Here is a 54347-nt window from a genome sequence, read left to right on the forward strand (position 1 = left end):
CGCAGAACCCGTAGGCCCGGCAAGCGCAGCGCCGCCGGGCGGTGAACAGCAGAGCGGGCACCTGTCTTCATGCCGGATGGCGGCTAACGCCTTATCCGGCCTACGGTCCAGCCGATGACCGCAGAACCCGTTGGCCCGGCAAGCGCAGCGCCGCCGGGCAAAAGCAATAAGGCTAATACTGAGGAGGGAACCTCACATGTCTGATTATCGTCGCAGTTATATCCCCGGCGGCTGCTGGTTCTTCACCGTTAACCTGCAAAATCGGCGCAGCGATCTCCTGACGCGGCATATTGCTCATCTGCGTGCCGCTACAGCGTTTGTTAAAAGCAAAAAACCGTTTCTGATTAACGCCTGGGTCGTTTTACCAGAGCATATGCACTGCATATGGACCCTGCCTGAGGGGGATACCGATTATTCCGGTCGCTGGCGGGACATTAAAAAAATGTTTACCCGAGCGCTGGCGCAGCACCATATCTGGCAGCCGCGATTCTGGGAACATACCATCCGTAATGAAGAAGATTACCGGCGGCATATGGATTACGTTTATATCAATCCTGTTAAGCACGGTCATGTCCGTAGGGTGCAGGATTGGCCGTATTCGACCTTTCATCGCGATGTGCGTCAGGGAGGGTATCCGCCGGATTGGGCGGGTGAGGTAAGCGAATTTGATGCAGGCGAGAGGCGATAATGCTCGGGTAAGACATTGTCGCCATCGAAACCACAAAGTGCCGGATGGCGGCTTCGCCTTATCCGGCCTACGGTCCAGCCGGTGACTCCAGAATCCGTAGGCCCAGCAAGGGCAGCGCCGCCGGGCGGTGAACAGCAGAGCGGGCACCTGTCTTCATGCCGGATGGCGGCTTCGCCTTATCCGGCCTACGGTCCAGCCGGTGACTACAGAACCCGTAGGCCCGGCAAGCGCAGCGCCGCCGGGCAGGATGGAGACTCAGTCGCCAAAGAACCAGTAGCCGCTGTTGACCAGCGCCGCCAGCATGGCGAGGAAGGAAGGATCTTCCAGCGCATCGCCAAAATGGTCGGCGCGCAGCGTCAGGTGGGTAGCTAAGGCGTCCAGCGCCGGACGGTGCGGGGAGTTGATCTTCTCCCCATTGACGAACACCTCGCCGTCAATGCGCAGCACCCGCAGGCCGCCCAGGCGTTCCAGGGTATCGCCCTGCTGCAGGGCATCATAAATCTCGTCAGGCTGATACGGCGGCTCCGGCGGCGCGACGTCAAGTTCATGACGCGACTGGGTGATAAACTCGCCGAACCACTGCTTAAAGTGCTCCGGTTGGTTAATCAGCCCCAGCATCATCTCGCGCAGGCGGTCGAGTTCGGCCGGTAAAATATCCGCCGGATGGTCGCGCGACGGCACGTCCGGATCGGCGTAGCGCTGGCTGCCCAGTTCGCGCTGGAGAACGTAGTCGGCAAATCCGCTGAACAACTCGCGGGCATTCGGCGCGCGATAGCCGACAGAATAGTTGAGCGAGTTTTCCAGCGAATACCCCTCATGCGGGAATCCTGGCGGAATATAGAGAATATCCCCCGGCTCCATCTCTTCATCGATGATCGCCTCGAAGGGGTCAACCTGCAGCAGGTCCGGATGCGGGCAGTGCTGTTTCATCGGCACTTTTTCCCCGACGCGCCAGCGTCGACGGCCGGTGCCCTGAATGATAAACACATCATACTGATCCAGATGCGGGCCGACGCCGCCGCCCGGTACTGAGAAGGAGATCATCAGGTCGTCGATACGCCAGTCCGGCAGGGCGCGGAACGGGTGCATCAGCGCCGCAGACGGCTCATGCCAGTGGTTAACCGCCTGTACCAGCAGGGACCAGTTGTTTTCGCTCAGGTGATCGTAGCTTTCGAAGGGACCGTGACTGACCTGCCATTTTCCATCCTGATGGCTGACAAGGCGGCTATCGACCTCGCTCTCCATGGCCAGTCCAGCCAGTTCGTCCGGGCTCAGCGGGTCGATAAAATTGGCGAAGCCGCGCTTCAATACCACCGGCCGTTTTTGCCAGTAGCGTTCGATAAAGTCGGGCCAGTTAAGCGTTAATTGATAATCCATATTGATATTCCACTGCAGGTGTCTGACAGGGATTATAACGGATGCGGCGCCCCGGCGATGCAGGCGCCGTGAAAAAACTCAACGATTAACTCTCTTTATCTTCCATCAGCTGGCGGCCAAACACCACCTCCATGCAGGCGCCGCCGAGCAGGCTCTCGCCGGCGATGATCTCCCCGTCATATTGTTCGACGATTTCCCGGGCGACGGAGAGCCCCACCCCCTGGCCGGGACGCAGAGTATCCGCCCGCTGGCCGCGGTCGAAGACGGCGCGGCGCTGGCTCGGTGGGATCCCCGGCCCATCGTCTTCCACCAGGATGTGCAGATGACTGTCGGTGGTCTGGCGCACGGAAACCTCCACGAACTCCAGACAGTACTTACAGGCGTTATCGAGAACGTTGCCCATCACTTCCATAAAATCGTTCTGCTCGCCGACAAAACTGATCTCCGGCGAGATGTCGAGCGAGATATTGACCCCCTTGCGCTGATAGACCTTATTGAGGGCGGAGGTCAGGCTGTCGAGCAGGGGGGCGATCGGGTGCAGTTCCCGGCTCAGCAGGGTACCGCCGCTGCGCATGCTGGCGCGATGCAAATAGTAACCAATCTGCTGCGAAATGCGGCTTATCTGCTCCAGCATCACCGGCTCCGCCTCGTCGACGCTGATCTTCTCGCCGCGCAGCGAGCGCAACGTGCTCTGCATCACCGCCAGCGGCGTTTTCAGGCTGTGGGTGAGATCGGTGAGGGTGGTGCGGTATTTGTCATAGCGTTCACGCTCGCTGCGAACCAGCCGGTTAAGGTTGCTCACCAGTCGGGTCAGCTCGCGGGTGGTGTTGGGATTGAGCTTCTCGCGGTGATGTTCCTCCAGCTCGCGCACCTCTTTGGCCAGCGACTCGATGGGGCGCAGGCTCCACCAGGCGGCGACCCACAGCAGGGGGATCACCAGCAACAGGTTGGCGGCCAGCACGTAGATAAACCAGCTCCACACCATATAGCTGCGCTTGAGCTCCACCGGGATGGTGTCGACCACCACGATACTGAGCTGGGGCATTTTGCTGGTGGCTGGGTAGAAGTTGATCGCCACCGAGTGGGTCATCTCCGAATCGTCGCCCTGTTCGCGGATGGCGTCCAGCTGTTCCTGAACCTCATGGTTATTGCGCAACAGCATACTGCTGCTGTCGACATCGGCTTCAATTTCATGGAAGCCATTGCGTTTCAACCAATCCGGTTGAATGCGCTTCGTCAGCCAGGGGACATCGCGCTGCGCCCACAGTAGTTTGCCCTTCTCATCGTAAATAAGGGTCACCGTCGGGCTTTCCATATTCAGATTTTCCGGGATATCGACATCAATGGCGCCGTTCTCCCACTTGGCCAGCATATAAAAGAGATTGCTCTCGCCGCGTAGCAGACGGAAGGTGGTTTTATCGAAGCTGACGCTGTAGCCCACCAGCGCCACCATGCCATAGGCCAGGGAGAGCACCAGCACCACCCCGGCGGTCGCCAGCAGGAAGCGAACCCGTAATGACAGCGGGAAAATATGCCGCAACAGTCCCTTCATCAGCGCAGTTCGAACAGATAGCCCTGGCCGCGCACCGTGGTGATGACGTCCTGCGGGTATTCAGCCTGAATTTTCTTACGCAGCCGGCCCATCAGCACGTCGATGGTATGGCTTTCACGCAGTTCGGCATCCGGGTAAAGCTGGAGCATCAGGGAATCTTTACTGACCACTTTGCCGCGGTTGCGGATCAGGGTTTCCATAATCGTGTACTCAAAGGCCGTCAGCTTGATCGGCTGATCGTTCACCGACAGCTCGCGCCGGGAGAGGTCGACCTGAAACGGCGGCAGAGAGATCACCTGCGAGGCCAGGCCGCTGTTGCGGCGCAGCAGCGCCTGCATGCGGGCGGCAACCTCTTCAATATGAAAAGGCTTAGTGACGTAATCATCCGCCCCGGCGCTGAGCACTTCGACTTTATCCTGCCATCCTTCGCGGGCGGTCAGCACCAGCACCGGCAGCGACACGTCGTGGCTGCGCCAGCGGCGGATCAACGATAATCCATCTTCGTCCGGCAGGCCGAGATCGACGATGGCGATATCCGGGAGATGTTCGCCCAGATAGTAATCCGCTTCCTTGGCATCCTCTGCGGCATCGACCTGATGGCCCAGCTCCTGGAGCTGAACTTTGAGGTGGTGACGCAGCAGGGCATTATCCTCAACCACTAGTACGCGCATGGCTGTTCTCCCTTGCAATTTCGAAAGTAGTCTGACGTTTATTATATACGCAAAATATAAACAGCTGTTAAATAAAGCTTTTTATACAAACGGCGTTGAGCATCGCCGGGCAGGCCGGCGTTGAGCGGCGCCTTTTGCGCAGCGGGTATGGAACTCCTTCATTCTATGCGTAATTTCAGCAAACGCCCAGCGGCTGGGCGCGGCAGTGAGCGGGTTGGTGATGTTAATTTTTTGTGTAATAGTGCTCGAATCCTCCCTCAAGAACGCCGCAGGTTATTCATTATGTCTCAGCAGCAGAGCGCGGATTGGGTCAGGCTGGCGCAATCGCCCAGCCGCACGGAGCGCATCGAAGCCTTCTTCGGCGGCCACGGCTACGAGCCGCACCGGCATGATACCTACGCCATCGGCCAGACGATCGCCGGCGTGCAGAGCTTTCACTATCGCGGCGGGCTACAGCACAGTCTGCCCGGCGGGACGATGGTCCTTCACCCGGACGAAATACACGATGGCGAGGCGGGCACCGAGGCGGGGTTTCACTACCGCATGGTCTACATTGAGCCAGCGCTGATCCAGAAGATACTCGGCGGCAGGCCATTGCCGTTTATCCCCGGCGGCCTGTCGGCGGATCCACGGCTAGGTCGCGCCGTGCAACCGCTGTTGAAAGCGGTCACGGATACCTTCGAGCCGCTGGAGGAAGAAGACGCCCTGTACGACCTGGCGCAGACCCTGGCCGTGGTCGGCGGGCAGCGTTCCCGTCGCCAGGCGTTTGATTATCAGGCGGCGGAGAGGGCTCGGGAGTATATCCATGCCTGTTTTATGCAGGATATGACCCTCGACACCTTGTCGCAGGTCAGCGGCCGGGACCGCTGGAGCCTGAGCCGTGATTTCAGAACGCTGTACGGCACCAGCCCGTGGCGCTACGTCATGATGCGCCGGCTCGATTTTTGTCGCCAGCGGATGCGCGCCGGGGAGCGTCTGGTGGATATTGCCGCTGACGCGGGGTTTGCCGACCAGAGCCACATGACGCGCCAGTTTATCAGCCGCTTTGGCCTCTCTCCGGGGCGCTGGCTGCGGGCGATCCGCGGCTAAGGCGGCGCAGGTTGCACAATCGTTCAAGCGTCAACGCGGCGAGGCGAACTATGCTGACTGCCTTTATCACAAGGAGACAGCCTATGTATCAACTCGTTAATCTTGCTCAGAAATTTTCCCTGTTCAGCGAACAATGGCAGCCCAAAGTGGTGGCCGAAATGAATGACTATCAGTTCAAGATCGTGCGCATCGCCGGCGACTTTATCTGGCACAGCCACCCGGAAACCGATGAGACGCTGATGGTGGTGGAGGGGGTATTGCGCGTGGACTTTCGCGACGGACATGTGCTGGTGAAGGCCGGGGAGATGATCGTCGTGCCGCGCGGGGTGGAACATAAGACCTCGACGGAGACGGAAGCGAAGCTGATGCTGATTGAACCGCGCGGGGTGTTAAATACCGGCCACGAGGGCGGCGAGCGGACGGCGGTGAACGACGTTTGGATCTGATCGCTTTCCGGCGATAAAACGCCCCTCTTTCCGGCGGAAAGAGGGGCAGGGCGATTACTTCAGCTCGTCAACCATGGTGGTTGCCCGACCGATATAGTTGGCCGGGGTCATCGCTTTGAGACGCACTTTTTCCTCTTCCGGCAGGGCGAGGCTGTCAATAAACTGCTTCATCCCTTCCGCGTCCACGCGTTTGCCGCGGGTCAGCTCTTTCAGCTTCTCGTACGGTTTTTCGATACCGTAACGACGCATCACGGTCTGGATCGGCTCAGCCAGTACTTCCCAGTTGTGATCCAGTTCGTCCAGCAGGCGATCCTGGTTCAGCTCCAGCTTGCTGATCCCTTTGAGGGTGGACTGATAGGCGATCAGCGCATAGCCGATGCCCACGCCGAGGTTACGCAGAACGGTGGAGTCGGTCAGGTCGCGCTGCCAGCGGGAAACCGGCAGTTTGCTGGCCAGGTGCTGCATGACCGCATTGGCCAGGCCGAGGTTGCCTTCGGAGTTTTCGAAGTCAATCGGGTTCACCTTGTGCGGCATGGTGGAGGAGCCGATTTCCCCGGCGATGGTCTTCTGTTTGAAGTGGTTGAGCGCGATGTAGCCCCACACGTCGCGATCGAAGTCGATCAGAATGGTGTTAAAGCGCGCGATGCAGTCAAACAGCTCAGCGATATAGTCATGCGGCTCGATCTGCGTGGTGTACGGGTTCCACTGAATGCCCAGCGAAGTAACAAACTCTTCGCTGAACTGATGCCAGTCGACTTCCGGGTAAGCGGCGATGTGGGCGTTGTAGTTACCCACCGCGCCGTTGATTTTACCAAGGATTTCCACCTGGTTCAGCTGACGGTACTGGCGCTCCATACGGTAGGCGACGTTGGCCATCTCTTTACCCATGGTGGACGGTGTCGCTGGCTGGCCGTGGGTACGGGAGAGCAGCGGCACATCGCGGTACTGGGTCGCCAGATCTTTTACCGCGTCAATCAGTTTGCGCCAGTAAGGCAGAACCACTTCGTCGCGGGCGGTTTTCAGCATCAGCGCGTGGGAGAGGTTATTGATGTCTTCGGACGTACAGGCGAAGTGAATAAACTCCGACACGGCGTGCAGTTCGGCGATGTCAGCGACTTTCTCTTTCAGAAAGTACTCTACCGCTTTCACATCGTGATTAGTGGTGCGCTCGATGGTTTTGATGCGCTCGGCGTCTTCGACGCTGAAATCGGCAACGATTTTGTCAAGGAAACCGTTTGCGTCGGCAGCAAAAGCAGGAACTTCCTTGATCGCTGCGTGGGCGGCCAGTTTTTGCAGCCAACGTACTTCCACCTGAACGCGGAATTTCAGCAAACCGAATTCGCTGAAGATACCGCGCAGCGCGCTGACTTTATCGCCGTAGCGGCCGTCTACAGGGGAAACGGCGGTCAGTGAGGATAATTCCATAGATCACAACTCCGGGGTTAAATGAGCAAGAATTTGCTTTGCCTGGTTAACCAGACGATTACGGGAAAACATAAGCTGGAGACGTCCGCCGCCCACCTGATGCCAGAGCACCGCGGCGCGAATACCCGCCAGCAGCGCTGAGCGAACTTTCGCCTGCACCTGCGGGCTTTGCAGCACGGCAGGGGAGCCGGTCACCTGAATACGCGGGCCCAGCGGGCTTATCACGTCGACATAGATGCCCGCCATGGCGCTGAGCAGCGTTTCGGACTGCAGGTCAAAGTGCTCCAGCTGACGATGCAGGCCGGCGATGCGGTTGCCGAGCGTGTCCATCGCCCCTTTACTGGCGGCGAGCTTGCGCTCCAGCACCATCAGGCTCAGGGTATAGCGGGTGAGTTCCGCATTGAGGCCCTGGCGACTGCTGGTATTGAGCACCCCGAGCAGCGTTTCAAGGCCGAGGCGAAGATTGGCTTCACTGCCACCGAACACCGCCAGCGTCGACTCGGGATCGAGGTCGATGATGCTGTTCAGCGACACATGCAGGGCATCGCTGTCGCAATGTCCCTGATGCGCCAGTTGCTGAACCAGTCGCGCCGCCTGGCAAACGCCAGCCAGCGCCAGGGTGATGTCATAGTAATTCTTCGCCACACATACTCCTTGTCAGCCGCCGGGGCGGTTCGTTCCGGCGGAAATAACGCGCGTTCAGGACTGCAGAGGCAGTCGTTGTTCAATAATTCCGCCGCCGAGACACACTTCACCCAAATAGAATACCGCGGACTGGCCCGGTGTCACTGCCGCGACCGGCTCATCGAAGCGGACTTCGATACGGTCTTCATCCAGCGCGGTAACGGTGCAGGGGATATCGGTCTGGCGATAGCGGGTTTTCACCGTGCAGCGCAGGGTGCCCTGCAGCGGTTCACGGTCAACCCAGTGCAGCTGTTGGGCAATCAGACCGACGGACATCAGGCGCGGGTGGTCATGGCCCTGGGCGACGATAAGAATATTATTCTCAACGTCTTTATCGACCACGTACCATGGATCTTCACTACCCTCTTTGGTGCCGCCGATACCCAGCCCTTTACGCTGGCCCAGGGTGTGGTACATCAACCCCTGATGGGTACCGATCTCCTCGCCGTCGACGGTGAGGATTTTGCCCGGCTGCGCCGGCAGGTAACGGCCAAGGAAATCGCGGAATTTACGCTCGCCGATAAAGCAGATGCCGGTGGAATCTTTTTTCTTCGCGGTGATCAGATCCAGCTCTTCGGCGATCTTACGCACCTGCGGTTTTTCCAGTTCACCCACCGGGAACAGGCTCTGGGCAATCTGCTCGTGGCTGAGGGTATAAAGGAAGTAGCTCTGATCTTTATTGCCGTCGAGTCCGCGCAGCAGCTGGCTTTTACCGTCGACATCGGCGCGGCGCACATAGTGCCCGGTGGCGATGTAGTCGGCGCCGAGGTCTTCGGCAGCAAACTCGAGGAAGGCTTTAAATTTGATCTCTTTATTGCACAGAATATCCGGGTTCGGCGTGCGGCCGGCTTTGTACTCTTCCAGGAAGAGCTCAAAGACGTTATCCCAATATTCGGCGGCAAAGTTAACGGTGTGCAGTTCAATGCCCAGCTTATCGCAGACCGCTTGCGCATCGGCAAGGTCGGCGGCGGCGGTGCAGTATTCCTCGCCGTCGTCTTCCTCCCAGTTCTTCATGAACAGGCCTTCCACCTTATACCCTTGCTGCAGCAACAGGTACGCGGAGACCGAGGAGTCGACGCCGCCGGACATGCCGACGATCACTTTTTTCTGGCTTTCTGACATGGAAATACTCGCTACATTGAACTTCGAGGCGGCGTATTCTAGCACGCGCTCACCGTTCATTCACCCCCTGTGAACGGCCAGTTAAAGGCGCCAATCAGCGACAGCGGCTGCCGCGGGTCCTGCAGGTAGCAGCGAATGCTTTCGGCAACCAGCGGCGAGCGCAGGTTTGGCGCGTTAAGAATTTCCTCAGCACTGAGCCACAGGCAGCGATCGATATCGCTGTCGTGCGGTTCAGTGGCGCACGGATCGCTAAGTTCGATAGCGAACAGGAAGCGCAGAAACGGGGTGTTATCGGGAGCCAGCCACTGATGCATGCGGATGAAGTGCTGCGGCGTGGCGCGAATGCCGGTCTCCTCCCACAGTTCACGTTCGGCGGCCTGCAGCAGCGTTTCATTGGCCTCGAGATGGCCCGCCGGCTGGTTCCACAGCGCTTTGCCGTTAATGGTTTCTTCGACGATGAGAAATTTATCCTGGGCGTGAACCACGCAGGCAACGGTGACATGAGGTTTAAACATCGCTTTTCCTTTTCAGTTATTCGGCTTTGCGCCAGTCGCCGTTGGCCAGTCCGTCGAGTGTATAGCCGCCCATGGCGTAGCGGATCAGACGCAGGGTGGGGAAGCCGACGTGGGCGGTCATCCGGCGCACCTGGCGGTTGCGTCCCTCGTAGAGCGTAATTTTCAGCCAGCGGGTGGGAATCGATTTGCGCTCACGAATCGGCGGGTTGCGCGGCCACAGCCAGACGGGTTCCTCCACAAGTTCTACGTCGGCAGGCAGGGTGGGGCCGTCGTTGAGGGTGACGCCGTCGCGCAAGGCGGTCAGCGCCTCGGGCGTGGGTTCGCCTTCCACCTGAACATAGTAGATCTTGCCGGTGCGCTTACCCGGCTGGGTCAGCTTCGCCTGCAGCGCGCCGTCGTTGGTCAGCACCAGCAGGCCTTCGCTGTCGCGATCGAGCCGACCGGCAGCATAGACGCCCGCCACCGGAATAAAATCTTTCAGCGTGCTGCGCCCGGCCTCGTCGGTAAATTGCGGCAACACATCATAGGGTTTATTGAACAAGATCACAGTTTTTGGCTGGCGTTCTTTACGTTGTCTGGTGACTTGTTGTGTGCTGAATCGCTCAACGCGATGTTTTCTAAATGAAGTTTTCTGCATGGTATTTTCAGGCTCTATCAATTGCCGCATTATAGCCTAATTACGAATGCCTTTCATGGACGCAAACATTCAGGTAGTATTGACATGCTCATTACAAATTATTAACAAAAAATTGCTCAAACCGATTCGCACTACAGGCAGGAAGGCGACACGGACGCGATAGCTCCGGTTAGCGGGAAGACCCGGTACTCCGAAGCTGGCCGACTCAGCCAACACCAGGCTCGCGTGAAGAGGGAAGAGCAGAACCAGAAGCGCTCGAAGGAGAGGTTAATGGAAAGCAAAGTAGTAGTTCCGGCGGAAGGTCAAAAAATCACCCTGCAAAACGGCAAACTGAACGTCCCTCACAATCCGATTATCCCGTTCATTGAAGGTGACGGTATCGGCGTTGACGTTACCCCAGCGATGCTGAAAGTGGTTGATGCCGCCGTTGAGAAAGCCTATAAGGGCGAGCGTAAAATTTCCTGGATGGAAGTTTACACCGGTGAGAAATCGACACACGTCTATGGCCAGGATGTCTGGCTGCCAGCTGAAACCCTCGATCTGATTCGTGACTACCGCGTTGCTATCAAAGGTCCTCTGACTACCCCAGTCGGCGGCGGCATTCGTTCCCTGAACGTGGCGCTGCGCCAGGAGCTGGATCTCTACGTCTGCCTGCGTCCGGTACGTTACTACCAGGGCACCCCGAGCCCGGTTAAGCACCCGGAACTGACCGACATGGTTATCTTCCGTGAAAACTCCGAAGATATCTATGCAGGCATCGAGTGGAAAGCCGACTCTGCTGAAGCAGACAAAGTGATCAAATTCCTGCGCGATGAGATGGGCGTGAAGAAAATTCGCTTCCCGGAACATTGCGGCATCGGCATCAAGCCGTGCTCTGAAGAAGGCACCAAACGTCTGGTTCGTGCAGCCATTGAGTATGCGATCACCAACGATCGTGATTCCGTCACTCTGGTGCACAAAGGCAACATTATGAAGTTCACCGAAGGCGCGTTCAAAGACTGGGGCTACCAGCTGGCTCGCGAAGAGTTCGGCGGCGAGCTGATCGACGGCGGCCCGTGGGTGAAAATCAAGAACCCGAACACCGGCAAAGAGATCGTGGTAAAAGACGTGATCGCCGACGCCTTCCTGCAGCAGATCCTGCTGCGTCCGGCGGAATACGACGTTATCGCCTGTATGAACCTCAACGGCGACTACATCTCTGACGCGCTGGCGGCACAGGTTGGCGGTATCGGTATCGCCCCGGGCGCCAACATCGGCGACGAGTGCGCGCTGTTCGAAGCGACTCACGGTACTGCGCCGAAGTATGCTGGCCAGGACAAAGTGAACCCGGGCTCCATCATCCTGTCCGCAGAAATGATGCTGCGCCACATGCAGTGGTTCGAAGCCGCAGACCTGATCGTTAAAGGCATGGAAGGCGCTATCGCCGCCAAGACCGTGACCTATGACTTCGAACGTCTGATGGAAGGCGCTAAACTGCTGAAATGTTCAGAGTTTGGCGACGCGATTATCGCGAACATGTAATCCCGTTAGTGGATTAAGTTAAAGCGGGAGCCGATGGGCTCCCGTTTTTTTATCGCATTCAGGCCGTTATTTTGCCGGACGCTCGCTGCGCGGTACCATGGTCGATTTCCCGCAACACAATGTCCATCAAAGCCATGCGCTTACAACAGGGCTAGCTCAGTTTACCGCGAGATCGCAAGTGGGTATGGATTGAACGCCAGGGGTCTTACTGATGGCCCGACCGGCTTAAACCGGTGCCGTTCGGCGAAAATGTGATGTAGCCTAAACTCAGGCTATCCACCCACCTTCAGTTTAAACAGCCGGGACAGCGCCGCTCTGCCGCTATCCGTCACTTGCACTTCCCGATATCCCGGCGCGCGGGTTATCCATCCTTTCTGCTCAAACAGCGCCATCAGCGCCGAACCGGCGTCGCCTCCCAGATGAAAACGTCTTTCGCTCCAGTCAAGACAGGGGCAACAAGGCTTACGTCGCGGGCGAGCGTTAAGTACCGCGCCCAGGCTTTCAAGCTGGGTTTTACCGGCTGACGTCAGGGCCAGGCCATCGGCCGTCAGCCATTTTTCCCGCAGCATAAACTCATAAATCTTCACCGCCAGCTCGCCCGCCAGATGGTCGTAGCAGGTGCGAGCGTAGCGAAGTGTCACCGGCGTGCTGGTGGCCAGCGCCTTATGCGACTGCATTGAGACGCCCATCAGGTTTTCCAGCAGCCCGGCGATATGCGCGCCTGCCAGGCGGTAATAGCGGTGGCGCCCCTGCGCGAGACACACCACCAGCCCGTTGCTGAGCAGCCGGGCAAGATGTCCGCTGGTGGTGGAGGCGGAGACCTCGGCGACCGTGCTGAGCTCGGTCGCCGTCCATGCGCGCCCGTCCATCAGCGCGCAGAGAATACTGACCCTTGACGGGTCAGAGAGGGCAGAGGCCACCATCGCCATCGCGGTTTCCAGTGCCGCCTCTGGCTCACTGTCTTGCTGCGTTTTCAGGAGATTCATTCAGAAAGTATGGCCCATTTTTTGGTCACTTCCGCTGCCCGGGTGTCATCATCGGTAAGAAGAATGAGCCGGTTACGGTGGTCGCTGTACTGTACCAGAATATTAATACCGTTGCGGGCAAGGGTGTCGGCAATGTCTCCCAGTTCCCCGGGGCGTTCCTGGGGTAACTTACGTATCAGAGGACGGCATACATCGCTGACCGTAAAGCCGGCCTCGGTCAGCACCCTGCGGGCTGTCTCACCGTCCTCCACCAGAAAATGCGCATGTCCGGCATCAGGCATGGTGAATACCCCACCACCTTCGAGGCCCACACCGTTGTTGCCCAGCGCTATACCCATTGCGCCAAGCGAGCCCGGCGTGTTGCTGAGAATGATGTGAATATCATACATCTGGCTGTGCTCCCCGATCCGATGAGTAATCCCGGAACACGCGGGCAACGCGTATTCTGTAGTATGAAAAAATCGATGCTTTGCCTTCGCGCTGGGCAGCCAGATGCCGCTCATTTTGCTGCCAGTTGGCCACCGATGCTTCATCTTCCCACCAGGATAGCGAAAGGATTTTGCCGGGCGAATTCAGGCTCTGAAAACGCTCGATGGCAATAAACCCCGGCGTGTCTGAAAGCAAAGGCGTCAGCCCGGCCGCCAGCTGAAGATATCTTTCCTGTGCTTCCGGTAAGGCGTCGGCCTCAAAAAGTACTGCAATCATAAGTCTGCTCCGTGGTGAATGTCCGTGCAGTCTAATGACGACCAGAGCAGGATGCTTCGGCGTGCAGCGAAGTGTGGCTGAGGTTGGATACCCCAGCCACATTTCCTGCGCACCGGATGATCGCGCCAGAAACGAGTTACTCTGCGTTAAAGATAATAAATTCAGGCTGGTAGCTGACCGGGAAATTGACCGATCGGGCGATAAAACAGACGTGATGGATCTGCTGATGAAGGGCCGCGGCGGCGTCGAGATCGGTACTTGGTAATACGGTGATTTTCGGCCGGAGGGTAGCAGAAATAAAGCGACCCGCGCCCCCTTTTAATACTTCACCCGTTGCCACCGGCGAGTCCTGATATTCCATGACCGTAATGCCGGCATCTGAGGCCAGATGCAAGTACCACAGCATGTGACAGGCAGAGAGAGAAGAGAGCAGGAGATCTTCCGGGTTCATTTTGCCGGGATCGCCGCCCAGTAATGGATCATTTGAACAATGAATGGGTTCTTTTCCCTTTACCGCGATATCCCAGGTCCGGGCATAAGCCTTGTAACCCGAGGTACCCGTGCCCTGATTGCCGGTCCATGTGATATGACTGGTATAAGCATGTTCCATTGGTTTGCCTTTCTCTATAGAGGGATGAATTTCTTCACTGCGGTATCGTCCAGTTGCATTGCCTGAACGAAGCCGCAGGTAGAATCGCAAGGTTGTCATGACGTTGGCTCGAATGGTATAATCGTATACCATTTATGAATGATGTAAAGAGAGCCAAATGAACGCTGCTACCCGTTCGACCGCCGATATCCTTGCCAGTGAGTTAAAAATCTTAATCAACAAGGGGGCATTGCGAGATGGCGACCGGCTTGTGGAGCGCGACCTGGCCTGCCAGTTTTCTGTCAGCCGTATCCCAATGAGAGAAGCGATACAGCAGCTTGAGCGCGAAGGTCTGGTTGAGATTTTCAGAAATCGTGGCGCGGTGGTGAAAACGCTGACGGCCGCAGATGTCGATGAAATTTATCAGCTGCGGGCACTCCTGGAAGGTGAAGCCATTTTTCATAGCCTGGAGAATATGGACCCGGAAACGCTTGCCCGGGCAGAGCTGGTGCATCAGCTGCTGAGTAGCGCTTCTGAACCCGAGCTGCAGGGGAGGTATAACCGGGAGTTTCATGAACTGCTGTATCGGAAGTGTAACAATCAGCGCCTGTTGAAGATGATCGGTGAATTGCGCGAGCAGATTGAAAGATATGAGCTTTTTCAGAACAGACTGCTGTCGGATACGCTGAAATTCCAGGATGAGCATCAGCAGATCCTGATGGCCTGCCAGCAAAATAATCCACAGGAGGCTCGGGCATATACTGTGAAACATATTCTTTCAGCAGGTGAAATCCTTCGCGCCTATATTGTAAGCCGTTAATGGTTGCGTAAAGCGGCTGCGTTGTTCACGCATAAATTGCCATCCGTCTCAGCTCAATGCTATAAGAAAAGAGCCGTTTTAATGGCGCTTATGTTTTATCTGTAAGGAATAAGTGAAGGTCAGATAATGATTACGTCAGTGCAGCCAACCACCACCGTCACCACCACGACCGTAACCTGCGGTGGTGTGGGCGTATCGGTGACCGGCTCCTGACAAACAGATCCTCACTCCCCGCCAATGTGGACGGGGAGAGACCTCTCCGTTCGTGACAGACTGAATGGAGACCCATCATGATTTCATCTGAGGATGCCCTGTTAATTATCGATATGCAGCAGGGGCTTTTCCGTGGCCCGGTTTCCCCGTATCAGGCCGATGCGCTTCTGGCGAACGTTTGCCTGCTGATTGAAAAAGCGAGACAGGCTGAGGTGCCCGTCTTCTTTGCCCGCCATACCGGAGCTGACGACTCTCCGTTCTCCGCGCAAAGTCCATTAACTCAACTGCTGCCTGAGATGGGTGTTAACGGCGAGCGGGATATCGTCTTTATTAAAAAGTACCCTTCCTGTTTTCAGCAAACTGACCTTGCGCATCAGCTCGCTCAGGCCGGCGTAAAACAGCTGGTTATTGCCGGGATGAAAACCGAATTCTGCGTGGACACGACCTGCCGAGCGGCATCGGCGCTGGGATTACGGACGGTGCTGATCTCAGATGCGCACTCAACCATGGATAACGAACGTTTATCAGCGCCTGACATCATTGGCCATCACATTGTCACCCTTGCCGGGCCATTTGTGACGCTGTCGACCGCCGCAGAGTGGCGCTTTTCGGCAGCGAAATAAGGATGAAGAAAGGGAGCCCGAGGGCTCCTTTTCGCTACGCCTGCTCATCCGGTTTTACTGCCCATGGCGGCGCAGGGTGGAGGCGGGGTGGCGCCGGAGCGCCTCTTCGGGACGCACCGGACGCCGCACTAGTTCGCCGCCGCAGTTCGGGCAATGGCCGTTAAGCCGCGCCGTCATGCAGTCCTGGCAAAAGGTGCACTCGAACGAACAGATAAACGCTTCGCGTGAGTCTGGCGGCAGATCTTTATCACAGCATTCGCAATTCGGGCGTAACTCGAGCATGACCTTCTCCTGTGGTTAACGGCTGTATCAGCGACGGCCGGCCAGCGCATGCTGTTTTTATAGCACGGCGCAGACTGGCCTCCGAGGGATTTCGCTGCGTTAATCTCCGCCTCAAAGCGTTGCCTTTCCGGGCTGCATCCCCGGCACGAGGATCACTTTGCGGCATGCCTCTTCACGTTTCTCAAAGATCTGATAGCCGCGCGCGGCCTCCTCCAGAGGCATATGGTGAGTGACAATCTCCTCCGGGGTGAGCAACCCTTGCTCAATAAGCGCCAGTAGATCCGGCAACCAGGCATGGACGTGGGTTTGCCCCATTCTGAAGGTCAGCCCCTTATCAAAGGCATCGCCAAACATAAATCCGTGAATGAAACCGGCGTAAACCCCGGGCACGCTGACGATGCCGCCGCGGCGCACGGCAGCGATGCACTGGCGCAGCGCTTTCCCGCTGCTGCCCTCGATTTTCAGGGTGCTGAGGACGGTTTCCGTAAGGCTGCCTTTCGCCTCGAAGCCGACGGCGTCAATCACCGCATCGACGCCGCGATGGCCGGCGGTGTTGTCGATAATCCACTGCGCCGGATCGTCATGGTGGTCGAAGTTTATCGGGATCGCGCCATAGCGCCGCTGCGCGAAGTCGAGTCGGTAATCGTTATGATCGATGATAAATATCTGCTCTGCGCCATTGAGCCTGGCGCAGGAGGCACACAGCAGGCCAACCGGGCCGGCGCCAAAAATAGCCACGCTGCTGCCGGGTTTGACCTCGGCGTTTTTTACCGCCTGCCAGGCGGTAGGCAGAATATCTGACAGAAACAGCACCTTTTCATCGGGTAAGGTGTCCGGCACTTTAAACGGTCCGGTATTGGCTTTGGGAACGCGCACATATTCCGCCTGGCCGCCGGGGATCCCGCCGTACAAATCGCTGTAGCCGAACAGGGCCGCCGGTGGCGAAATGCCTTTTCGGTTGAGCGTCGCCCCCTGGCCGCTATTGGTACTTTCGCAGGCGGCATATTGCTGCAGGCGACAAAAGAAGCAGTCTCCGCAGGCGATGACAAACGGGATAACCACCCGATCGCCTTTACGAACCGCGGTGACCTCGGAACCGGCTTCCACCACTTCCCCCATAAATTCATGGCCGAAAATATCACCATGGTGCGTGCCGGGGATCTTACCGCGGTAAAGGTGCAGATCGGAACCGCAGATCGCCGTCGCCGTGACGCGCAGAATAATATCGTCCGGCGCCTCAAGGGCCGGGTCGGGCATGGTGTCGACGCTGACATGATGGGGGCCATGATAAGTGAGTGCTTTCATAAAGTCTTCTCCTGGAGAGAATGGCTGATAGCAGCAGGCGAAAAGGCATTGTGACCTAACGTTATTGCCGCCGATAAACCACAGTAAAAATAAAGCGTAGAGTACTTATAATGGAACTGCGTGATATTCCACTCAGTGAATGTATTCCACGCTTCGCTTATTTAGCGGCTGGTTTGTTGAGGTTATTTGCCTATTCCCCTTATGTATGCCAGGCTTAATCGGGCATGATATTCGCTCCGTTTTATTTTCCAGCCGCTTCCCCAGCGGCTTTTTTTTTTGCCCTTAAAAAAAGAAAAATTCTTAATTTCAACCAGACTAAGGGCAGTACTGCCGCTTCGTTATATAACCCAACGGGAGTACTCCGCCGGTATAAATAATTCTTTGCCACAGTGGTGCTCTGTGTGCATTATTTCCCTGAACACAGTAAGTTAGCGGCAATGTACCGTCTGGTTATTTTTGATGTGTTTTGTGGAATTATTCCGAATTACTCCTAAAAGGCATCAAAAACACGGGATAATAATTTGACTAACCAGCATTACCCGCTAAATTTAAATATCGAACGACGAGTGATACGGAATATTTTCGTATCGTACTGACATAACCGATATACATGAGGTGAAATATGGCAGAGCATCGTGGTGGTTCCGGAAATTTTGCTGAAGACCGTGAAAAAGCTTCTGAAGCAGGTCGTAAAGGTGGTCAGCACAGCGGCGGGAACTTTAAAAATGATCCGCAGCGTGCGTCTGAAGCGGGTAAAAAAGGCGGACAAAACAGCCACGGCGGTGGCCGCAAGTCCGATAATTCCTGATTATCCTTTTCCTTGCACCCTGAAGTGAAAGTATCTCCTGCGAGTCTGTCACAGACTCGCAGTTATTTTCTGACTCCAGAAGGTATTTCTATGAATATGAAAAGCATTGAAGATGTATTTATTCACCTGCTCTCAGATACCTACAGCGCAGAGAAACAATTAACCCGCGGGCTGGCAAAACTGGCCAGAGCGGCGTCCAGTGAAAAACTCAGCGCGGCGTTCAATGCTCATCTTGAAGAAACCCAGGGCCAGATTGAACGTATAGACCAGATTATTGAGCAGGAATCTGGTCTGAAAATCAAACGCATGAAATGCGTGGCCATGGAAGGATTGATCGAAGAGGCCAATGAAGTCGTTGAGAGCACGGAAAAAAACGAGGTACGCGATGCCGCGTTAATTGCCGCTGCGCAAAAGGTCGAGCATTACGAAATTGCCAGTTACGGTACCCTGGTTACCCTGGCGGAACAGTTGGGTTATAAAAAAGCGGTCAAACTGCTGGCCGAAACCCTGGAAGAAGAAAAGCAAACCGATGTTAAATTAACCGACCTGGCGGTAGGTAATATTAATAAAAAAGCGGAAAAATAAACGCTCCCTGACACGAGGAAATCACGATGAATCACATTGAACATTATCATGACTGGCTACGAGATGCGCATGCCATGGAAAAACAGGCAGAATCCATGCTGGAATCAATGGCTGGCCGTATCGATAATTATCCGGATCTCCGTGCCAGAATCGAACAGCATATTAATGAGACCAAACGGCAAATTACCGTGCTGGAAGAGATCCTCGACCGCAACGACATTTCGCGCTCGGTGATTAAAGATTCGATGAGTAAAATGGCGGCTCTTGGCCAGTCCATTGGCGGAATGTTTCCTTCCGATGAAATCGTCAAAGGCTCGATCAGCGGGTACGTTTTCGAGCAGTTTGAGATCGCCTGCTATACCTCTCTGCTGGCGGCCGCTGAAAAAGCGGGCGATACCGCCTCCATCCCAGCCATTGAGGCCATCCTGGCGGAAGAGCGGGAAATGGCCGACTGGCTGATCAAACATATTCCTCAGACCACGGAGCAGTTTCTCCTGCGTTCAGATGCTGACGGCGTAGAAGCGAAAAAATAACCCAGGAGGCAGGCCTATGTTTCGTCATGTGAAACAACTGCAGTATACCGTGCGCGTTGCTGAACCCAACCCGGGGCTCGCGAATTTACTGCTCGAACAGTTTGGCGGCCCTCAGGGCGAGCTGGCCGCCGCGTGTCGTTATTTCACTCAGGGATTAAGCGATGACGATCCCGGCCGTAAAGACATGCTGATGGATATCGCGACAGAGGAGCTAAGCCATCTGGAGATCATTGGCACCCTGGTCGGCATGCTAAATAAAGGCGCCAAAGGGGCGCTGGCGGAGGGCACCGAGAGCGAGGCGGAACTCTATCGTTCGCTCACCGCCAACGGCAACGACAGCCATATTACGTCGCTGCTCTACGGCGGCGGTACTCCGCTGACCAACTCGGCGGGCGTGCCGTGGACAGCGGCCTACATTGATACTATCGGCGAACCCACCGCAGACCTGCGATCGAACGTCGCGGCGGAGGCGAGGGCGAAGATCGTCTATGAACGGCTGATCAATGTGACCGACGATCCCGGCGTGAAGGACGCGCTGGCGTTCCTGATGACTCGCGAAGCGGCGCATCAGCTCTCTTTTGAGAAAGCGCTGCAGTCGATTCGTAATAACTATCCGCCGGGCAAACTGCCGCCCATTAGCGAGTACGCGAACACCTACTACAATATGTCTGAGGGTGGAGAAGTACGCGGCAGCTGGAACAGTGACAAACACTTTGATTATGTCAAGGATCCGCAGCCGGCCGTGGATGGCGGAGATGGCAGCGCCTCTGTCGGCCTGACGCCGGAGCAGGAAGCGCTGTGCAAAGCGATGCTGAAGCGAACACAGTCTGACCCGCAGGGTGATCCTTTGACCGGCGCCGAACTCGGTGCCGGTAAGCAAAACACGTCATCATCGGCTAAGTGATGTTCGCATAAGCCCCGGCTGCGGCCGGGGCGTTTCACAATGATGGTGCGGATTATGTTTGAATTTGACGCGTTTCATCTGGCCCGACTGCAATTTGCCTTTACCGTTTCCTTCCATATTCTGTTTCCGGCCATCACCATCGGCCTTGCCAGCTACCTTGTGGTGCTGGAGGGGATGTGGCTGAGAACCCGGGATAACGTCTGGCGCTCGCTCTACAACTTCTGGCTGAAAATTTTCGCCGTCAATTTTGGTATGGGCGTGGTTTCCGGATTAGTCATGTCCTATCAGTTCGGCACCAACTGGAGCGGATTCTCTCAATTTGCCGGCAGTATTACCGGCCCGCTGCTGCTGTATGAAGTGCTGACAGCCTTCTTCCTCGAAGCGGGATTCCTCGGCGTGATGCTGTTCGGCTGGAGCAAGGTGCCGCCAGCGCTGCATTTTTTTACCACCTGCATGGTAGCCCTTGGCACCCTGGTCTCCACCTTCTGGATCCTCGCCTCCAATAGCTGGATGCAGACGCCGCAGGGTTTTACCCTCGAAAATGGCCACCTCATCCCGCAGGACTGGCTGGCGATTATCTTTAATCCCTCGTTCCCGTATCGCTTATTCCATATGGCGATCGCCGCGTTTCTCAGTAGCGCCATGTTCGTCGGGGCCTCCGCCGCCTGGCATCTGCTGCGCGGCAACGACTCGCCGGCCATCCGCAAAATGCTGTCGATGGCGATGTGGATGGCGCTGCTGGTGGCACCGATCCAGGCGGTGGTGGGTGATATGCACGGTCTTAATACCCTCGAACATCAGCCGGCGAAGATTGCGGCGATTGAGGGACACTGGGAAAACCGGCCCGGCGAGGCCACCCCGCTGCTGCTGTTTGGTCTGCCGGATATGGAGCAGGAGCGCACCCGCTATGGCCTGGAGATCCCGGCGCTCGGCAGCCTGATCCTCACCCATAGCCTGCATAAGCAGGTGCCGGCCCTGAAAGATTTCCCGAAAGAGGACCGGCCCTATTCGCCCGCCGTGTTCTGGTCGTTTCGCATTATGGTTGGGATGGGGGTGTTGATGATCGCCTTAGGGATCTGCAGCGCCTGGCTTCGCTATCGGCGGCGGCTGTACCATTCGCGTCCCTTCCAGTGGTTTGCGCTCTGTATGGGTCCCGCCGGTCTGATTGCGCTGGTCGCCGGGTGGGTGACCACCGAGATGGGCCGTCAGCCGTGGGTGATCTACGGTTTGCTGCGCACCCGGGACGCGGTGTCGTTGCACAGTACGCTGCAGATGGCTATTAGCCTGCTGGTGTTTATCGTGGTCTACTGCGCGGTGTTTGGCGTGGGGTATTACTATATCTTCCGGCTTATCAAAAAAGGGCCGCAGCCGGTGACGGAGCTGACCTCGCAAACCGCAGGCACCCCGGCGCGTCCGCTCTCGGCGGCAGAGCCGGTGCGGGATGAGGAGAACGCATCATGAGCATCGATATCTCGGTGATTTGGTTTGTCATCATTGTCTTCGCCACGTTGATGTATATCGTGATGGATGGTTTCGATTTAGGCATCGGGATGCTTTTCAGCGTGGTGCATGACGCCGAAGAGCGCGATGTGATGGTTAACAGCGTGGCGCCCGTCTGGGATGGTAACGAAACCTGGCTGGTGCTCGGCGGGGCAGGGCTGTTCGGCGCGTTTCCGCTGGCTTACGCGGTGATCACCGATGCGCTGGTTATCCCGCTGACGGCGATGCTCATCGGCCTGATTTTCCGCGGCGTGGCGTTTGAGTTTCGTTTTAAAGCGGTTCCCTCGCATCGCACCTTCTGGGACTATGCCTTCGCCGGCGGCTCGCTGCTGGCGACCTTCAGCCAGGGGATTGTCGTCGGCGCCTTTATCAACGGCTTTGCGGTAGCCGACCGCCGCTTCGCCGGCTCGACGCTGGACTGGCTTACCCCCTTTAACCTGTTCTGCGGTCTGGGGCTGGTGGTGGCCTATCTGCTGTTGGGCACCACGTGGCTGATCATGAAAAGCGAAGGCGCGCTGCAGCAGCGGATGCGCGAGCTGACCCGCAAGGCGCTGCTGGCGTTGATGGCGGTGATCGCGGTGGTCAGCGTCTGGACGCCGTTGGGCTGGCGCTACGTGGCGGAACGCTGGTTTACGCTGCCCAATTTCTTCTGGTTCGTGCCGGTGCCGATCCTGGTGCTGACCCTGAGCTTGTGGATCTGGCGCCTGAGTGCGCGCCCCGCAAGCCATGCTCGTCCCTTTATCCTGACGCTGGGCCTGATATTCCTCGGCTTCAGCGGGCTGGGAATCAGCGTCTGGCCGAACATTATTCCGCCGCACATCTCCCTGTGGGATGCCGCCGCGCCGCCCTCCAGCCAGGTATTTATGCTGCCGGGGGCGCTGCTGATCATCCCGGTGATCCTGATGTATACCGCCTGGAGCTATTACGTCTTTCGCGGCAAAGTGTCCGGCAGTGAAGGCTATCACTGAGCGAGATACGCGCCGGCGGCCCGGGAATGAACCAGATAGTCGCGGGCAGACCGGCGATCCGTTCCCTCCTTGCTTGGGCAGGGTGTCAATATGGGGGTGCACCGGCAGCCCGAAGCCGTCGGTCAGGTCGGCGCTTAAGATACCGATCGTTATCTTCTCCACCCGGATCACCGCGGGGTCAAAAAGGGTTCCGGGCGTGGAGACGGCGGCAAAGTTCAACAGGCGCAAGGTGTCACCCGCCAACAGGAAAGCGTACCCACGCGATGTGCGTTCAATCAGGGGCAGGCTGTGACTCCCTGCGAGCCACAGAGCCCGCATGATGCTGGCCTGACGCCCGCCGGGGAAGGCGGGCAGAGGCTTACGCTTTTGGCGACTTGATCTTAATAATAAATCGCTCATTCACCCGGGTGATCCTCGCGCCAATGTCGCCAAACTCGGTGGCGATTTTAAAAAAATCGTCTGCGGCGACGTCAAAATCGAGTTCGATTTTCTGATGTTGTCCTGTCGCCAGTAACTCATAGAAATGGTCAAGGCTGCGGGCTTTTTCGCTGGGCATCGTATTTCTCCATGGTCAACCAATCAGCAGGGCGTTTATGACTTATAGCGCATTCCGGATTATTCAGCAGAATGGTAATGGCGCCTGATATAAGATTATGCAATGACAGTAAGAGTGAGGTAGGGCGATATTATTCCGTGTTGTTAAACCGTGCGGTCGCGCGTTTGCCGGCGATACCATGACGGCAGGAACCATCCTGCGGCGTCGGCTGATGATAGACATTGTTTGATGACAATTTGATGTCAGTAAAATGAACCTGCAAGGGCTCGGGATTTCATATCGCTAAATAATTTTTAATCTGTGGCTGTTAAGGTAGTTCTTAACTACCTTATGGTGATGGGGCTTTATTTTTATGGCCAACGGCGAGGGAACAACGATGCAATTACTTGATTTATTCGCAGGCTTATTGTGGTTAAGCAGCGTTATTTTCCTGCTGTTTGTTCTTGATGTGGTCATCACCCGTTATCTTTATCGTAAATAACCGACAGAGGCGACGGCGCTCGGCGTAGGGTACCGCGCCGGAGGATGATAGTATAACGCCGGGACTGATTCAGGAAGGAATGTGCGGTGCTCGGGAGAATTGATTACGATATTGAAAAATACCAGTTTACCGAAGCCGGTGAAACGTCGCGGCTGCGGGAGCAGTGGCGAGAAGTCTATCAGGAGTGCCGTCAGCTGCAGGCCGGGGCAGAGGAGCGTCTGCGCATTGCGTTGCTGAACGTCGACTATGTCACCAGCTTCGAGCTGCCTTTTCGCCTGCTGCTGGTGCGCGCGCCGCAGCTGATCGCCGACGTCCGCGAGACGCTGCAGCTCAGTCGTAAAGCCGCCGTTTTCAACGGCAAACGTTACGGCTGCGTCTACAGTTTGAAGCAGGATTTACAGGCTGTACCGGAGAGCTTTCATTACCACCTGACAAACCGTATTCGTCGCGTCGAGGCGACGGGCCAGACGGCGGCGCCGTACCAGCAGATCGCCCGGGAGATTAAACCAGCCCGGGATCGACTCCGGCAGGCATTAATCGCCGGCCTGCCGGTTACCGCGTTGGATGCCCTGTTCTGGTTCGGCAGTCAGCGGGTAGCGGCGGACATTGCCCAGCTGCGCCGGTCCGGTATGGCCATTGTCACTGAGGAGGTGGAGGTCTGCGACACTCTGTTCAATACCACCCGGCGGGTACCGGTTTATCGTCTGGCCAGCGCGTGAGCGGGCCTCCCTTCGCCCAGCCGCTGCCTCTGCAGGCAGTCGACCATTGCTCCATCAAACCAGACGCACAGGCCTCTGGCGGCATGCCGCGGAGCCGGTTCCAGCCACGCGCTGGCGCTGAGCATGACTAGCATCAGCGCCAGCGGAACCCCGTATATTCTTCTCACTACCCTTTTCCCACTTCGCCTCTTTTGCCAGTAAGGTAGCGGGAAAATATGACGTTTCGTTGACCCGTCTGCCTGATTTATCGCCTGCAGACGGCGTGGCAGGCGTGGCAGGCGGGCCGTGCCGGGTGATGCGTTATTGATCTTCGGCATAAAAATGCCAAAAACTGGCGGCTTGTTTTTTTCGGTTTTATTACTCCATGCTTTTTTCCCCGTAGGGAAAAAGCATGAAGCCGCAATGCCTGGTGATGGATTATTTTGTAACTGGCTGGTTTGAAACGATATTTTAATTTTGACTTAGGTGGGGATGACAGCGGTGGCAAATTTATATTAATTCACTTTACCGATCAATAAATTATATCTTGATAGCTTTTAGCTATCGAATGTTTCTTATCGATCATTTTAAACTATTTTTGTTGGCGGGAAATATATGACATGCTTTAACCCTTTCTTATTTCTGGTATTTTTTAAATGGTTAAAGAAAACGTGAAAAATACCTCTTATCGCTTCGTTCTGGAGCCCGCTATTAGCGATGATGGTGCCTACCACTCGTGGGAATTGCTCACTAAAGACATTATAGCACCCGCACAAAATAACACCTCCGCGCCCACGTTTTCTTTCTCCACGCTCACCGAACGCGACAAGCTTGCACTATTTACCCGGCAAATCGAATTGCTTTCCGTCTTTGATTTTTCCCAGGTCGATAATAAGCCGATCTCGCTGAATATTGATGATTTATTAAGCCATTTTATTCTGACCGATCGCTATCTGTGTGATTTTCTGCGCGCCAGTAAATACATCGCCCTGGAAATAAATGAGAATTTTCATGAGTTTATCGCCGGTCGCGAACTGACGGCGCTGAGCACGCTGGCGGCGCTTTGCCCGGTCTGGCTGGATGACTTTGGACGCGGACGCACGACTTTCCGGCTGCTGGAGCGATTTCGCTTCGATTGCGTCAAAGTGGATAAAGATTATTTCTGGGACAAAGAAAACGATCCCGCTTTGCCTGGGCTGTTACAGGCTATTCATACCCTGACCGGGCATGTGATTGTGGAGGGGATCGAAACCGAAAAGCAAAAACGGTTAATCACTGCGGCCGGGGATATCATTGGTCAGGGCCGTTACTGGAAGGATGAATATATCTTTCTCTGCTGCTGAGCCCCCACCGGGGCGAGGTTTCGGTGACCTGCCATTCTTTTCTTATCCAGTTTTAAACGAATGCTTTGTTACAGATAGGCTTTATTCCCGCGATGATAATCCCGTCTCTTTTACTTGCCTGAAGGATAACTCATTGTGAATACACGCTTGCGTAACACCCTGATCGCCATTGCGCTGACCACCTGCTTCACCGCCGCCAGCCAGGCGTCGACCTCGGCTGACGTGCCGTCTGTCTCGCAGGACCCGGTTGTCCAGCATCTGAAGCTGAGTGAGGATCAGGTCGCCAAAATCCAGGCGCTGCGTCAGGGATTCGAAAACAATGTGAGCCAGATTAAAATCAGCGGCTATCAGGACGGCGCCCTGGCCGACGTTATTCACTCCGGGAAATGGGATGAAGCTAAAGTCAAACAGCAGCTGGCTGCTTTTGGCCAGCTGGATCAGCAGGTGCGCTACTATCGTGTGAAATACTACTTTGACTTCAGCCAGGTGCTGACTGCCGAGCAGCGCGAGCAGGTGAAAAAAGACCTCGCCGCGGCGATTAATTAACCCGGCCTTCGCCATCCGCTCCGGATGGCGCTGAATCGGGCGACAGACGCCGCGTGTCCGGCGCCAGTCGCCCAGCTTGACTGACTTACTGACCGTGGCCGTTTTCCAGACGGGCGAAATACTCCGGAGCAAACGGACGCGGGTCGACATCGGCAAACGGCGCACGCTCAAAGTGTGGCTTCAGCGCCCAGGGGACCGTGCAGTCAAAAATCGTCTTGCAGCTGATACCTTCCCCGCGGATCGACGGACTGTATTCCGGCGTCTGGGAAGGATCGAGCTGGTGACCGCGGATACCGGGGAGGGTGGTGATGCTGATATCCCCCTGCATGCGGGTGGTCATCGCCCACAGGATATCGTCGCTGTCAAAGATATCGACATCCTCATCAACCAGAATGATGTTTTTCAGTTCGGAATAGGTCGCCAGTGCCAGCAGCGCAGCCTGTCCCTGACGACCTTCGTCGGCGGGCTGACGTTTTTTCACCTGCAGGATCCCCAGAAATTTACCGCCGCCCGCGGTGTGGGCGTAGACATTTTGTAAGAAGCCCGGGATGGCAGCCTCGACGGCATTCCAGATACTGGCTTCCGTCGGCAGCCCAGCGAGGGTGGTATGCTCTTCCCCCGGTCCCACCAGCGTCTGCAGGATCGCATTGTGCCGCATGGTGACCGCTTTGACTTTGATCACCGGCAGCGACGGGTTGGCGCCGCCGCAGTAGCCGGGAAATTCCGGCATCGCGTGGCCGCTGTTGGTGTGCTGATCCTCTCTGACGCGCACGCCGGGCAGCAGTTCGCCTTCAATAACGATCTCGGCGCGGGCGATGGCTTTCTCCGGGACGCTGACGCCCTGCACCAGCTCCACCGGGCGCTGACGCAGCGCGCCGGCCACGCCCAGTTCGTTATAGCCAAACGGCGTGGTGGGGGCTTCGAAGCAGGCGCCAATATAGATGGCCGGATCGAGACCCATATTGATGGTTATCGGCAGCGGTTTTCCGGCAGCCTCGGCTTTCTGGCGAAACACTTCGATATGGCGGCCGGCGGCAAGAAACATCGACAGCTCATCCCGGCCCTGCACGCACAAGCGGTGGATGGTGACGTCGGTGAGCGAGGCGTCGTCAGGATCGCTGGCCAGCGCCAGGCCCAGGCAGAAGAAGGGGCCGGCGTCGATCGGGGTGTTGGTGGGCGCCGGGAGCAGGGTGCGCAAATCAAAGTCCGGATCGTCGGCCAGAAAGATCTGCTCCTGACAGGGGGCGCTGTCGGCCGGGACCACTACCGGCGCGACCGGTGTTTTCACCGCTTTACCCACCTCCAGCGCCAGCTGCGAAGCTTCGCAGCCCAGCAGCAGCGCTGCCCGCTGGCGGCTGGCGTGCATGCCCACCAGAATGCGCGAATGCGGATAGCCCTTAATATTGTTAAACATCATCGCCGGGCCAATGCGGGTGGGGCGCTTCACAGTGCCGCCGGCGCCGATATGGCGATAGACGCCGGCCAGCTCGGCGTTAGGGTCCACCGGATGATTGGTTTCGAGGTACTGATTGTCATGCTGTTGCAGCAGCGCGATGGCGTCGCGCAGATCCTGAATCGGTGCGGTCATGATGTTCTCCTTAGCGTGTCGATGCGCACAGTATGCTTCGCAGGCTAATGGTTATCAATTGCATCATTAATGCTTTATTGATAATATTTTTATTATCAATCAAGCCCACCGGAGTCCGGCCATGTCCTTGCGAGCGTTACGCCATTTTGTGGTCGTTGCCGAAGAGTTACATATGCACCGGGCGGCGGAGCGGTTGCATATCGCCCAGCCCGCCCTCAGCCAGCAGATCAAACAGCTCGAGCAGCGTCTGGGGGTGGTGCTCTTCTCCCGCGCTAACCGCCGTCTGACCCTGACCGCCGCGGGCGAGGCCTTTTGGCAGAAGACGCGGCTGGCGCTGGAGATGGTCGACCAGGCGGCACTGGACGCCCAGCGCACCGCGCGGGGCGAGCAGGGAAGACTGCATCTGGGGTATGTCTCCAGCGCGATGTACGACAGCAAACTGCCGGGGCTCCTGCGCGAGCTGCGCGCCGACTGGCCGGGAATTGAGCTGTCGCTGGTGCATGGCGATGTGCAAATGCTCTACGAAGCGCTGCTGGATCTACGCCTGGATATCGCCATCATCCGCGCGCCGCTGGCCTCGCCGCCGGACGCGCTGGTGGTCAGGCCGTTTGTGCGGGAAAAGCTCTGTCTGGCGCTCTATCAGCAGCATCCACTGGCAGGGGTAGGGGCGCTCAATCTGGCCTCATTGCGCGCGGATAACTGGATCTCTCTTAACGATCCGCAGGGCACCGGGCTGGAGCAGGTATTTATTGACGCCTGCCGCGTCGCGGGCTTTACGCCGCAGGTGGCGCAGCGGGTCAACGACGTCACCTCGATGATTAGCCTGGTCTCCGCCGGGGTCGGGGTGGCCCTGGTTCCGGTCTCGGCGCGGGCCTTACGCCTCGATAACGTGGTGTACATCGATCTTCAGGACCGGCTGGCGGAGAGTGAGCTGAGCATGGTTTACCACCGCCATATCCGTTCGGCGGTAGTACGGAAAGTCATCTCGCTGCTCAATGCGACTGAGCACTCACCCGGTTAACCGGTCTTCAGGCGGCCAAAGCTGACAATCCTTGAGCGGCCCAGCTCTTTCGCCCGGTACAGCGCGGCGTCCGCCGCGCGCAGCAGGCTGTCGCTTTGGGTATGCTGCGGATAGCTGGCGATACCAATCGACACATCCACCTGACCTATTTCGGTCAGACCATCGCGCAGCGTCATATTATGCACCTGGGTATAGATCTCGCTGGCGCACTGGTGCGCCTCGGCTTCGTCAATGCCGGGGAGCAGCACCAGAAACTCCTCGCCGCCGTAGCGGAAAGCCATGCCGATATCGCGCACCGCGCGCTGCACGATGGTGGCGACGCTCTTAATCACCAGATCCCCGGCCTCGTGGCCGTAGCGATCATTGATGGCTTTAAAATGATCGATGTCGATCATCAGACAGCTCAGCGGGGTGTGGGTATGGACCGCCAGCGCCATCTGTGAATGCAGCGCTTCGTCAAGATGATGGCGATTACGCAGGCCGGTCAGGGAATCGAACAGCGCTTTTTCCAGCAGGGCGCTGCGTAAACGCTGATTGGCCAGCGCCAGGCCCAGCGCTTCCGCCATCAGCTCAAGGTAGGCCCGGGAAGGGGCGTCACTGGCGGTAACGTTCTGAAAGGTCAGCAGCCCGATGGCTTCGCCCTGGGCGATAAGCGGTACGCAGAGCGACTGGCCGGCGTGCTCCTCCGGCAGATGATAGCAGGTGATATCGGGTTCGCCCTGCACCGGCGGATGGCTGAGTCCCCGACGTATCGCCCAGCAGTCGTCGGGTGAAAAGGGCGTCGTCTCCCCCGCGGGCGCCAGCCACTGCGCCACGCAGCGCATCTGCCAGGGATCGGTATCCAGAATATACAGTTTCCCGGGGATCGTCGGGGCGATATTCGGCGCAAACAGTTCTGCCACCTTAATCACATCCTCAATGGTTTCACAGCCCTGCAGCCGCTGGGTCATGCGCGCCAGCAGTTCGCGGATCGCCCAGTCGGCGTCGCGCTGCTGCTCCAGCTGCTGGCGGGCCAGGCCGTTCTCGCGAAAAATTCGGATGGCCTGGGCCATATCGCCAATCTCATCCACCTGAGTGAACTGCGGCGTCTCCACCGCATAGTCCTGGGAGGCGAGACGCTGCACCACGTCGCTCAGGCGAACCACCGGGTAGAGCACCCGGCGTTTGAGAATAAAGCCGAGGACGAACAAAAACATCAGGGCGGTCAGGCCGACCATGATTTCCGACAGGGTTCGCCAGATCCGCGAGCGGTCGGTGGCCTGGTCAATGGCAACGGCGGCGCGATTTTCGAGCATCTGACGGAAGCGATCGATCTGCGTCTGCATACGTTCCAGCTCGGTCTCGTATGCATTGCCGTACAGCACCGCGATGGCCGCTGGCGCATCGCCGTTGGCGACATGCGCCAGGGCGGCCTGCTGTTCATCCTGAAGTTCAGCGGCAATCTGCAGGCCATCGTGCAGCAGCGCCAGCTCCTCGCGGCTGGCGCCGTTATCTTTCAATCTGGCCAGCCGCAGCTCAATGCTTTTGTCGCTCCGCTGCAGCTGCTGATACTGCTCCAGCGTCTCCGGCGAGGGCTTAACCACGTATAGCCGGGCGAGGTCAGACAGCGCCCAGGCGTCGTTTTCCACCTCGTCGGAGAGGGTATCAAAGACCTGGCGCTGCTGTACCGCCTGGCGTTCGACGCGGTCAGCGCTGGAGGCCATGAGCATGGCGCTCCCGGATGCCAGCGTCAGGCCGACGGTGATCCCGTAGGCCCAGTTGGTGATGGTGGCGATTCTCACCCTGTGTTTCCTTGCATGCAGATGAAGCGGTTTTAATTATAGAACCCGCCCCCGGTTATGACGGCGGCCCGCTTCAGGGACGGTGCTCGCTGCGGGGGTGTTCAAGGGTCTGAAGAATGATGGCGTGTAGCGTTTCCGCATGGTGGCGTAAAACGAGAAAGACATCGCGATCCAGAGCGCCATTTATAACATCCGTTTCCATAATCTGTAAGGCCTCCTGCCAGGCCATCCCTTTACGATAAGGGCGATTTTCGGTCAGGGCGGTGAAAATATCGGCGATGGAGATAATCCGGTCGGCGAGGGTCAGGTGATCCTTTTCGAGATGCAGAGGGTAGCCGCTGCCGTCCAGTTTTTCATGATGATTCGAGGCCCAGTTGATAATGTCGCCAAGCTCGCTGTAGTCGCTCAGGAGATCTCCGGTCATGTAGCTGTGCTCGCGTACCTGACTCAGCTCGTCGTCATCCAGCTCGCCCTCTTTTTCCAGAATAGAAAGAGGGATATAAACTTTACCAATGTCATGCAGATAGCCGGCAACCTGTATTTGCTGGCAGGTGGGCTCTGGCAGCTGCATCCAATGGGCAAGCTGGCGGGCGATTTCCCCGACCATAATACTGTGGCTGGCGGTAAAGCTGCTGTAGGTGTCGACAATTTTGGCAATCAGCAGGCAGACATCTTTCAGACCGTCAATATCCAGATATAGCGTGTTGATGGGGGCAATAATTTCCAGCAGCCGTTGAATATGCCCGGGATGCAGGTGCTGCCAGAAGCTCGCATTTTCAGCGACCTCGCACAGGGTATCGCAGAGCAGCGGATCGATCTCCCGGTGCAGGGTGACGAACTGCTCCACCACTGCCCGCATGGGCCACGCGGCCACGCGGCTATCCGCCGGCAGCAGCCGTTCAAAGGCATCGGCGAAATAGACAATATGCTGTTCGCGGCTGCCGCGGTGCTCCGGGCTAAAGTGGTGGTCGCGAATAAAGGGGACGATGGGCTGGAAGGTTGCTAACCCCTCAAGCATCGCCGCCCCCTGGCGCTGATGCGGATCGTGGATATTATCGATGGCATCCAGCGAATGGATGGTGCGTCTATCACCCAGTACGCCGATATCGTGCAGCAGCGCGGCGCAAAAAATGGTCTGCTGACGCTCGGCAGGCAGCTCCAGCCTTTGCGCCAGCGTCAGCGCGATTAAGGCCGTTCGTTGCATATGCCGGTGCAGTTCAGGGTTAATGATCTGAATGACGTTGGTGGTCAGCATCAGGGCCGACTTCAGGGCAATGCGCATTTCTGTTCTCCGTTCGCGTCACCTGGCGGGCATAAATGACCTTGAGGGTGACGGAAGTGTCGATAATCTGATCGCAATGCGTGTTGTGTGTTGCTGAACGGGTAAAATCTCATAATGTATGGGGTCATGGCGCCTGCCCGGTTCAGATCCAGTCATGCACCAGATTTGGGCGATGTTGAGGCGAGAACCTTATTATTGTCTGATAGTTAACCATTTACCCCCCGTAAAAGATATCAATTCTGGCAAGCCCTTTGCATTAAGCAAGCGTAAGTTTGATTAATGTCTATGAAGGGAGTGACCTGTATGAATTTTAGAGCATTACTTGCCATTGCGTTACTGACGATAAGCAGCCTGGCGTTTAGCGAGACGCGTTTACCGCATATTGTCATTTTAGCCACCGGCGGGACGATTGCCGGCTCGGCGGCCAGCAATACCCAGACGACGGGCTATAAAGCCGGGGCAATTGGCGTGCAGACGCTGATTAACGCCGTGCCGGAAATCAGTAAAATTGCCCACGTCGAAGGTGAGCAGGTGGCGAATATCGGCAGTGAGAATATGACCAGCGATATTATTCTGCAGCTCTCGAAGCGGGTGAATGCGTTATTAGCCCGGGATGATGTCGATGGCGTGGTGATCACGCATGGCACCGACACCCTCGATGAAACCCCTTATTTCCTCAATCTGACGGTGAAAAGCAATAAACCGGTGGTCTTTACCGCCGCGATGCGTCCGGCGACGGCGATCAGCGCCGACGGACCGATGAATCTGCTGGAAGCCGTCACCGTCGCCGCCGACCCGGATGCCCGCGGGCGCGGGGTAATGGTGGTGCTTAACGACCGCATCGGCGCGGCGCGCTTCGTCACCAAAACCAATGCCACCTCGCTGGATACTTTCCGGGCGTCGGAGGAGGGTTATCTTGGCGTCGTGGTGGGGGGAAAACCCCAGTTTGAAACGCGGGTGGATAAGGTCCACACTCTGCGCTCGGTCTTCGATGTGCGTCAGCTGAAGGCTCTGCCGAAAGTGGTGATCATCTATGGTTACCAGGACGACCCGGAGTATATGTACGATGCGGCGATCGCCCATCATGCCGACGGTATTATTTACGCCGGCACGGGGGCAGGTTCGGTGTCGGTACGTAGCGCCGCCGGTATTAAAAAAGCGCAGCAGGCGGGCATCGTGGTGGTGCGCGCCTCCCGCACCGGCAGTGGCGTGGTGCCGCCGGACGAGAGCCAGCCCGGGCTGGTGGCCGATTCCCTCAATCCAGCGAAAGCGCGTATTCTGCTGATGACGGCGCTGACGCAAACGAAAGATCCGCTGCTGATCCAGCAATATTTCCACACCTATTGATCCTCTACGGCCAGAGCATTGTTCGCGCCCTGGCCGTGCTGTTCTCGCAATGACCCGACGCGAGTGCATACCGGCGCCGGGTCATTGTCCGTCATTCATCCCGCCTATTTTTGCGCGCGGGAGGTAAAGAAATATTTTTTTATCAGCCGGCGAGGGCGGCATTAAAATGCCTGCGCAAGGGAAGACGATTATTTTTAAAGCGGGCTTAAATAAGCCTATTCTTAATTATTCTCTTAAGGCGAATTTAATCTTCCTTATGCTGATTGATTACACATGATGCATTCCGCGGCGCACGCGCTTTATTTATCGCGTCCACAAACGACGACGCAACATGATGCGCCACGCCGCTGTCCGCGCGGTTTGGCGGACGACAACGCCCCGTAGACAGGGCGTCGCCGGCGAAGGATTCGGTTTTTTCTGCTAGTAACGCGGATGATTAGCGTGAAAATGATATACATGATGAATATATTAAGAGGATATCAAGATTTAAGTTTACATTTGGTAACATTTGTGCCGCAATTATGTTTTTTTGTCAGCACGCTGTTTTTTACTTGCCGGAGGGAATTTCAGCGGATTAGTATTGTCCTACTTGCTGTACGTACCGCCTAATGATGATAAATGGATTCTGTTTTCCTTAAGCGTTACCACATAATTAATGTTTACAGGAAAAATCATGGCCTGCGTATTTAATAAACAACTTTTACACCCGCGCAACTGGCTGACCTGGTTTGGGCTCGGCATCCTCTGGTTGATTGTACAACTGCCTTATCCGCTGCTGCATTTTATCGGCACCAGCGCGGGTCGTCTTTCCCGACGTTTTCTCAAACGCCGCGAACATATCGCCCGGCGCAATATTGAACTCTGCTTCCCGGAGATGTCGCCGGCGGCGCGCGAGACCCTGATCGATCAAAACTTTATGTCGCTGGGAATGGGGCTGATTGAAACCGGCATGGCCTGGTTCTGGAGCGACGAACGGGTCAAAAAATGGTTTGATGTCGAGGGCTTTGCCAACCTTAATCATGCGCTTAGCGGCGGGAAAGGGGTGATGGTCGTCGGCGTGCACTTTATGTCGCTGGAGCTGGGCGGGCGCGCCATGGGGCTGTGTCGTCCAATGATGGCCACCTATCGTCCGCATAACAGTCCGCTGATGGAGTGGGTGCAAACCCGCGGTCGCCTGCGCTCGAACAAAGCGATGATCGATCGTAACAACCTGACCGGCCTGGTACATGCCTTAAAATCAGGCGAAGCGGTATGGTTTGCTCCGGACCAGGATTACGGCCCCAAGGGCAGCGTGTTTGCGCCGTTTTTCTCCGTCCCGCAGGCGGCAACCACCAACGGCACCTATGTGCTTTCCCGCTTATCGGGGGCGAAAATGCTGAGCATCAGCATGGTGCGCAAGCTGGATCGCCAAGGCTACAGCTTGTACATTAGCGAAGTGATGAATGACTATCCGGGTGAGGATAAGCAGATCGCCGCCGGCTATATCAACAAGGTGATTGAGCGCGAGATCCTCCGCGCCCCTGAGCAGTATCTGTGGGTGCATCGCCGTTTTAAAACCCGCCCGCTGGGTGAACCTTCCGTCTATTAACCTTCCCGCACAGGCTGCGCTTTCAAAATCCCGACAGTTGGGGTAACGTGAGCCGGATCATGTTTTAGTCGTGCGCGAAGGAGTGCAGAGTGTTCGCTGAGTTTGGTGTTCTGAATTATTTGACTTACCTGGTCGGGGCGGTGTTTATCATCCTCGTCCCTGGCCCTAATACGTTTTTTGTGCTGAAGACGGGCATTGCCCACGGCGTGAAGAAAGGCTATCTGGCGGCGGCGGGCGTCTTTATTGGCGACGCGGTGCTGATGTTTCTGGCCTTTGCCGGCGTGGCGACGCTGATTAAGACCACGCCGGTGCTGTTTAACGTCGTCCGTTACCTCGGGGCGATTTACCTGCTGTGGCTGGGGGGCAAAATGCTCTATGCGGTGCTGACCCAGCGTGACGGCCAGGCCGACGCCAGCGCAGAGCCGGCGAGCGCGATCCTCAAGCGTTCCCTGACCCTGAGCCTTACCAACCCGAAAGCGATTCTGTTTTATGTGTCGTTTTTCGTGCAGTTTATCGATGTCAACGCCAAAGCGCCCGGGGTGGCGTTCTTTATTCTGGCGCTGACCCTTGAGGTGATTAGCTTCTGCTATATGAGCTTTTTGATCCTCTCCGGCTCGTTTGTCACCCGCTACGTCAAAACCCGCAAGAAGCTGGCTAAACTTGGCAACAGCCTGATTGGCCTGGTTTTCGTTGGGTTCGCCGCGCGCCTGGCTACCCTGCAGTCCTGATCCCCACGGGCCGGTTACCCACAGACCGGCCCGCCGCCTCTTATTCTGTCCTGTAACAAAAACCCTTCATTTTTTATTGCATTGGTGTTACATATACAGCCGTTTATCGCACAGCAAAAAGGAAGCCCGGATGATTCTGCAAAAACTCCTCAGCAATAAAAACTGCAAAAAATACTGTCTGTCGCTCGCGGCGGTGTTTGCTATCGCGCTGGCGGTGGTGGGACGGGCGACCTTTGGCGGCGTGGTGAGCGAGTACAATATGCCGTACTCGGAGTGGACGACGTCTATGTTCTTCCTGCAGGGGGCGATGGTGACAGTTTACAGCATCGTCTTTACCGCGCTCTTCGCTATTCCGCTCGGCTTTATTTTCCTCGGCGACGAGCGTCAGGATTAAGCGTCAACGGGCGAACCGCGGTTCGCCCTGTCTTATCGGCTCATCAACAGCGTGAAGCATTAATCATCGTCATGATAATGGTGATGGTGGTGGTGGCGATGGTGGTGATACCCATCGTCAACAATGCATCCCGATAACAGCGTGCACAGCGCGATAATCAACGGTAACACGATCGGCTTTTTCATCCTTACTTCTCCCGCTATTTTTCTTTCCCCGTGGCCAAGAATGCCGCGGCGGATAACGTGAGTGTAAAGCGTTAACTTATTGATGGGATAGGATAACTCCGCAATATCGTCGCGGCGATCACCACCAGCCGAACTGGGCGCCGGCCACCGCCACGATGGCGACAACCAGCATAATAATGGTGCTTTTTTTCATTATGCCCCGCCCGGCGCCGCATAGCCGCCGACAAAAAACCAGCCGAGAAAGACGACGGCGATGATAAAGATCGCCACCGGGAAAAGAATACCCAATTTCATGATAGTGTCCCTGTACCCACGAATGATGCCCTGCATGATACTGGATATCGCGTGACTTTAGTCAATATGAATAAAATTCTCCTGCCGGCGAGACTTCTTATCCTGATACATCGCCTCATCGGCAGCGCGTAAGGCCGCTTCAACATCGATACTCTGCGGATCGCAGATGACCACCCCGAAGCTGGCGCCCTCATAGTTGATACGCTGTTCGCCGAGGAAGTAGACCCCGCACAGGGCCTGGCGCAGGGTGGTGACATACGCCTGCTGCGCTGCAGGCGGCTGGGCGCTACCGACGATCAAAAACTCATCGCCGCCAAGGCGGCCAACGATATCTTCACGGCGCGCGACGGCGGTGAGTCGTTCACCGACCTGCACCAGAAAGCTGTCACCGCACGGATGGCCGAACCGATCGTTAATGGCTTTGAAACCGTCGAGATCGATAAAAATGAGCGCGACCTGTTGCTGCTGAGCGCGGGCGGAGGCAAAGCGTAGCGCCAGTTGCTTAAACAGCGCGCGGCGGTTAGGGAGCTGGGTGAGCTCATCGGTAGACGAGTGCAGCTCCAGCGCGACGTTTGCCGCCTGCAGCTGTTGCACCAGGGTGTCTTTTTCCACGTAGTGGGAAATGAGCTTCGCGAACAGGCCCATGACCTGTTCACCTTCAAGGTTATAAGGCTGTTGTTGCCGGCTGGTGGCGCAGAGGGTACCGAACAGAGATCCGTCGGCCAGGCGCACAGGAATGCTTAAAAAGGTGGCGATCCCCAGCTCCTGGGCGGCGATACAGGAGTGCCAGCGACGGGCGACGTCATTGCTAAACGTACACTGATCCTCAAGGGCGCGTTTGCACAGGGATTCATCCCAGGGAACGGAAAACCCTTCCGGGATCTGCATTTCGCTGCTGTTGTGGGCGAACATGATCTGTTGCCGCTGGGCGTTGATATCGATGCGGGTAAGGTAGGTGGACTCCATTCGCGTCACCGCCTCCAGCATCTCCAGCAGCTGGCGCACCAGGGTTTCCAGGGACTGTTCCGTAGCGAGGGTTTGCGACACCCGGGCAAGAATAAAATCTGACATGAATAATACAGCTCCAGCACGCCAAACGTCACCCCAGCATATTGGGCTGCAAACGGACATCAGCGTCGAATAAACAGTGATATTTTTAAATTTATCACATCTTTCTGGGGAATACTTGTCGACTCGCCGGGAAAAAAGCCCCGTCGGGTGCGTTAGCCACCCCAGATACTACGGCTTTCAACGGTGCAATGCGGGGTTGCGCGGCGCGCAAGACCGTTGAAAGCCATATTTACCTACCTAAGTGTGGACATAATGTGGACATTTTACGCATCAGCACCACCTCTCAGCGGGTTAAGTGAGATTGCGTCCTGGAGGTATTCGGGCGCAAAGTGAGCGTAGGCCATAGTTTGCTCAATTCGCGCATGCCCAAGGATCCTCTGTAACGTAATGATGCTTCCTCCATTAATCATAAAGTGCGTCGCGAAACTGTGGCGTAGTGCATGCGTCGCCTGGCCGGTCGGAAGATCAGGTTTTACCTCCCTGAGTATCTGCCTGAAGTCAGAATACGACGCCTTACCAAATAACAACCCTCGCTTACCATCTGCTATGAGTTTTGCCACTTCCGCTGATACTGGAACAGTCCGCTGCTTGTTACTCTTGGTTTTAACGAACGTCACACGGTTCTGTATGATGTGTTCCGCCTTGAGTCGAGCCGCTTCACCCCAACGAGCACCTGTACTTAAACAAAGAACGGCTATCTTCTTGTTGTCGCCATCCAGTCTAAAGAGCAAGTGCTTGATTTCGTCCTCTGTCAGATAGCCAGTTTCGGGGACTTCTTCTTTCAACTTCTTCCTGCCCCTGATCGGATGTTCACCTGAAAATAACTCGGCCTCGATTAGCGCTGTGAACATACCACTGATGCTGTTGAGGTCACGGTTAATGGTAGAAGCTTTAATGCCCTGACTTCTTCTTGCCGCGTAATACTGACTAATCAGCGCTTTCGTAATATGAAAAGCACAAGGATCGTCGGTAATCCTGCAAAACACGTCTAACTTATTGCGGTTTATCCGACCGTGCTCCTCATGCTTGCCTTTCAAATTCCACCAAAGCTGTATCAGTTCAGACAGATGCCGCTTATCCGTCGGTTTTGACAACCATTCTTTGGTGTGGTGGTTGAACTGGGTATGCTTCTCGAAAGCTACCGCTTCACTTTTCTTATCAAACTTCCTGCGGATACGCTTTCCATTGCGACCAGCAGGCCTGATGTCAACTTCATATCGACCATCATCGAGTTTCTTAATAGTCATAAGAAAACCCTCCGATGGTTGCGTTTGCCTTTAGGCCTCAACGCGTTGCAATTATGTGATGAATACTTTTCGACCAATAATAGACATTTGAAATGTATGTAGGACTGGTTAATTGTTAACCAGTCTTTTGGTCTGAGTGCTGCGAGGTTGTTAAGTCTTGCCCAAAGTGTGCGAGTGCCGGTGCGATTTGACCGGCTTCAGGCGAAACCTGATCGGTCATAAACCACAGTGTGTATTTAGTAAATTGAGGTATTTGCAGAATCTTCATCATTACGTCGGTTGGTGGGGTTGAGCGTCCGCTTTCGTAATAACTTAAAGTCCCATAAGGAATTCCTGTTAGATCAGCGAGTTGCTGTCTACTTAGATACTCAGACTTTCTTATTAAGACGATTTTCTCGTTTAACGCGTTTGACATGGTGTTTAGATCTCAATAGTATGGTGTTTAGATGTAAACAGTTAAGTGTTTAGTATTGAACACTAAAGCCAACTATAAGCCATTAAGAGCAATCCATGAACCGAATAACGAGGAAATGTTAATGGTAAAGCAAATCACAAGCACGACCGATGCGGTTCCTTATCAGGAATTTGCCAGACTCATCGGGAAAACACCGGCTGCGGTAAGAGGAATGATCGAGAAAGGGAAGCTTCCTGTAATCGAGATGACCGATCCCCAGTCTACTTCTGGCCGTGCCGGCGAATACTGGGTTTACCTTCCAGCCTGGAACAACGGCATGAAACTGGCCTACGAAAGTCGTCCTAAGGAGATCAGGGAAGGTTGGTTGATGTGGCTTGGTCTTGGTGAGCCAGGTCGATAACTGGTTTCAGGAGAGGAAACATGAAGAACGGTAGCCGCGGATCAGTATCACAGCTCAATAGCAAAACCAGCCTCTACTGTGGTTTTACTATTCTGAAACTCCCACGCAAAAAACCGTACAACCGCCAGCGCTATCAAATTACGCACACAGGCCATTATTACGGCATTGACTTTGCTTTATCAGAAGCATGCCGAACGATTGACAGAATCATGAGTAAAAAGCGGTTTATTGCTTTTTAATCTCTGGGGGCGAAAATGAAACTCGAATATGCAGACAAAATTAACTCGCTTTTACAATGCTTCCATTTCAATAAAGAGTTTCTGGAATGGAATCATGATTACTCTCTCCAGCTTTTACGCCACGGCGTATCCCACCTTTATCATTTCGCAATGCTTCAAGGCGAGAATGATGAATGCACTCTTGAAGAACTCCGCAACATCATTATTTCCGTGACCGATGGTGATATCCCTAAACCATACGACCTGCTATCTCTGGACGCTGAGCAACTGAAGAAGGCTATGAAGTTTGTTCAGCCGCAGGCGGTAACCGTAGAAGTTACCCCGGAGATCTTGGAACACCTGAAACTGGGAGCTAAAGCCTCCTGGCGGCTGGAGCCCCCTCGCTTTAACTGATCATCGGAGTACGCCATGTTCACCGAAGAAAAAACATCTTGGGAACAGGAAATGCTGATTCGAGAAGCAGTGGAAAGTGCCGAGCAGGGGTTCACTGTACATCTAAAAAATGGTGCTCGTATCACCATTAGTTCAAAAAGCCCGTGTAAAGATTTAATAATTTACGGGCTCGAAAAAGCCATTCGCGGTAATCACGATCGCGCGCGAATGACCTTTATTGATTTCATGTATTACTGGCATGAAAGGATATTTAAGCAGATTAAAAGAAAACCGCGTCCAAACAATTAATTAATCCGATTTAAAAATAACGGCATTCACTTTGCCGGGGATTTGTTTTGCTTTTTTCAGGAGGTTGCATGTCGGTTACGTCAATAAAGCCGGAAGGCGGAATTAGCGATCCAGAGTTTATGGGAATCAGCACCAATGCGCGCAAAGGCGAGCGCGCCCACTTACTCGGATTGCTGCGCATCCGCATGGGCCTGCTGAAAGAGCAAGGCCTTACCCCCGAAGAGATTTATTCAGCACTTGAGCAGTGGATAGCCAACCACGAAACAATCACCAGTGAGGGTAGTCAACCATGAATCACTTAATGATCGACATTGAGACGCTCAGTACTCAACCCAACGCAGCAATTTGCTCTATTGGTGCTGTCTTTTTCGAACCATCAACTGGGCAGATTGGCCCATCTTTCTACGAGACGATTGATCCTCGTACCTCGCAGGTTCGCGGTGCTCACATTTCTGCTGACACCGTGATGTGGTGGCTAAGGCAGGATAAAGAACCTATCAGCGAGTTGGTTAATTCAAAGTCTCATGAAATTGAAGTGATGATCAATTTCGCCCGATTCATTGAAGATGCATCCCCAGAAACGATGAAAAAGCATTTGAAGGTGTGGTGCAAGGGCGGTTCGTTTGATTTTCCAATCATCAAATCTGCTTTTGAACGCTCATCGCTCGAAGGCGTTCCTATGCTGCCGTGGAATTTCTGGAATGAATGCTGTTTCCGTTCTCTGCTGACCATTGCCGGTACCATCGGCTACGTTCCCCACCCCCGACGCTCGGTTGCACACAACGCTTTAACCGATGCCGTTTATCAGGCTGAGCAAGTTTGCGAAATCTGGCAGCGCCTGACTTCTCCTCACATTGAATCACTGTAAGGACTGCTATGCATTCGCATCTATCAGCTGCTTACAGGATGTCGCTAAAGGTGAAAGCCATGACTGTACATTTCCGGAGATAGAAATCATGAGGCCAATGACAGCTATTGATCCGCGCTGCTTTGCTTCCAGTACTATTAACACAATCAGTATTTCAGGTGGAAAGGATAGCCTCGCGCAGTGGCTCCGGGCCATTGAAAACGATGTTCCACATATTTCCGTCTTTGCTGATACGGGCCATGAGCACCCTCAAACGATGGAATACCTTGATTACCTGGAATCAAAGCTAGGTAAGGTTATTCGCGTTAAGGCTGATTTCACCAGGCGTATAGAAGGCAAACGTAAATTCATTGCTGAAAAGTGGCCTGTCTCTTTGGTTCAGGAGTGCGGAATGTCGCCAGATGAGGCTGCAGAACGCATTCATCGCGCGCTGGAGATTCTTAACCCAACCGGTATCCCATTTCTTGATTTGTGCATGTGGAAAGGCCGGTTCCCTTCAACAAAGGTGCGCTTCTGCACGTTTGAGCTGAAACATGAGCCAATAAGAACACAGATTATTGTTCCTGCCTTAGATGAATATGACGAGGTAATCAGCTGGCAGGGTGTCAGAGCGCAGGAATCACCCGAACGTGCTTTGCTGCCTGTCTGGGAGGAAGACACAGACAACACACCGGGTTTGCATGTATATCGCCCGATCCTTAAATGGTTGCATGAAGATGTGTTCGCCCTTGCCCGGCGTCATGGCATCAAGCCTAACCCGCTTTACCTGCAAGGCTGTAGCCGCGTCGGCTGCATGCCTTGCATTCACGCCCGTAAGTCTGAACTGGCGGAGATATTCCAGCGCTGGCCTGAAGAGGTCCGCCGAGTAGCTGAATGGGAAAGACTCGTAGCGGAATGTTCACGCCGTGGCAATTCGACGTTCTTCCCATCCACGCATGACCCGCGCCGCGCTGAAAAGCGAATTGAAGTTGTCACCGTTGATGCTTATGGAATTGAGTCTTATCGCGACTGGGCTTTAACCACGCGTGGCGGAGTGCAGTTTGATCTACTGGCGGCCGCCAACGATAAGACTGTATGCAGCAGCGTTTATGCCGGGGTATGCGAATGATTATTAACCCTAACGTGTACCGCGTAAAAAAAATTGAACGTAGCTCAAATGGTCTTTACTGGCTTGTTTACGTGGATGTGATCTGCTGCGGACATATTGGCGCAAAGGTCATTATTTGCGATTCCGAAATAAAGGCAAATGCGATCTCTGTAGGTGATGAGGTGCGCTAATGACCGTTTTAGCATGGAGCTGGAGCGCCCCGAGGCAAGCAATTAACCCCAACGACTCCGAAGAAAGCTCAATTGAGTATCTCACCCCCAAAGGCGAGCGTAAGGCGCTCGCCTATAGCGATCTTGTTGATGTTGTTTATCGGGTACCGTTGCGACCTCGCGATGGCGAGGCGCGCAGGGCATTTGAACGAGCAAGGCTCGCCCGTCACTTGCGTCGCCGCGTCCAGGCTCTCCCGGCATTTATCCGCAAGCGTTTTTCAACGCACCTGGAAACTCTGGAGCGCAGGGATCCGAAAGAGGCTGTACGCTGGTTATTCAACACGTTTGAGCGCCACGTATTGCGTCGCGTTGATGCGGTAAACGCACAGTATTTGCCACAAAGTAATCTGCCTGCAATTCTCTTTCCGCTACGTGATGATTTTCATCTGCTGCCTTGGGCAGATAAAAAACGCCTGAAACGACTGGCCTATAGGCTCGCCAATCTGATGAAAAGCGAGTTTATGCGCGAGTTTGATTTTCGGTACGAGAAAACGGCAGATGTGGAGTTTTCCACGATCTACGCTTACGGCGCCATTGCCAGTAAAGCGATCTCACTCAACATTGCGATCTCTGGCTGGAAACAGTATTGCGATGAAGTACTGACAGCAGAAGATGCATTGCGCGTTATTGCCAGACTTCAAAAGGAAAAGTGGTGGCTAAGTAAGCTCCGCAAAATTCATGACCGCTGGCGTGAGCACCTCATGATCGCCACTAGCTACGTCAGCAAAGTGGCATCCCCTTACTGCTCTGAACCTTGCCTCAGGGAGTGGGTAGCTCAAAAAAAAGCCAACTTTGAATACCTTCAGGCGATGGAGCTGGAAGACCAGGACACTGGCGAGCGTACCTCCTTGCTCGATAAGGTCATGGGCAGCGTTTCCAACCCGAAGATCGCCCGTCATGAATTGATGGTGCGCATGCGCGGTTTTGAGGATATGGCTAACGAGCTGGGACTGGTTGGCATGTTCTACACGTTGACCGCACCGTCACGTTATCACGCCACGCATGTGCATTCCGGCAAGCGCAACGATAAATACTGCAATGCCAGCCCACGCAAAACTCAAAAGTACCTTTGCAACGTCTGGTCACGTGTACGCGCCAAATGGGGAAGGGAAGGCATCCGCACATTTGGTTTTCGTGTAGCCGAACCACATCACGACGGAACGCCGCACTGGCACCTGCTGTTATTTCTCCGTCCGGAAGAGGTGGAGCTTGCCACTGAAATTTTTCATGAGTACGCCCTCCAGGTGGATGGAAGCGAACCCGGCGCGGCTCAGTATCGTTTTACTGCCAAACCAATTGATGAAGAGTTTGGATCGGCAACGGGATACATCGCAAAGTACATCTCAAAAAATATCGACGGTTATGGAATGGATGGCGAGTTTGATCACGAGTCAGGCAAACCTGTTAAAGAGATGGCAAAGCGCGTGCGGGCGTGGGCTTCACGCTGGAGTATTCGCCAGTTTCAGCAGATTGGCGGCGCGCCTGTATCCACCTGGCGCGAGCTAAGGCGCCTGGGAAGTCGTGAGCTTGTCTTGCACCCGGAACTTGAAGCTGCCCGCGCTGCGGCTGATGCGCCCGACTGGTCGGGATACGTCAACGCCCAGGGCGGCCCGTTTGTAACTCGCGATTGTTTGCGTGTTCGCCTCAATTACGAATACACCGAAAACGGCAATGATTATGGTGACACAGTCGCCAAAATCAGCGGCGTCTATTGTCCTTTTACGATCAGTGAATCGGTCATTTATACCCGCACCAACGATTACAAAATCGTACCGAAGCGTAAGCCATCGCCGGTCGAGAATTTGACTTTAGAGGGCCGCGACGCGGCCCCTTGGAGTTCTGTCAATAACTGTACGGGGCGCTCCGATTGGAATGAAAAACCACAATCAGAAACAGCAGTACTAGCTAATAAAACATCGCCAGACGACAGTTCAATGACAGAACTTCCGCTGAATATCGAAGATTTAAGGCGATATTCACGCCAGCAAAGGCTGGAGATCACCAGTCGACTAAGAAAATCCGCCCGCGAAAATTCAGACCAAGCCTTCACGCGTACTGCGCGTGGCCTGCGTTCGTCGATTGATGACGAAACCGCGCTGGCGTGGGGGCCAAAAGTCACCGCCGCGAAAGATATGAACCTGACGCAGGAAGAGGCAGAGCAGCGCTGGCGCGAGCAGTTACGGATCGAGGCGCTGCGGCGTGCGGACAGTTACGCCGCAGCGGCTTCGGAATTCAAAAAGAAAAATTCAGAGGCAGCTTTACTTCAACAGAACGGCACGGCAGCGACCGGTCAAGGGCGAAACTCACCGCAGCAAGGGATTAGCGGGATCTCGCAAGAAGTGCCTGACCATGCGATCGCCGAACTGAATAGACGTAATATCATTCTCAGTGACGGGGAGGTTAGATTATTAGTAGGTGGTTGCATTCTGTCGCGTGGCGAAATGGAATTTGCCATCAGAGAAGGGGAGTTAATAGTGGAGCGCCGGTTGTTTAAACACGCCAACCACGCCCCGGTATCATTAATCAAACAAAGTGAGCTGCTTGATCGCTGTCAAAGGGCTATCAGGAAGAAGTTATGACCACGTTCACTGTAGAAATTCATGAAGATATCGTTACCTGGCTTAAAAAGAGTACTCGCCCTGAGATAGTCCTGGATCTGCCATCAGTGCCGGCCCCAGGCGACAATCTATGGCTGAAAAGTACGAGAGGTACACATGTTGTCGAAACAGAATGGTGCATGATAGTGGCGTCGAGCCGTGTTTCACGTTTGCGCCCGACTGTGCGTCTGGAAATTGTCTTTGGTATTGTAACTAACCATTGGGCCAGTGAATTTTGCGAACAGTGAGTCTCTTCAAGAAAGGCTTAAGTATGCGTCATTAATAGACTTTATCCATGGTATCCAGTCGGAGCAGAACCAGAAAATGCAGTAGCAGGATCGCAATCGGATTCTCAGCAAATCAGTGCTTTTGAGTAAGAGAAACATAGTAACCTATAAGTATGCTAGGTTTAGGCTTGCTCTAGTAATGACTGGGTACGGAGAAAAGCCTGATCTTCGAAGCAGCTCAGTGCCAGTAGCTGATGTTAGTATGTCTACACTGCATTAATTAGAGTAGAGAAGATCTGGTGCGGTGTGGTACGACTTTTGTCAAACCTGCTTTCCTTGACCAAAGAATCTGGTCATGCTTTATTAATAACGTGGCATTAAAACTTTAGAGGAATGCATATGCGTTTTTCGGAATTTTTTGGAATTAAAAGAAATCAATCGGAATTGGATTTCGTAGATGTTCCTTTAGATACAGATATTGAGGTTTTTTTAGATCCAGCTGCAATTAAGTCTCTCAATTCGCCTTGGGGTGTTGAGTTATCCTCTCATCTTCAAAATTATTTTGAAACAGTACTAAAGCTAATAAAAGAAGGTGAGGATATTAAAGCGCAAAATCTTCTTTCATGTTTAAACGAAAGGAATGAGTATCATTTGGGATACTCTAGTGGAAAATCAAGAGGCCATGGTTTTGGTGAAGGTGCTGCGAAGACTGTTTGGGGTGCTTTAACAAAAAGTAAGGCCGCCAAATCTGGTCTATTACAGGATTTAGAAGATACTGCTTTATTAATTGAAGGTATTGGAACTGATATGATTTCTGATGCCGTTTCAAACATTTTAAGAGGTCCATTAATAAAATATACACAAGACATTTGCAATTATTATGGTATTGAATTAACTGCTAACATTCCATCTGGGCCTATCTGGAATCCAAGAGAAGAAAAATGGGAACAAGGATATGTGTCGTTGCCTATGACTAATGAAGGTAAAGTAATCCTTGTTCCGAAAATCATTGTAAGGCATCAAATAACATATCAGCATGATGAGTACTATAGGCATTTTTTACTACCTGAGATGCAAAAACAACATTTAAAAGCTGGCTCAGAACTGATTCAGTTATTGAAGAATGGTAAGCATAGGGTAACTAAAAAAAGTCTAATGGATAAATATGGGAAAGACAAGCTTGCGATCGTTGAGCAAACGCTTAAGTATCCTCATGTTCTTGATGAATATAGAGTGAGGAAAAATGATTCTCCTTCTGAACCATTACCACACTCTGATTTTGCTGAAATGGAAAACGAATCCCCTAAAGTAGATTTTCAACCATTTATTGATGAATTGAAGTCTATAGTTCCTGGAAGGGATGATGCAACTAAATATGAGGACTTAATTGAAAAGCTTTTTTCAATTTTGTTTTACCCTTCTTTTTGTCATCCAACAAAGCAGCATAAGATTCATGAGGGAAGAAAAAGAATTGATATTTCATATTGCAATGAGGCTACATTTGGTTTTTTTAAATGGATTGGTATGCATTATCCCTCTTCAATGATATATATTGAATGTAAAAATTATGGTAAAGAAGTTGGTAATCCAGAGCTGGATCAATTGTCTGGGCGTTTCTCAATTAGTAGAGGGAAGGTTGGGATCTTGGTGTGTCGAAGTATAGAAAATAAAGAGAAATTATATCAAAGCTGCAAAGATACAGCCAAAGACGATCGTGGATACATTCTGCCATTGGATGATGAAGATATCTTAATGCTTATTGAAGAGTATAAGACAAAAAATGATCAACTGTTCCCGCATCTACGTAAGCTATGGATGTCATTAATTGGCTAACTTACTAAATCGCGGTAATTATTTATATTGAATAATTACCGCGTCTTGACGGATTTTAATTACCTCTGTAAAGCGGTACATTCTTATCTAGATAACTTCCGTCAAACCCACGTCTGCTCCTCGCTCAGAACGAACTCTAAACATAGCGATAGGTAGATGAAATCTGTATCTGCTACGCAGAGCACTTCCTAAACATACATGGCCATATTCAGCGTGATGCACACGGGAGCACAAATTCGCACATTTTTTGATGGATTTTACCCCCTTTAAGCCCAGGAGGGGTGCGGTCTGTGACGGGTTTTGTGCATGCACGAAAAACGGCAGGATAGATGCGCGCAGGTGACGGGGGGCAAGCCCCCGCAAACGGGTCAGGGTAGGGAAGGCAGCAGAATACGCAATTTCACGGTTTCTGCGTCACGGTGAGTGGTCGTTTTGGGTGGAGGCATGCCCTTATGCAGGGAAAAGCAGCGACGCGCAGAGAGGCGCTGATGCGGGATTCTTTAAGCAGAAAAGATGAGGCCCGCGAAAACGCTGGCCTGTTATAAATGGCTGATGTTGTTTAAAGAAACTGAATTTTCTGGCGGTTATTTCTCAGGGGTAAGCAACGCGTAAGGGTTAAAGCGGATCACTTCTTCTCCGATCCACTCGTTCACCACCTTCAGCGCCTCCATCACGGGTGTCAGTTCGTTGATAGCGTACACCCGGGCGGCTTTCTCGATATCCCCAAATGATCCGTTTCCCTCTGGCATGGCGCCCATCAGCTGCGGCGGGATACGGTGCGCTGCGAGTATGTCGTCCCGGGTGGCGTTCTTAATGTTGATAAATTCATCTTTCGCCGTGATCTGCTGGAAGGGGAGGATTTGCACGCCGTCTTTGCCGCCGCCTGGCGCATGCAGCAGCAGGTTTTTAAATGCGCCTTTACCACGCGCACCGGTCAACGTCTCTTTGACTGCCTTCATGCTTTTATCGTCAACCTGTCCGGCGCCAATATACACAATGCATCCAGCATGCGATCCGTTGTCGTAGTACAGCTTACGGAACATGTCAGCGGAGTGGGCCAGGCTGGCGGCCAGCAGTGCTGCCATATATTCCGGCATACCGTAGACTTCCTGATTGATATCAGGGTTCAGAACGTGACAAACCGTTCCTGATTTGAACGTGTGCTCTTCTTTCCAGCGCCGGATAAACCAGTATTGATCGAGATCTGTGCTCCCGCGCCGGGTGTACTTCGCAAGAGAGTGTTTGAAGGGAAGCGGGCCGCCCAGACGATTACGCGGCAATTCGAGATAGGCATTGCCAAACGTGAACCAGTCCAGCGCAAACGCGGAAAAGGTCTGGCGATTGAGCAGTTTGTGCGGGATAAAACAGCCGGTGAGCACATTACGTTTGAAATACAACGCCGACTCATGCCAGGCGCTCTGGCGCGGAGCTTTAGCCAGTCCGTAAAAATCTACTGGTGTCTCATAGTATCGCCCGTTATCCATGCAATAGAGATTGTCCAGCAAATCGGCCATATCCCGCACGGGATAAGGTCCGTCAAAGCTGAACGCTGTCAACGCGGGATCGGCCTTCAGTGACTCCGCAATGTCAGAACCGGCGGTGCTGGCTATCGGCTTTTTACCGTATTTCTTTTTCAAAGTTACCATCCCATTGCGAAACCACCGCCGCCACTTTCCTGGCCCAACGGTTCATTAATAATCGAAAGCATGGTTGCCCACGCCATATCACCATGGCTTACGCCGCGCGATCGGTCCGTTTCGTAAGTGATGAAACCGCCGGGCGTAACAACTTTGCGAACAGCGTTAAAGGCTCTGACCAGACCCTGCTCGCTGCGGTCATATTCCCAGCGGCCGGCGCGGATGACCTGCAACATTTTGAGTACAAGGGCGCGCTTGGAAGAGAGGCTCATCTGGTAGCAAATAGCCGCCGGGAACCAGTTTTTAACAATCTGCCAGACCGCCTCCCCGACGCCTTGTCCGTCGATGGCGATGTGAGTGACGTTGTAGCGCTCGGCAGCCTCTTTGATGACCGCCGCCTGCTGCTCAAACTCCAGCCCTCGCAGTTGCTTCAATTCAACCGTGCGAAACCGGCCGCCAGCCACAAGGGGAGGGACAGTTACGGACAGAGCACCGGCATCACCATTGCCGCTGCCGCCGTTGGCGTCGTAGCCCAGCCACACCTCACGTTGGCCCATAGGGCGACTTGCGAACGGTTTCCAGTCGGGCCAGTCGTCATACCCGTCAGCGCCGCACCCCAGTAACTGGCTAAGATTGAACGCGCTTTCGCCGTCTTTGACGAACTCGCACATGTACAGGTTTTCAAATTCATCTGGGCTGTTTTCGTCCCGGATTTCATCAATGTCGGTGTAGTCCCAGCCGTTATTAATAGCATCCTGAATAGTGACGATTTGCCGCCACGTTTTGTCCGGGTAAAGCACGCCGCTATGGGTTTTCTTCCAGGACACGTCAAAGTCAACGCGCTGCGCTTTAGGCCGTTTCGCATTCCATCGATCGCCGGTCCAGAACTGATAGGCTTCATGGCTTTCGCTGGATGGAGTAGAGAAGTAAGTACGCGTTAAGCCTTTAAGTGTTGCCATGGCGCCGGCGACCTTACGCAGGTTGATAAAGTTTCCTGTCCAGAAAAACTCATCAAATCGCAGGTGGCCGGTGTACGACTGCGCCGTCGCCGCCGACGTACCGAGAAAATGCAGCTCTGCGCCGTTTGACAGCGTGATTTGCTCGCCGCCTTTAAGTTCGACGTCCACCTCTTCAGCCGCTTTGCGGATGAAGTTGCGGAACTGTAGCGCCTGCTTTCGTGATGCTGACAGAAAGATTTGGTTGCGCTGGTAGTCGTGCTTAACGTCTGTTCTCAGTGCGCCCAGCAATGCCTCGCGGGCAAAGTACCAGGTTGCCCCAATCTGCCGTGATTTGAGGATCATCCGGTTACGCTGATCACGTTGTTCGTACCAGCCGCGCTGATGCCATGCGAGAGAGTCGAGAATTTTTAAGCGCAACGCCTCGATCTGCTCCTCGGAGAAGTGGTTTTTCTTCTTGCGACGACTGGTTTTTTTTACGCCGGTGATAGTGGAGGCCTGCCCGGTATCCAGCTTTTTCAACTGCCGGGTTAACAGATCAATCTCTTTGAAATCGCCACTGGTTTTATTGTCCTTCGCGCTCAGCTGGCAGAGACGGGTATCAATGGATTGCGTCACCCGTTTGATAGGCGTTGTGTCGTCCCACTCGTCACGCTTTTTCCACGAATAAACCGTGTTTGAGTTGATACCCATGAGTCGCGAAATTTCGGCGGGCGGGTAACCCTGCCAGTAGAGCTGCTTTGCCCTCAATCGAATAAACGCATCCTGAATCATCACTTCCCCCTTTTGAGCAGGGAGATTACCTGCGCGCGATCCCCGCGGCTCGGGCTTTCAGGTCTGACCGTTCTCCGACAACAAAACCGCGTGGCGCCGGGCTTTTAGGCTCTGCGATGATGCAGCGACTGACATAAATCAACAGGATAAAACGACATGGCCAGCACGACTAAACCCGCCCGCAAAAAGTTTCGCGTTGCGGTTTCCGGCGCCACCGTTGACGGGCGCGAGATCCAGCCGCAGCACCTCCGCGATGCGGCGGCGAGCTACAACCCGGACGTTTACGGCGCCCGCGTAAACGTGGAGCACTATCTCTCCATGCTTCCTGACAGCAATTTTGGCGCCATGGGGGATGTTGTGGCATTAAGCGCGGAGGATATCACCGAAGGGCCGCTGGCCGGTCGTACGGCGCTCTATGCCGAGATCGACGCGTCGGCACGAATGAAGCAGCTCACCGATGAAGGTAAAAAAATCTATTCCAGTATTGAGCTGCATCCGCAGTTTGCCCTTAACGGCAAGGCGTATGTGGTCGGCCTGGCGATGACCGACACTCCGGCAAGTCTGGGGACTGAGCGCCTTAAATTTGCCGCGCAGCAGCGCGCGCAGGTGATGGCCTTCAATAACCAGCAGATCGAGGCGCCGCTGTTCTCTCATGCGCTTGAAGCTGAAGTGATCGAACTGGCCGCTCATCGCAGCGAGGAGGGCGTCAACTGGTTCAACCGCGTGATGGGCATCCTTGGTAAAGGCCAGAAAACCGACGATCAGCGGTTCAATCAGTTGCATCAGGTTGTTGAAGCCGTTGCTCAATCTCAGGCAGACCAGATTGACCGGTTCAGTGCCCTGGAACAGGACCGCCAACAGGATAAAGCCACCATTCAGCAACTGACCAGCGAACTTAACGAGCTGCGCGGTCAGCTTCAGCTCCAGCCCGCAGAAAATTACAGCGCACGACCGGCGGCAACCGGCAACAGCAGCGCGCAGCTTGCAGACTTCTAAGAGGTAACCATGGAAAACCAGACCCGCGAACTATTTGATAAGTACATTGTGCGCCAGGCACATCTGAACGGTGTCTCACCCTCAGCCGTTGCCAATCGTTTCAGCGTCGATCCGACTATCCAGCAAAAACTGGAACAGGCCGCCATGGAGTCGGATGACTTCATGAAACTGGTTAACCACTTTGGGGTTAAAGAGCAGGAAGGGCAGAAAGTAAAAATTGGCAGTAAGGGACCGATGGCGAGCACCAATAACAGCTCGGACGGCACCAACCGCCGTAACCCTGCACCGAACCATAACAAAGAGCCGCAGAACTACCACTGCCGCAAAACCAACTATGACTATGCGCTTTCGTATGCGGAGCTGGACGCGTGGGCCGGTCACCCTGAATTTCAGTCATTAATCAGTAATGCAATGGCCCGTCAGTTGGGGCTGGATCGCCAGATGATTGGCTTTAATGGCACGCATTACTCTGAAAACTCCGACCGCACGACCTATCCGTTATTGCAGGATTGCGGCGTTGGCTGGCTGCAAAAGATCCGCAATGAAGCGCCGCAGCGCATTATGCCAGGTATCACGCTGACTTCCCGTGATGAGAATAACGCGGTAATTGCGTCAGGCACCTACGGCAATATTGATGCCGCCGTGCTCGATGCACGCCACAGCCTTATGGATCCCTGGTTCCGCCGCGCTCCCGGTCTGGTGACTGTGCTCTCGTCCGATCTGCTGCTGAAAGTGAACCTGCCGAAAGTGAACGCGCTCAGCCAGACCAATCCGAATACCGAACTGCTGGCCGCGCAGCTCATTGTCAGCCAGGAAAAGATCGGCGGTCTGCCGACGGTCTTTGTCCCGGGTATTCCTGAAGATGTAGTGCTGATCACCAACCTTAAAAACCTCTCTGTGTACTACCAGAAAGGCTCCCTGCGTCGCTCTATCCGGGAAGAGCCGCACTACAACCGCGTGGCGACTTACCAGTCCAGCAATGATGACTATGTCATTGAAGAGTACGGCATGATTGCCATGATCGACGGCGTGACATTCGCCTGATAATCCCCATCACATGGCGGGCAGCAAGCCCGCCCAGGAGAATGAACCCATGCTGACACCGGCACAAAGACACTTTCAGAAGGTTATGGCAGAGAGGCGGGGCATCAGTGATGAGCGTGACGCGGAGACGCGCACCGCGCATGAGCAGATCCTCTTTCGCCTGCATATGCATAAATCTTCGCTAAGCCAGATCCAGTCCCGCCAGGCGAAGGCCGCTGTAAAGGCCAGCATCCTTCCTGAGTTTCAGGGATGGATTGACGGCACGATCGAGGGCGACAGCGGGCGCGCGGATCCGGTCATCACCACGCTGATGGTGTGGGCGGTGGACTGCTCCGACTATGCGCTGGCGCTGCGTATCGGGCGCTATGTCGTTAAGCATGGCCTGAGCATGCCGGATGACAACTATCGCCGCCCAGCACCCACGGTACTGACCGAGGAAATCTGCAATCCCATTCTGAACCTCGCCACCACGGACGCCGGAGCCGATTTGTCAGGCTATATCCCCATGCTGGACGAGCTGGCCGACATTGTGGCTGACAGTGATATGCCTGATGAGGTCCGCGCGAAGCTGTGCAAGGTGAGGGCGTTTTGCCGTCGGGACACGGAAGACGCGGAAACCAAAGGCGAAGCGCTGAAACTCTTCCGGGAAGCCATGAGCCTGAACCCGGGTTCCGGTGTGAAACGGGAGATATCCTCTCTGGTCAGCACCCTGAAGAAGATACCGCAGACCAGCGCCGCGGGAGGTGATGCGGAAGATGAGCCTTCATCCAGGGATACAGCGGCAACCGAAACACCCGCAGCAGAAAAAGCAACACGAACGCGCAAGCAGACGAAAACGGCGGCCGGCACCCAAAAAGCTATCCGCAAAACGGCGGCAAAAAAGACAACGAAACCCGCCACAAAGTAAACGCCTGAGCGTAATGAACTGGCCCCGCGCCACAGGCGGCGCGCCCGGCGATCTGCCCGTTCTGCGGTCTTTTTACCGGGAGCCCACCGCCTGACCTACCGGAGAAACGACGATGAGTTTTATCGCGCAGCGCCCCGTCAGACCTGCTGAGAGTGATGTGACGGACGTGGACGACGGCGGCGCACAGATTGCCGTCGGTACTTTCTGGCCTACGGTAAAACTCCACGATCTGCGCCTCGCGGCCCGCATCGCCGGTGATATTACGACTTCCCGATTGATGCATATGGCTACGGAGGCCGCGCTGCACGTCGCGGATCAACTGAAGGACTGGCGGAAGCAAAGGGAAGCGGAAGGAGTGGAATCGCTGGCTTCCGTCCTGCTGACTTCCACCGGTGAATCTGTCGAGCAGATTAACGGCGAAAGCGCAAAAGTCTATCGCTTCCGGCGTGCGGTCTACTCCTTCACGCGCGCCAGCGTACTGGAAGGTTACAGGGACGTTGGCACCACGCCTAAGGGCGACAAGGATGCGGAGGCTCTGGACAGGCAGATCGATGATCTCTGGCGGGACGGGCGCTGGAGTATCGCGGACATTCGGGAAGAAGCCCGTATTTATGCGGAGCTGTTCTGATGAAAGTCAGGGCGCTGCAAAACGACACGGTTGATCAGCTCTGCTGGCGTCATTACGGCAAAACCGCAGGTGTCACGGAGAAGGTGCTCGAAGCTAATCCGGGACTGAGTAACCAGATTTTTTTGAATGC

61 protein-coding genes and 1 pseudogene (1 of these 62 running past the window's edge) are annotated in these 54347 nt (G+C 54.8%); 36 read left to right on the forward strand and 26 right to left on the reverse strand.

The window, feature by feature from the left end; genetic code table 11:
• Positions 1 to 196 precede the first annotated feature (196 nt).
• A complete protein-coding gene (locus ABLV64_RS13860) occupies positions 197 to 688 on the forward strand; it encodes a transposase (protein ID WP_048294486.1) in 492 nt (163 codons plus the stop codon).
• A 255-nt stretch (positions 689 to 943) separates the two neighbouring features.
• Here ABLV64_RS13860 and ABLV64_RS13865 read toward each other — a convergent pair whose 3' ends face one another.
• The 3 genes from ABLV64_RS13865 to phoP form a co-directional block, all read right to left on the reverse strand.
• A complete protein-coding gene (locus ABLV64_RS13865; protein WP_004206634.1) occupies positions 944 to 2065 on the reverse strand; it encodes a cupin domain-containing protein in 1122 nt (373 codons plus the stop codon).
• A gap of 85 nt (positions 2066 to 2150) precedes the next feature.
• The gene (gene phoQ / locus ABLV64_RS13870) at positions 2151 to 3617 is read right to left on the reverse strand and encodes a two-component system sensor histidine kinase PhoQ (protein ID WP_004206635.1); all 1467 of its coding nucleotides are present in this window, start codon (positions 3615 to 3617) and stop codon (positions 2151 to 2153) included.
• Positions 3617 to 4288 carry a two-component system response regulator PhoP gene (phoP, locus tag ABLV64_RS13875; RefSeq protein WP_004206636.1) on the reverse strand — a complete coding sequence of 224 codons (672 nt, stop codon included), beginning with the start codon at positions 4286 to 4288 and terminating at the stop codon, positions 3617 to 3619. The genes phoQ and phoP overlap by 1 nt, the downstream gene beginning before the upstream one ends.
• 282 nt (positions 4289 to 4570) lie before the next feature.
• On the opposite strand from phoP, the gene ABLV64_RS13880 reads away from it, so the two are divergent.
• A complete protein-coding gene (locus tag ABLV64_RS13880; protein WP_004206637.1) occupies positions 4571 to 5377 on the forward strand; it encodes an AraC family transcriptional regulator in 807 nt (268 codons plus the stop codon).
• Between the two features lie 83 nt (positions 5378 to 5460).
• The gene (locus ABLV64_RS13885; protein ID WP_004206638.1) at positions 5461 to 5823 is read left to right on the forward strand and encodes a cupin domain-containing protein; all 363 of its coding nucleotides are present in this window, start codon (positions 5461 to 5463) and stop codon (positions 5821 to 5823) included.
• Between the two features lie 54 nt (positions 5824 to 5877).
• Here ABLV64_RS13885 and purB read toward each other — a convergent pair whose 3' ends face one another.
• Genes purB through rluE form a run of 5 tightly spaced genes read right to left on the reverse strand, consistent with a single transcriptional unit; the run spans position 5878 to position 10236 of the window.
• Complete coding sequence (gene purB, locus ABLV64_RS13890) at positions 5878 to 7248, reverse strand: adenylosuccinate lyase (RefSeq protein ID WP_004150804.1); 1371 nt, start codon at positions 7246 to 7248, stop codon at positions 5878 to 5880.
• 3 nt (positions 7249 to 7251) lie between these two features.
• A complete protein-coding gene (gene hflD / locus ABLV64_RS13895; RefSeq protein WP_004140557.1) occupies positions 7252 to 7893 on the reverse strand; it encodes a high frequency lysogenization protein HflD in 642 nt (213 codons plus the stop codon).
• A 54-nt stretch (positions 7894 to 7947) separates the two neighbouring features.
• The gene (gene mnmA / locus ABLV64_RS13900; RefSeq protein WP_012542211.1) at positions 7948 to 9054 is read right to left on the reverse strand and encodes a tRNA 2-thiouridine(34) synthase MnmA; all 1107 of its coding nucleotides are present in this window, start codon (positions 9052 to 9054) and stop codon (positions 7948 to 7950) included.
• A 56-nt stretch (positions 9055 to 9110) separates the two neighbouring features.
• Positions 9111 to 9569 carry an NUDIX hydrolase gene (locus tag ABLV64_RS13905; protein WP_004206639.1) on the reverse strand — a complete coding sequence of 153 codons (459 nt, stop codon included), beginning with the start codon at positions 9567 to 9569 and terminating at the stop codon, positions 9111 to 9113.
• Between the two features lie 16 nt (positions 9570 to 9585).
• Positions 9586 to 10236, reverse strand: coding sequence for a 23S rRNA pseudouridine(2457) synthase RluE (gene rluE / locus ABLV64_RS13910; RefSeq protein WP_004206640.1), 651 nt, complete (start codon positions 10234 to 10236; stop codon positions 9586 to 9588).
• A gap of 240 nt (positions 10237 to 10476) precedes the next feature.
• On the opposite strand from rluE, the gene icd reads away from it, so the two are divergent.
• On the forward strand, positions 10477 to 11727 hold the full coding sequence (icd, locus tag ABLV64_RS13915; RefSeq protein ID WP_004150800.1) for an NADP-dependent isocitrate dehydrogenase: 1251 nt from the start codon (positions 10477 to 10479) through the stop codon (positions 11725 to 11727).
• A gap of 272 nt (positions 11728 to 11999) precedes the next feature.
• Here the strand turns inward: icd and ABLV64_RS13920 are convergent, their stop codons facing one another.
• The 4 genes from ABLV64_RS13920 to ABLV64_RS13935 all read right to left on the reverse strand — a co-directional run bounded on the left by ABLV64_RS13920 (position 12000) and on the right by ABLV64_RS13935 (position 14028).
• Positions 12000 to 12713, reverse strand: a complete 714-nt coding sequence (locus ABLV64_RS13920) for a winged helix-turn-helix domain-containing protein (RefSeq protein ID WP_348843070.1) — start codon at positions 12711 to 12713, stop codon at positions 12000 to 12002.
• Positions 12710 to 13102, reverse strand: a complete 393-nt coding sequence (locus ABLV64_RS13925; RefSeq protein ID WP_348843069.1) for an amino acid-binding protein — start codon at positions 13100 to 13102, stop codon at positions 12710 to 12712. The genes ABLV64_RS13920 and ABLV64_RS13925 overlap by 4 nt, the downstream gene beginning before the upstream one ends.
• Positions 13095 to 13418: an antibiotic biosynthesis monooxygenase gene (locus ABLV64_RS13930; RefSeq protein ID WP_004203706.1), complete on the reverse strand. Its 324-nt coding sequence runs from the start codon at positions 13416 to 13418 to the stop codon at positions 13095 to 13097. The genes ABLV64_RS13925 and ABLV64_RS13930 overlap by 8 nt, the downstream gene beginning before the upstream one ends.
• 136 nt (positions 13419 to 13554) lie before the next feature.
• Positions 13555 to 14028: an OsmC family protein gene (locus tag ABLV64_RS13935; RefSeq protein WP_348843071.1), complete on the reverse strand. Its 474-nt coding sequence runs from the start codon at positions 14026 to 14028 to the stop codon at positions 13555 to 13557.
• 157 nt (positions 14029 to 14185) lie between these two features.
• Here ABLV64_RS13935 and ABLV64_RS13940 point away from each other — a divergent pair, with 157 nt between their 5' ends.
• Both ABLV64_RS13940 and ABLV64_RS13945 read left to right on the forward strand, forming a co-directional pair.
• A complete protein-coding gene (locus ABLV64_RS13940) occupies positions 14186 to 14827 on the forward strand; it encodes a GntR family transcriptional regulator (RefSeq protein ID WP_004203708.1) in 642 nt (213 codons plus the stop codon).
• Positions 14828 to 15117: 290 nt separating this feature from the next.
• Positions 15118 to 15663 (forward strand): cysteine hydrolase family protein, encoded by a 546-nt coding sequence (locus tag ABLV64_RS13945; RefSeq protein WP_004203709.1) that lies wholly within the window; start codon positions 15118 to 15120, stop codon positions 15661 to 15663.
• A 54-nt stretch (positions 15664 to 15717) separates the two neighbouring features.
• Here the strand turns inward: ABLV64_RS13945 and ABLV64_RS13950 are convergent, their stop codons facing one another.
• Together ABLV64_RS13950 and ABLV64_RS13955 are read right to left on the reverse strand one after the other, a co-directional pair.
• Entirely contained in the window at positions 15718 to 15945 is a 228-nt protein-coding gene (locus tag ABLV64_RS13950; protein WP_004203710.1) for a DUF1272 domain-containing protein, read from the reverse strand.
• A gap of 111 nt (positions 15946 to 16056) precedes the next feature.
• Positions 16057 to 17250 carry a zinc-dependent alcohol dehydrogenase gene (locus tag ABLV64_RS13955; RefSeq protein WP_004203711.1) on the reverse strand — a complete coding sequence of 398 codons (1194 nt, stop codon included), beginning with the start codon at positions 17248 to 17250 and terminating at the stop codon, positions 16057 to 16059.
• Positions 17251 to 17872: 622 nt separating this feature from the next.
• Between ABLV64_RS13955 and ABLV64_RS13960 the strand changes: the two genes are divergently transcribed.
• From ABLV64_RS13960 to cydB, 6 genes are all read left to right on the forward strand, one after another.
• Positions 17873 to 18058 (forward strand): general stress protein, encoded by a 186-nt coding sequence (locus ABLV64_RS13960; protein WP_004150795.1) that lies wholly within the window; start codon positions 17873 to 17875, stop codon positions 18056 to 18058.
• A 90-nt stretch (positions 18059 to 18148) separates the two neighbouring features.
• On the forward strand, positions 18149 to 18643 hold the full coding sequence (locus ABLV64_RS13965) for a ferritin-like domain-containing protein (RefSeq protein ID WP_008807707.1): 495 nt from the start codon (positions 18149 to 18151) through the stop codon (positions 18641 to 18643).
• 26 nt (positions 18644 to 18669) lie between these two features.
• Positions 18670 to 19176: a ferritin-like domain-containing protein gene (locus tag ABLV64_RS13970; RefSeq protein WP_004203713.1), complete on the forward strand. Its 507-nt coding sequence runs from the start codon at positions 18670 to 18672 to the stop codon at positions 19174 to 19176.
• 16 nt (positions 19177 to 19192) lie between these two features.
• Positions 19193 to 20080, forward strand: coding sequence for a manganese catalase family protein (locus ABLV64_RS13975; RefSeq protein ID WP_004140512.1), 888 nt, complete (start codon positions 19193 to 19195; stop codon positions 20078 to 20080).
• Between the two features lie 54 nt (positions 20081 to 20134).
• Complete coding sequence (locus ABLV64_RS13980) at positions 20135 to 21541, forward strand: cytochrome ubiquinol oxidase subunit I (RefSeq protein ID WP_004203714.1); 1407 nt, start codon at positions 20135 to 20137, stop codon at positions 21539 to 21541.
• Positions 21538 to 22548 carry a cytochrome d ubiquinol oxidase subunit II gene (cydB, locus tag ABLV64_RS13985; RefSeq protein WP_023317966.1) on the forward strand — a complete coding sequence of 337 codons (1011 nt, stop codon included), beginning with the start codon at positions 21538 to 21540 and terminating at the stop codon, positions 22546 to 22548. Before ABLV64_RS13980 ends, cydB begins: the two co-directional genes overlap by 4 nt.
• Before the next feature lie 135 nt (positions 22549 to 22683).
• On the opposite strand, the pseudogene ABLV64_RS13990 reads toward cydB, so the two are convergent.
• Both ABLV64_RS13990 and ABLV64_RS13995 read right to left on the reverse strand, forming a co-directional pair.
• Positions 22684 to 22947, reverse strand: a pseudogene (locus ABLV64_RS13990) (FUSC family protein); the annotation flags it as partial.
• Positions 22907 to 23104 carry a hypothetical protein gene (locus ABLV64_RS13995; RefSeq protein ID WP_004203716.1) on the reverse strand — a complete coding sequence of 66 codons (198 nt, stop codon included), beginning with the start codon at positions 23102 to 23104 and terminating at the stop codon, positions 22907 to 22909. The pseudogene ABLV64_RS13990 and the gene ABLV64_RS13995, both read right to left, overlap by 41 nt.
• A gap of 567 nt (positions 23105 to 23671) precedes the next feature.
• Here ABLV64_RS13995 and ABLV64_RS14000 point away from each other — a divergent pair.
• The 4 genes from ABLV64_RS14000 (at position 23672) to ABLV64_RS14015 (ending at position 26172) form a co-directional block, all read left to right on the forward strand.
• On the forward strand, positions 23672 to 24304 hold the full coding sequence (locus tag ABLV64_RS14000) for a helix-turn-helix domain-containing protein (protein WP_048323830.1): 633 nt from the start codon (positions 23672 to 23674) through the stop codon (positions 24302 to 24304).
• A gap of 45 nt (positions 24305 to 24349) precedes the next feature.
• On the forward strand, positions 24350 to 24505 hold the full coding sequence (locus ABLV64_RS14005; RefSeq protein WP_032425982.1) for a hypothetical protein: 156 nt from the start codon (positions 24350 to 24352) through the stop codon (positions 24503 to 24505).
• Between the two features lie 434 nt (positions 24506 to 24939).
• On the forward strand, positions 24940 to 25626 hold the full coding sequence (locus ABLV64_RS14010; RefSeq protein WP_004203719.1) for an EAL domain-containing protein: 687 nt from the start codon (positions 24940 to 24942) through the stop codon (positions 25624 to 25626).
• 135 nt (positions 25627 to 25761) lie between these two features.
• The gene (locus ABLV64_RS14015; protein WP_348843068.1) at positions 25762 to 26172 is read left to right on the forward strand and encodes a Spy/CpxP family protein refolding chaperone; all 411 of its coding nucleotides are present in this window, start codon (positions 25762 to 25764) and stop codon (positions 26170 to 26172) included.
• An 85-nt stretch (positions 26173 to 26257) separates the two neighbouring features.
• Here the strand turns inward: ABLV64_RS14015 and ABLV64_RS14020 are convergent, their stop codons facing one another.
• Positions 26258 to 27760: a UbiD family decarboxylase gene (locus ABLV64_RS14020; RefSeq protein ID WP_348843067.1), complete on the reverse strand. Its 1503-nt coding sequence runs from the start codon at positions 27758 to 27760 to the stop codon at positions 26258 to 26260.
• Between the two features lie 121 nt (positions 27761 to 27881).
• On the opposite strand from ABLV64_RS14020, the gene ABLV64_RS14025 reads away from it, so the two are divergent.
• Positions 27882 to 28781 carry a LysR substrate-binding domain-containing protein gene (locus tag ABLV64_RS14025; protein WP_017898653.1) on the forward strand — a complete coding sequence of 300 codons (900 nt, stop codon included), beginning with the start codon at positions 27882 to 27884 and terminating at the stop codon, positions 28779 to 28781.
• Here ABLV64_RS14025 and ABLV64_RS14030 read toward each other — a convergent pair.
• Both ABLV64_RS14030 and ABLV64_RS14035 read right to left on the reverse strand, forming a co-directional pair.
• Entirely contained in the window at positions 28778 to 30562 is a 1785-nt protein-coding gene (locus tag ABLV64_RS14030) for a sensor domain-containing diguanylate cyclase (RefSeq protein WP_100098572.1), read from the reverse strand. The genes ABLV64_RS14025 and ABLV64_RS14030 overlap by 4 nt on opposite strands.
• A gap of 73 nt (positions 30563 to 30635) precedes the next feature.
• Positions 30636 to 31844 (reverse strand): HD domain-containing phosphohydrolase, encoded by a 1209-nt coding sequence (locus ABLV64_RS14035; RefSeq protein ID WP_065904680.1) that lies wholly within the window; start codon positions 31842 to 31844, stop codon positions 30636 to 30638.
• Between the two features lie 303 nt (positions 31845 to 32147).
• Here ABLV64_RS14035 and fraE point away from each other — a divergent pair, with 303 nt between their 5' ends.
• From fraE to ABLV64_RS14055, 4 genes are all read left to right on the forward strand, one after another.
• On the forward strand, positions 32148 to 33191 hold the full coding sequence (gene fraE / locus ABLV64_RS14040) for a fructose-asparagine asparaginase (protein WP_004203728.1): 1044 nt from the start codon (positions 32148 to 32150) through the stop codon (positions 33189 to 33191).
• A 673-nt stretch (positions 33192 to 33864) separates the two neighbouring features.
• Complete coding sequence (gene lpxP, locus ABLV64_RS14045; RefSeq protein WP_004203729.1) at positions 33865 to 34779, forward strand: kdo(2)-lipid IV(A) palmitoleoyltransferase; 915 nt, start codon at positions 33865 to 33867, stop codon at positions 34777 to 34779.
• A gap of 89 nt (positions 34780 to 34868) precedes the next feature.
• Positions 34869 to 35507, forward strand: coding sequence for a leucine efflux protein LeuE (leuE, locus tag ABLV64_RS14050; protein WP_004203730.1), 639 nt, complete (start codon positions 34869 to 34871; stop codon positions 35505 to 35507).
• A 130-nt stretch (positions 35508 to 35637) separates the two neighbouring features.
• Positions 35638 to 35901: a DUF2534 family protein gene (locus ABLV64_RS14055; RefSeq protein WP_004203731.1), complete on the forward strand. Its 264-nt coding sequence runs from the start codon at positions 35638 to 35640 to the stop codon at positions 35899 to 35901.
• 59 nt (positions 35902 to 35960) lie between these two features.
• Here ABLV64_RS14055 and ABLV64_RS14060 read toward each other — a convergent pair whose 3' ends face one another.
• From ABLV64_RS14060 to ABLV64_RS14080, 5 genes are all read right to left on the reverse strand, one after another.
• Positions 35961 to 36086, reverse strand: a complete 126-nt coding sequence (locus tag ABLV64_RS14060) for a hypothetical protein (protein ID WP_004203733.1) — start codon at positions 36084 to 36086, stop codon at positions 35961 to 35963.
• A 192-nt stretch (positions 36087 to 36278) separates the two neighbouring features.
• Positions 36279 to 36380 carry a YoaK family small membrane protein gene (locus ABLV64_RS14065; RefSeq protein WP_004150782.1) on the reverse strand — a complete coding sequence of 34 codons (102 nt, stop codon included), beginning with the start codon at positions 36378 to 36380 and terminating at the stop codon, positions 36279 to 36281.
• Between the two features lie 57 nt (positions 36381 to 36437).
• The gene (locus tag ABLV64_RS14070; RefSeq protein ID WP_017898645.1) at positions 36438 to 37451 is read right to left on the reverse strand and encodes a sensor domain-containing diguanylate cyclase; all 1014 of its coding nucleotides are present in this window, start codon (positions 37449 to 37451) and stop codon (positions 36438 to 36440) included.
• Between the two features lie 263 nt (positions 37452 to 37714).
• Positions 37715 to 38698: a tyrosine-type recombinase/integrase gene (locus ABLV64_RS14075; RefSeq protein WP_348843066.1), complete on the reverse strand. Its 984-nt coding sequence runs from the start codon at positions 38696 to 38698 to the stop codon at positions 37715 to 37717.
• Between the two features lie 115 nt (positions 38699 to 38813).
• On the reverse strand, positions 38814 to 39113 hold the full coding sequence (locus ABLV64_RS14080) for a helix-turn-helix transcriptional regulator (RefSeq protein ID WP_048024533.1): 300 nt from the start codon (positions 39111 to 39113) through the stop codon (positions 38814 to 38816).
• A gap of 121 nt (positions 39114 to 39234) precedes the next feature.
• Here ABLV64_RS14080 and ABLV64_RS14085 point away from each other — a divergent pair, with 121 nt between their 5' ends.
• The 10 genes from ABLV64_RS14085 (at position 39235) to ABLV64_RS14130 (ending at position 47275) form a co-directional block, all read left to right on the forward strand.
• Entirely contained in the window at positions 39235 to 39513 is a 279-nt protein-coding gene (locus ABLV64_RS14085) for a regulatory phage cox family protein (RefSeq protein ID WP_023339925.1), read from the forward strand.
• 20 nt (positions 39514 to 39533) lie between these two features.
• A complete protein-coding gene (locus tag ABLV64_RS14090) occupies positions 39534 to 39752 on the forward strand; it encodes a hypothetical protein (RefSeq protein WP_004131515.1) in 219 nt (72 codons plus the stop codon).
• 15 nt (positions 39753 to 39767) lie between these two features.
• The gene (locus tag ABLV64_RS14095) at positions 39768 to 40145 is read left to right on the forward strand and encodes a hypothetical protein (RefSeq protein ID WP_112070298.1); all 378 of its coding nucleotides are present in this window, start codon (positions 39768 to 39770) and stop codon (positions 40143 to 40145) included.
• Positions 40146 to 40160: 15 nt separating this feature from the next.
• Positions 40161 to 40433: a hypothetical protein gene (locus ABLV64_RS14100; protein WP_117134367.1), complete on the forward strand. Its 273-nt coding sequence runs from the start codon at positions 40161 to 40163 to the stop codon at positions 40431 to 40433.
• A gap of 68 nt (positions 40434 to 40501) precedes the next feature.
• Positions 40502 to 40726, forward strand: a complete 225-nt coding sequence (locus ABLV64_RS14105; protein WP_196520132.1) for a hypothetical protein — start codon at positions 40502 to 40504, stop codon at positions 40724 to 40726.
• Positions 40727 to 40734: 8 nt separating this feature from the next.
• Positions 40735 to 41301, forward strand: a complete 567-nt coding sequence (locus tag ABLV64_RS14110; protein ID WP_348843065.1) for a 3'-5' exonuclease — start codon at positions 40735 to 40737, stop codon at positions 41299 to 41301.
• A gap of 97 nt (positions 41302 to 41398) precedes the next feature.
• Positions 41399 to 42409: a phosphoadenosine phosphosulfate reductase family protein gene (locus tag ABLV64_RS14115; protein ID WP_348843064.1), complete on the forward strand. Its 1011-nt coding sequence runs from the start codon at positions 41399 to 41401 to the stop codon at positions 42407 to 42409.
• Positions 42410 to 42578: 169 nt separating this feature from the next.
• Positions 42579 to 45197 carry a replication endonuclease gene (locus tag ABLV64_RS14120; RefSeq protein ID WP_196520128.1) on the forward strand — a complete coding sequence of 873 codons (2619 nt, stop codon included), beginning with the start codon at positions 42579 to 42581 and terminating at the stop codon, positions 45195 to 45197.
• Positions 45194 to 45463: a hypothetical protein gene (locus ABLV64_RS14125; RefSeq protein WP_064392337.1), complete on the forward strand. Its 270-nt coding sequence runs from the start codon at positions 45194 to 45196 to the stop codon at positions 45461 to 45463. Before ABLV64_RS14120 ends, ABLV64_RS14125 begins: the two co-directional genes overlap by 4 nt.
• Positions 45464 to 45841: 378 nt before the next feature.
• Positions 45842 to 47275, forward strand: a complete 1434-nt coding sequence (locus tag ABLV64_RS14130; RefSeq protein WP_196520126.1) for a hypothetical protein — start codon at positions 45842 to 45844, stop codon at positions 47273 to 47275.
• Positions 47276 to 47859: 584 nt separating this feature from the next.
• On the opposite strand, the gene ABLV64_RS14135 is transcribed toward ABLV64_RS14130, so the two are convergent.
• The gene (locus ABLV64_RS14135; RefSeq protein WP_196520124.1) at positions 47860 to 48921 is read right to left on the reverse strand and encodes a phage portal protein; all 1062 of its coding nucleotides are present in this window, start codon (positions 48919 to 48921) and stop codon (positions 47860 to 47862) included.
• Positions 48915 to 50642 carry a terminase family protein gene (locus ABLV64_RS14140; RefSeq protein WP_023287464.1) on the reverse strand — a complete coding sequence of 576 codons (1728 nt, stop codon included), beginning with the start codon at positions 50640 to 50642 and terminating at the stop codon, positions 48915 to 48917. The genes ABLV64_RS14135 and ABLV64_RS14140 overlap by 7 nt, the downstream gene beginning before the upstream one ends.
• Before the next feature lie 156 nt (positions 50643 to 50798).
• On the opposite strand from ABLV64_RS14140, the gene ABLV64_RS14145 reads away from it, so the two are divergent.
• The 5 genes from ABLV64_RS14145 to ABLV64_RS14165 all read left to right on the forward strand — a co-directional run.
• Positions 50799 to 51638 (forward strand): GPO family capsid scaffolding protein, encoded by an 840-nt coding sequence (locus tag ABLV64_RS14145; RefSeq protein ID WP_196520122.1) that lies wholly within the window; start codon positions 50799 to 50801, stop codon positions 51636 to 51638.
• 9 nt (positions 51639 to 51647) lie between these two features.
• Positions 51648 to 52682 (forward strand): phage major capsid protein, P2 family, encoded by a 1035-nt coding sequence (locus ABLV64_RS14150; protein ID WP_004213107.1) that lies wholly within the window; start codon positions 51648 to 51650, stop codon positions 52680 to 52682.
• 49 nt (positions 52683 to 52731) lie between these two features.
• Entirely contained in the window at positions 52732 to 53589 is an 858-nt protein-coding gene (gene gpM / locus ABLV64_RS14155) for a phage terminase small subunit (RefSeq protein ID WP_196520121.1), read from the forward strand.
• Positions 53590 to 53701: 112 nt separating this feature from the next.
• The gene (locus ABLV64_RS14160) at positions 53702 to 54217 is read left to right on the forward strand and encodes a head completion/stabilization protein (RefSeq protein WP_196520119.1); all 516 of its coding nucleotides are present in this window, start codon (positions 53702 to 53704) and stop codon (positions 54215 to 54217) included.
• Positions 54217 to 54347, forward strand: partial view of a tail protein X gene (locus tag ABLV64_RS14165; RefSeq protein WP_004131559.1) — the 5' portion only. It continues 70 nt past the right edge of the window; the window shows 131 of its 201 coding nt (coding positions 1-131); its start codon is at positions 54217 to 54219; its stop codon lies beyond the right edge, outside the window. Before ABLV64_RS14160 ends, ABLV64_RS14165 begins: the two co-directional genes overlap by 1 nt.

The sequence above is a fragment of the Klebsiella sp. JB_Kp031 genome (assembly GCF_040064295.1).
Classification (GTDB): Bacteria; Pseudomonadota; Gammaproteobacteria; order Enterobacterales; family Enterobacteriaceae; genus Klebsiella; species Klebsiella quasipneumoniae.

What these genes read in the sequence shown, in the direction of transcription:
- ABLV64_RS13860 (WP_048294486.1), top strand. Translation starts at nt 197, where the DNA reads ATGTCTGATTATCGTCGCAGTTATATCCCCGGCGGCTGCTGGTTCTTC.
- ABLV64_RS13865 (WP_004206634.1), bottom strand. Translation starts at nt 2,065, where the DNA reads ATGGATTATCAATTAACGCTTAACTGGCCCGACTTTATCGAACGCTAC.
- phoQ (WP_004206635.1), bottom strand. Translation starts at nt 3,617, where the DNA reads ATGAAGGGACTGTTGCGGCATATTTTCCCGCTGTCATTACGGGTTCGC.
- phoP (WP_004206636.1), bottom strand. Translation starts at nt 4,288, where the DNA reads ATGCGCGTACTAGTGGTTGAGGATAATGCCCTGCTGCGTCACCACCTC.
- ABLV64_RS13880 (WP_004206637.1), top strand. Translation starts at nt 4,571, where the DNA reads ATGTCTCAGCAGCAGAGCGCGGATTGGGTCAGGCTGGCGCAATCGCCC.
- ABLV64_RS13885 (WP_004206638.1), top strand. Translation starts at nt 5,461, where the DNA reads ATGTATCAACTCGTTAATCTTGCTCAGAAATTTTCCCTGTTCAGCGAA.
- purB (WP_004150804.1), bottom strand. Translation starts at nt 7,248, where the DNA reads ATGGAATTATCCTCACTGACCGCCGTTTCCCCTGTAGACGGCCGCTAC.
- mnmA (WP_012542211.1), bottom strand. Translation starts at nt 9,054, where the DNA reads ATGTCAGAAAGCCAGAAAAAAGTGATCGTCGGCATGTCCGGCGGCGTC.
- ABLV64_RS13905 (WP_004206639.1), bottom strand. Translation starts at nt 9,569, where the DNA reads ATGTTTAAACCTCATGTCACCGTTGCCTGCGTGGTTCACGCCCAGGAT.
- rluE (WP_004206640.1), bottom strand. Translation starts at nt 10,236, where the DNA reads ATGCGGCAATTGATAGAGCCTGAAAATACCATGCAGAAAACTTCATTT.
- icd (WP_004150800.1), top strand. Translation starts at nt 10,477, where the DNA reads ATGGAAAGCAAAGTAGTAGTTCCGGCGGAAGGTCAAAAAATCACCCTG.
- ABLV64_RS13920 (WP_348843070.1), bottom strand. Translation starts at nt 12,713, where the DNA reads ATGAATCTCCTGAAAACGCAGCAAGACAGTGAGCCAGAGGCGGCACTG.
- ABLV64_RS13925 (WP_348843069.1), bottom strand. Translation starts at nt 13,102, where the DNA reads ATGTATGATATTCACATCATTCTCAGCAACACGCCGGGCTCGCTTGGC.
- ABLV64_RS13930 (WP_004203706.1), bottom strand. Translation starts at nt 13,418, where the DNA reads ATGATTGCAGTACTTTTTGAGGCCGACGCCTTACCGGAAGCACAGGAA.
- ABLV64_RS13935 (WP_348843071.1), bottom strand. Translation starts at nt 14,028, where the DNA reads ATGGAACATGCTTATACCAGTCATATCACATGGACCGGCAATCAGGGC.
- ABLV64_RS13940 (WP_004203708.1), top strand. Translation starts at nt 14,186, where the DNA reads ATGAACGCTGCTACCCGTTCGACCGCCGATATCCTTGCCAGTGAGTTA.
- ABLV64_RS13945 (WP_004203709.1), top strand. Translation starts at nt 15,118, where the DNA reads ATGATTTCATCTGAGGATGCCCTGTTAATTATCGATATGCAGCAGGGG.
- ABLV64_RS13950 (WP_004203710.1), bottom strand. Translation starts at nt 15,945, where the DNA reads ATGCTCGAGTTACGCCCGAATTGCGAATGCTGTGATAAAGATCTGCCG.
- ABLV64_RS13955 (WP_004203711.1), bottom strand. Translation starts at nt 17,250, where the DNA reads ATGAAAGCACTCACTTATCATGGCCCCCATCATGTCAGCGTCGACACC.
- ABLV64_RS13960 (WP_004150795.1), top strand. Translation starts at nt 17,873, where the DNA reads ATGGCAGAGCATCGTGGTGGTTCCGGAAATTTTGCTGAAGACCGTGAA.
- ABLV64_RS13965 (WP_008807707.1), top strand. Translation starts at nt 18,149, where the DNA reads ATGAATATGAAAAGCATTGAAGATGTATTTATTCACCTGCTCTCAGAT.
- ABLV64_RS13970 (WP_004203713.1), top strand. Translation starts at nt 18,670, where the DNA reads ATGAATCACATTGAACATTATCATGACTGGCTACGAGATGCGCATGCC.
- ABLV64_RS13975 (WP_004140512.1), top strand. Translation starts at nt 19,193, where the DNA reads ATGTTTCGTCATGTGAAACAACTGCAGTATACCGTGCGCGTTGCTGAA.
- ABLV64_RS13980 (WP_004203714.1), top strand. Translation starts at nt 20,135, where the DNA reads ATGTTTGAATTTGACGCGTTTCATCTGGCCCGACTGCAATTTGCCTTT.
- cydB (WP_023317966.1), top strand. Translation starts at nt 21,538, where the DNA reads ATGAGCATCGATATCTCGGTGATTTGGTTTGTCATCATTGTCTTCGCC.
- ABLV64_RS13995 (WP_004203716.1), bottom strand. Translation starts at nt 23,104, where the DNA reads ATGCCCAGCGAAAAAGCCCGCAGCCTTGACCATTTCTATGAGTTACTG.
- ABLV64_RS14010 (WP_004203719.1), top strand. Translation starts at nt 24,940, where the DNA reads ATGGTTAAAGAAAACGTGAAAAATACCTCTTATCGCTTCGTTCTGGAG.
- ABLV64_RS14020 (WP_348843067.1), bottom strand. Translation starts at nt 27,760, where the DNA reads ATGACCGCACCGATTCAGGATCTGCGCGACGCCATCGCGCTGCTGCAA.
- ABLV64_RS14025 (WP_017898653.1), top strand. Translation starts at nt 27,882, where the DNA reads ATGTCCTTGCGAGCGTTACGCCATTTTGTGGTCGTTGCCGAAGAGTTA.
- ABLV64_RS14035 (WP_065904680.1), bottom strand. Translation starts at nt 31,844, where the DNA reads ATGCGCATTGCCCTGAAGTCGGCCCTGATGCTGACCACCAACGTCATT.
- fraE (WP_004203728.1), top strand. Translation starts at nt 32,148, where the DNA reads ATGAATTTTAGAGCATTACTTGCCATTGCGTTACTGACGATAAGCAGC.
- lpxP (WP_004203729.1), top strand. Translation starts at nt 33,865, where the DNA reads ATGGCCTGCGTATTTAATAAACAACTTTTACACCCGCGCAACTGGCTG.
- ABLV64_RS14055 (WP_004203731.1), top strand. Translation starts at nt 35,638, where the DNA reads ATGATTCTGCAAAAACTCCTCAGCAATAAAAACTGCAAAAAATACTGT.
- ABLV64_RS14060 (WP_004203733.1), bottom strand. Translation starts at nt 36,086, where the DNA reads ATGAAAAAGCCGATCGTGTTACCGTTGATTATCGCGCTGTGCACGCTG.
- ABLV64_RS14065 (WP_004150782.1), bottom strand. Translation starts at nt 36,380, where the DNA reads ATGAAATTGGGTATTCTTTTCCCGGTGGCGATCTTTATCATCGCCGTC.
- ABLV64_RS14070 (WP_017898645.1), bottom strand. Translation starts at nt 37,451, where the DNA reads ATGTCAGATTTTATTCTTGCCCGGGTGTCGCAAACCCTCGCTACGGAA.
- ABLV64_RS14075 (WP_348843066.1), bottom strand. Translation starts at nt 38,698, where the DNA reads ATGACTATTAAGAAACTCGATGATGGTCGATATGAAGTTGACATCAGG.
- ABLV64_RS14080 (WP_048024533.1), bottom strand. Translation starts at nt 39,113, where the DNA reads ATGTCAAACGCGTTAAACGAGAAAATCGTCTTAATAAGAAAGTCTGAG.
- ABLV64_RS14085 (WP_023339925.1), top strand. Translation starts at nt 39,235, where the DNA reads ATGGTAAAGCAAATCACAAGCACGACCGATGCGGTTCCTTATCAGGAA.
- ABLV64_RS14090 (WP_004131515.1), top strand. Translation starts at nt 39,534, where the DNA reads ATGAAGAACGGTAGCCGCGGATCAGTATCACAGCTCAATAGCAAAACC.
- ABLV64_RS14095 (WP_112070298.1), top strand. Translation starts at nt 39,768, where the DNA reads ATGAAACTCGAATATGCAGACAAAATTAACTCGCTTTTACAATGCTTC.
- ABLV64_RS14100 (WP_117134367.1), top strand. Translation starts at nt 40,161, where the DNA reads ATGTTCACCGAAGAAAAAACATCTTGGGAACAGGAAATGCTGATTCGA.
- ABLV64_RS14105 (WP_196520132.1), top strand. Translation starts at nt 40,502, where the DNA reads ATGTCGGTTACGTCAATAAAGCCGGAAGGCGGAATTAGCGATCCAGAG.
- ABLV64_RS14110 (WP_348843065.1), top strand. Translation starts at nt 40,735, where the DNA reads ATGATCGACATTGAGACGCTCAGTACTCAACCCAACGCAGCAATTTGC.
- ABLV64_RS14115 (WP_348843064.1), top strand. Translation starts at nt 41,399, where the DNA reads ATGACAGCTATTGATCCGCGCTGCTTTGCTTCCAGTACTATTAACACA.
- ABLV64_RS14120 (WP_196520128.1), top strand. Translation starts at nt 42,579, where the DNA reads ATGACCGTTTTAGCATGGAGCTGGAGCGCCCCGAGGCAAGCAATTAAC.
- ABLV64_RS14125 (WP_064392337.1), top strand. Translation starts at nt 45,194, where the DNA reads ATGACCACGTTCACTGTAGAAATTCATGAAGATATCGTTACCTGGCTT.
- ABLV64_RS14130 (WP_196520126.1), top strand. Translation starts at nt 45,842, where the DNA reads ATGCGTTTTTCGGAATTTTTTGGAATTAAAAGAAATCAATCGGAATTG.
- ABLV64_RS14135 (WP_196520124.1), bottom strand. Translation starts at nt 48,921, where the DNA reads ATGGTAACTTTGAAAAAGAAATACGGTAAAAAGCCGATAGCCAGCACC.
- ABLV64_RS14140 (WP_023287464.1), bottom strand. Translation starts at nt 50,642, where the DNA reads ATGATTCAGGATGCGTTTATTCGATTGAGGGCAAAGCAGCTCTACTGG.
- ABLV64_RS14145 (WP_196520122.1), top strand. Translation starts at nt 50,799, where the DNA reads ATGGCCAGCACGACTAAACCCGCCCGCAAAAAGTTTCGCGTTGCGGTT.
- ABLV64_RS14150 (WP_004213107.1), top strand. Translation starts at nt 51,648, where the DNA reads ATGGAAAACCAGACCCGCGAACTATTTGATAAGTACATTGTGCGCCAG.
- gpM (WP_196520121.1), top strand. Translation starts at nt 52,732, where the DNA reads ATGCTGACACCGGCACAAAGACACTTTCAGAAGGTTATGGCAGAGAGG.
- ABLV64_RS14160 (WP_196520119.1), top strand. Translation starts at nt 53,702, where the DNA reads ATGAGTTTTATCGCGCAGCGCCCCGTCAGACCTGCTGAGAGTGATGTG.